The sequence below is a fragment of the Streptomyces sp. NPDC004111 genome (genome assembly GCF_042874215.1).
Lineage (GTDB): Bacteria > Actinomycetota > Actinomycetes > Streptomycetales > Streptomycetaceae > Streptomyces.
On record NZ_JBIAMU010000008.1, the window covers coordinates 319,400 to 363,350 of the forward strand.

Below are 43,951 nucleotides of genomic sequence, written 5' to 3' on the forward strand. Positions count from 1 at the left end.
TCCTGCGCAACACCCCGCTCACCCTGCTCTTCCTCGTCTCCACCTTCGTGGTGCCGGAGATCTTCTTCCCCGGGATGAGCCCCTTCTTCCTCGGCGCCATCGCGCTGGGCTTCTACACCTCGGCATTCGTCTGCGAGGCGGTCCGCTCCGGCATCAACACGGTGCCGCTCGGACAGGCGGAGGCCGCCCGTTCGCTGGGCATGACCTTCGGCCAGACGCTGCGCATGATCATCCTGCCGCAGGCCACCAGGACGGTGCTGCCCCCGCTGAGCAGCATCTTCATCGCGCTGACGAAGAACTCGGCCATCGCGGGCGCCTTCGGCGTCGCCGAACTCTTCGGAGTGCAGAAGCTGCTCAGTGAGCAGGGCTACGCCATCCTGCCGATCTTCGTCTTCGTCGCCCTCGGGTACCTGATCGTCACCTTCGCCATCAGCGGCCTGTTCCGTCTCTTCGAGCGCCGTATGGAGGTCGCACGATGAGTGCCAGCGTTCTCTACGACGCCCCCGGTCCCAAGGCCAAGGTCCGCAACCGGATCTACACGGTCATCGGCTCGGCCGCCATCCTGGCGCTGATCGTCGTCGCCGTCGTCCGCCTGGGCAACAAGGGCCACCTGGCCCCGGAGATGTGGGACATCTTCAACTACGCGGGCATCCGGCAGAACATCGCCGAGAGCCTGCTCGCCACCCTCAAGGCCTTCGGCCTCGCCGCGGTCGGCTCCCTGGTGCTCGGAGTGCTGCTGGCCGTCGCCCGGCTCTCCGACCACAAGCCGATCAGCTGGCTGGCCACCGGGTTCATCGAGCTCTTCCGCTCGATCCCGCTGCTGATCACCATCTACGCGGTGTGGGCCGGCTTCCTCTCCGACGCGTCGCTGTGGGCACTGGCCATCGGTCTGTCGGTCTACAACGGCTGTGTGCAGGCGGAGGTGCTGCGCGCCGGCATCAACGCGGTGCCGCGCGGCCAGAGCGAGGCGGCCTACGCGCTCGGCATGAGCAAGACCCAGGTCATGGTCAGCGTGCTGATCCCGCAGGCGGTCCGCGCCATGCTCCCGACGATCATCAGCCAGCTGGTGGTGACCCTCAAGGACACCTCGCTCGGCTTCATGATCCTCTACCCGGAGCTGCTGAACACCGCCCGCCTCATCGCGAGCAACACCATGGTCAACGGCATGTACCCGTACGTCTCGACGATCGTCGTGATCGGCACGCTGTACATCGTTCTGTGTCTGCTGCTGTCCGCGCTCGCCACCTGGATCGAGAAGCGCGGCCGCCGGGCCAAGACCGGTATCGCACCGGCCGAGGCGGCCCCGCCCGCCGACGCGGGCGCGTCCCTCTGACACCCGGCGGGACACCCGGCGGAGTCTCCCGGCCGCCCGCGCCGGGAGACTCCAATGCGCCCCCGCGCGCGGCAAACTGACGATTAATGAGGCAGCGGCCCCGCGCCGCTGCCTCCGTCACTTGACGCAAGCACCGGCAGTGGGTTGCATACGTTCTGTGATCGAGCACCCTGTGTCCACTGCCGCCTGCGCGGCTTCCCACTTGTCCGTACGGGGCGGAGGTCGCGCGCCGTGGACCCGGTGATCGTCGTGGGCGCCGGCCCGGTCGGGCTCGCGCTCGCCCTGGCCCTCGCCACCCAGCAGGTACCCTCCGTCGTCCTCGACGAGGGCGACGGCACACAGGAGCCGCGCACGGCGAGGACCGTGGTGCTGCGGCCGGACACGGCGGCACTGGCCGAGCGGCTCGGCTGCACGACCCTCGGGGACGAGGGGGCGCTCTGGTCCGGCTGGCGGTCGATGCGGCGCAAGCAGGTCGTCACCGAACTCACGCTCGGTGACGACAGCGAGTTCCCCGCCCCGCTCCACCTCCCGCAGCACGCCCTCACCCGCGGCCTGTACGCCGCCGCCACCGCCCACCCGCTGATCGAGCTGGCGACGAACGCGCGCGTGGACACCATCGAGCAGGACGGCCGGGGCGTCACCGTCCACACCCGTGAGCCGGGCTATCTGTACTGGCGCGGCAGCTATCTGGTCGGCTGCGACGGCGCCCGCTCCACCGTCCGCAAGCTCCTCGGCATCCGCTTCGCCGGCCGCACCGCGGTCGAGCGCCACGCCGTCGCCGCCCTGCGCACCGAACTCCCCTGGCCGCGGACCGCGTTGCTGCACCGCCAGCCGCCCTGGCGCGGCGCGGGCCCCGAGGTGACGGCCCGTCCCCTGCCCGACGACATGTGGCGGCTGGACTGGCTGCTGCCGCCGCGCGGGGACCTGGTCACCCCCGACGCCCTCATCACCCGCATCCGCGACACCCTGGCCGGGTGGTGCGGGGAGACACCCGCGTACGACCTGATCGACACCGGTGTGTACACGCTGCACCACCGTCTCGCCCAGCGCTGGCGCGAGGGGCGTTCCTTCCTCGCCGGGGACGCGGCACACCTGCTCGGCGCGCTCGGCACCCAGGGGGTCGACGAGGGGCTGCGGGACGTGGAGAACCTGGCCTGGAAGCTGGTCCACACCCTGCACCAGGACGCCGCCCCCGCCCTCCTCGACAGCTACGAGACGGAGCGGCGCACGGCGGTGGCCGCACGGCTGCGCGCCGCCGACCAGGTACTGCCGATACTGCGGGGCGGCGGCGGACTGCGCGCGGTGCTGCCGGGCGCCGTCCGCGGGCACGACGGGCTGCTGGCGGACGGACACCTGGGGGGCGGTGCGCTGGGCGCCCTGCCCCAGTACCGGCACTCCCCGCTCGCGGCCCCTCCCGCCGCCGACCCGGACGCGGGGACGGAGGTGGCCACCGCGCCCGGCGCACTCGTCGAGGACGTGCGGGTGACCGCCCCGGACGGCACCGCCGTGCCGCTGTGGGACCGGCTGGGCCAGGGGCATCTGCTGGTGGTGCTGGTCGCGCCGGGCACCGGGGTGTGGGACCGGCGGCACTGGATGACGGCAGGGGTGATGCCCCGGCTGGTGGAGGCGGTCACCGCTCTTCCCGTGCCGGCCGAACTGCTGGTCGCCGAGGGCTATCCGGGCGCGACGGCGCACACCGTGCTGCTGGTGCGCCCGGACGGACATCTGGTGGCCGCCTTCGACGGGGTGCGCCCGCAGGAACTGTACGCGGCGGCGGACGCGGCGCGCGGAGGTGCGCCCGCGGAGGCGGACGCGCCGGGCGACGCTTCCGGCGCCCTGGTGCACACCGACCGGACCGCGGACATCAATTGACCGTCACAGGCACACGTGGTGTACTCCGGAGCGTGAGCGACACCCGGGTGTGCCTGTGGCGGAGGGTCCATATGGACCTGGTCCGCTATGCGGGCTGCGTCTGTCGCCCGTCCTGCTGATTCGCCCCCTTTCCCCGCGCGCGGTGTGCCGCCTCCCGCTCCCTGCTGGAGCCGGTGAGGCGCCCGTGCGCGTCCGCGAACCTCCCAGGACGGTATTCCCGTGTCTCTTCCCGTACCCGTACGGACCCCTGCGCCTGCCTCCGCGACGGCGCCCACCCCTGCCCAACTCCTCGATTTCGTCCGGCGGACCGCCGCCGACACCGCGCTCGTGGCCTCCCTCCCGCTCGACCCGGAGGGGCGTACCTGGGTACGGCTCGACGGTCCCGGCGGGAGCGAGGCGTGGCTGATCGGCTGGCCGCCGGGGACCGGGACCGGGTGGCACGACCACGGCGGTTCGCACGGTGCTTTCGCGGCGGCGGCGGGCGGCCTGACCGAGCAGTCGCTGGCCGTGCGGCTGCCCACCGAGGGGTGGAAGACCCTGGAGCTGGCGGACGGGGTCGACCGGGAACGGCGGCTGACGCCCGGCCGGGGGCGGGCCTTCGGAGAGCACCATGTGCACCAGGTCCTCAACGAGTCGTCCGACGCGCACGCGATCTCGGTGCACGCCTACTTTCCCCCGCTACCGCTGATGCGGCGGTACAGCCGTACGGGCGCGGTGCTGCGCCTGGAGCAGGTGGAGCGTCCTGAGGAGTGGCAGTGAGCGGTGAACCCGTGGGAATCGACGAGTTGTTGGAGCGGGTACGGGAGGGCCTGGAGCGGGTCGGTCCGCGCGCGGCGTACGAGGCGGCCAAGGCCGGTGCGCTGCTGGTGGACATCCGGTACGCGGCCCTGCGCGAGCGGGACGGCCTGATCCCGGGCGCCCTGGTGGTGGAGCGCAACGAACTGGAGTGGCGCCTGGATCCGCGGGGCAGCCACCGCGTGCCCGAGGCGACCGGCCACGACCTGCCCGTCGTGGTGATCTGCAACGAGGGCTACGCGTCGAGCCTCGCGGCGGCCTCGCTGCACCAGCTGGGTCTGCGCCGGGCCACGGACCTCGTCGGCGGTTTCCAGGCCTGGAGGTCCGCGGGCCTTCCGGTGACACCCCCGTAGTCACCGGTCCGCCGCGCCCTGCCGGTCCGCCGCGCCCTGTTCGCTGCCCCGCCCCCTTCGGGCGGCGGGGCAGGTCCCGGGGCGGAGCCGGTCGGCCCCGTCGCGGCCCCGGTGGGCCGGACCCCGCAATCCCGTGCGCCGGTGCGGCGGGCCGCCGCGCCCCGGCGGGGTTCGCCGTCAGAGCGTCCCGAAATCCAGGTCCTCCGCGTCCTCGCCCTCCTCCTCCAGGGCCCGCCTGACCACCCGGAGGGCAACCCCTTCCGGATAGCCCTTGCGGGCCAGCATCCCCGCAAGTCTCCGCACCCGCTTGTCCCGCTCCAGGCCCCGTGTGGAGCGCAGTTTGCGGGCCACCAGCTCCCGGGCGGTCGTCTCCTCCTGCTCGGAGTCGAGCTGTCCCACGGCCTCGTCGATCAGTCCCGCGTCGACGCCCTTGGTGCGCAGCTCCTGGACCAGCGCACGCCGGGCCAGCCCCTTGCTGTGGTGGCGGGACTCGACCCAGGCGTCGGCGAAGGCCGCGTCGTTGATCAGCCCCACTTCCTCGAAGCGCGAGAGCACCTGCTCCGAGATCTCCTCGGGGATCTCCCGCTTGCGCAGGGCGTCCGCGAGTTGCTTGCGGGTGCGCGGGGTGCCGGTGAGCAGGCGCAGACAGATCGACCGCGCCCGCTCCGCCGGGTCCTGCGGGGGCTCCTGGGCGCCGCCGCCCCTGCGCCCCCTCCCGGACCTCCGGGACCCGGACTCCTCCTCGGTGGCCCCGGCCTCCCCGGGCTGCCCGCTCTCCCGGGTGGACCAGGGAAGCCGGGGCGGCCCGTCGGCCTCCCCCGCTCCACCGTCGTACGCGTCGTCCGTGCTGCCCGGCCAGTTCGTCCTCCGGGTCACGGACTAGCCCTTGGCTGCGGTGGTCTTGGCCGCCTTCGCCTTGGCCGCCGGGGCCGGTACGGACTTGGCATCGGCCGGGGCGGCACCGTTCGCCGCGTCCGCCGGGGCCTCCTCGGGGGCGGCCGGCTTCACACCGACGCCCAGCTTCTCCTTGATCTTCCTCTCGATCTCGTCGGCGAGATCGGGGTTGTCCTTCAGGAAGTTCCGGGCGTTCTCCTTGCCCTGGCCGAGCTGGTCGCCCTCGTACGTGTACCAGGCGCCGGCCTTGCGGACGAAGCCGTGCTCCACGCCCATGTCGATCAGGCCGCCCTCGCGGCTGATGCCCTGGCCGTAGAGGATGTCGAACTCGGCCTGCTTGAAGGGCGGCGCGACCTTGTTCTTGACGACCTTGACGCGGGTGCGGTTGCCGACCGCCTCCGTGCCGTCCTTGAGGGTCTCGATGCGGCGGATGTCGAGCCGTACCGAGGCGTAGAACTTCAGCGCGCGGCCACCGGTCGTGGTCTCCGGCGAGCCGAACATCACGCCGATCTTCTCGCGGAGCTGGTTGATGAAGATCGCGGTGGTCTTGGACTGGTTGAGCGCGCTGGTGATCTTCCGGAGCGCCTGGCTCATCAGCCGGGCCTGGAGACCGACGTGCGAGTCGCCCATCTCGCCCTCGATCTCCGCACGCGGCACGAGCGCCGCCACGGAGTCGATGATGATCAGGTCGATGGCACCGGAGCGGACCAGCATGTCCACGATTTCCAGGGCCTGCTCGCCGGTGTCCGGCTGGGAGAGGATCAGGTTCTCCGTGTCGACGCCGAGCGCCTTGGCGTACTCGGGGTCGAGCGCGTGCTCGGCGTCCACGAAGGCGACGGTGCCGCCGGCCTTCTGCGCGTTCGCCACGGCGTGCAGCGTGAGGGTGGTCTTACCGGAGGACTCCGGTCCGTACACCTCCACCACGCGGCCGCGCGGCAGTCCGCCGACGCCGAGGGCGATGTCCAGGGCGGTCGACCCGGTGGGGATTACCTCGATGGGGTCGTTCGGCCGGTCGCCGAGGCGCATCACCGCACCCTTGCCGAATTGCCGTTCAATCTGCGCGAGCGCGGCGTCCAGCGCCTTCTCGCGGTCGGTGCCTGCTGCCATGGGTTCCACCCGATTTGCTTGAGTCGATCGCTTCACGTCAAAGACGCTAACGCCTGCCACTGACAATCGGCCTCGGCGTCGCCCTGACCTGTGGATAACCCCGGAGAAACCCCCGGGGCCACAGGGCCGGACTCCCAATATGAATGGATGTTCGATTTTGCTGTCAAGCGCGCCACGCCCACCGCCCGGCCGCGGGGCCCCGCCTATCCTTCGAGCATGGCTCTCCCCTCCCGCGTCCGCGGGCTCCGCGTGCCGGGACGGCCGTCCTGGCACGTGACGGACGCCGCGGTGACCCTGGTCGTCACCCTCTTCGTGAGCGTCTGGACTCTGGTCGCGATGCGGTACGAGACGGAGCCCGCGCACCTGACCCTGGTGGGCTGGGCGCTGATCCTCGTCGGCTGCGGGGCGCTCTACCACCGGCGCAGGTGGCCCGTCGCGGTGGCGGTCGTCACGCTGCTGGCCAGCGCGGCGTACTACCCGCTGAGCGTCTTCGACGGCCCGCTGATGATCACCTTCGCGCTGGCGCTGTACACGACCGCCGCCGAGGGCAGGCTCGCCGCCGCCGTCGCGCTCGCGGCCGTGACGCTGCTGGCCGTCGGCTTCGGCGAGAGCCGGCAGAGCGGGGGCGCGCGCCAGCTGGACGACGTCTCCGTGGCCATGCTGGCGGGCTGGCTGATCAGCCTGATCGCCGTCGGCCGCGCCCAGCACACCCGGGGCGCCTATCTGCGCGAGGTGGAGCAGCGGGCACGGGCCGCCGAGCGGGAGCAGGAGGCGCGGGCCAGGCAGGGCGCCACCGAGGAGCGGCTGCGGATCGCCCGGGAGCTGCACGACGTGCTCGGCCACAGCATCTCGCTGATCAACGTCCAGTCGAGCGCCGTGCTGCACAAGCTCGGCAAGGGCCCGGAGCCCGCCGCCGGGCTGGCCGCCGCCGAGGAGGCGCTGACCGCGGTCAAGGCGGCCAGCAAGGACGCGCTGCGCGAACTGCGCTCCACGCTCGGGGTGCTGCGGCAGGCCGACGAGGTGGCGCCGACCTCCCCGGCCCCGGGTCTCGACCGGCTCGACGAGCTGACCGGCCACGCCCGGAGCACCGGGCTGAACGTCAGCACCCGCGTCGAGGGCGTCCGGCGCGCCCTGCCGCCGCCGCTGGACCTGGCCGCGTACCGGATCGTGCAGGAGTCGCTCACCAACGTCACCCGCCACGCGCGCGCGAGCAGCGTCCGGATCACCCTGGAGTACGCGGACGACCAGCTGCGGGTCCGGGTCGACGACGACGGGGACGGCACCCCGGACGCGCGGAACACCGGCAGCGGGATCCGCGGCATGACGGAGCGGGCGAGGGCCTTCGGCGGCGAACTGACCGCACACAACACGGCAGCGGGTTTCCGGGTCGAGGCCCGGCTGCCCCTTGAGGAGCACGCATGACGGACCGTACGACGGCTTCGGGACCGGGGGCGGCGGGCCGGGCGGTCCGGGTGGTGCTCGCGGACGACCAGACGCTGGTGCGGGCCGGGTTCCGCTCGATCCTCTCCGACGAGGACGACATCGAGGTGGTGGGCGAGGCGTCGGACGGCGAGCAGGCGGTGGCCCTCGCCCGCGACCTGCGCCCCGACGTCGTCCTGATGGACATCCGGATGCCCGGCACGGACGGCCTGGAGGCCACCCGCCGCATCCTCGCCGACCCCCGGCTGACCGACGTCCGGGTGGTCATCCTGACCACCTTCGACGTCGACGACTACGTGTACGGGGCGCTGCGCGCGGGCGCCTCCGGGTTCCTGCTGAAGGACACCGAGCCGATGGAACTGCTGCACGGGGTGCGGGTGGTGGCGCGCGGCGACGCGCTCATCGCGCCGGCCGTCACCCGCCGGCTGATCGCCGAGTTCGCGGGCCGCGTCAAGCAGCCCGATCCGAGCCCCCGGCTGAACGGGCTGACCGAGCGGGAGCGCGAGGTGATGGGGCTGGTCGGGGCCGGTCTGTCCAACGACGAGATCGCGCGCCGCCTGGTGCTCTCCCCCGCCACCGCCAAGACCCACGTGAGCCGGATCATGACCAAGCTGGACGCCCGGGACAGGGCCCAACTGGTGGTGCTCGCCTACGAGTCCGGGATGATCACGCCGGGCTGGCTGGGCTGACGTACCGGGGTCGACCCCGAGAGCGGTCTCGGGGTAGCGGGCCCCGGGCGACAACTCCTGGGGTACGCGCGCGGGTACCCGCGCAACCCCGGGGGTAGCGCGGGTGTCATCGGCCGGCCGACGCCGCGCCCCCTGCCGTACGCCGACGCTGTGCGGGTGTCAGCACTCACCCAGTTCACCCTCGCGCTCGCCCCGCGGGCGGCTCTCGATCCGGAGACGGCCGGCCTCGCGCGGCTCCAGTTCGCCCTCACGGCGGGCGGGCACTTCCTCTTCGTCGCCCTCACCCTGGGCATGGCGCTGGTGGTCGCCTGCCTCCAGACGCGGGCGACGATCGGGCGCCGCGCCTCGCACGCGCGCATGGTGCGGTTCTGGGGGCAGCTGTACGTCATCAACTACGGGGTCGGGATCGTCACCGGCATCGTGATGGAGTTCCAGTTCGGCATGAGCTGGAGCGGGCTGACGCACTACGCGGGCGATGTCTTCGGGGCGCCGCTGGCGGTGGAGACCATCGTCGCGTTCTTCGTCGAGTCGACCTTCCTCGGGCTGTGGATCTTCGGCTGGCACCGCTTCAACCGGTGGGTGCACCTGGCGACGATCTGGGTCGTCGCGCTGACCGCGCTGCTGTCGGCGTACTGGATCCTGGTCGCCAACGGTTTCCTCAACCATCCGGTGGGCCACCGCGAGCAGGGCGGCGGGCTGGTCCTGGCGGACGTGGGAGAGCTGCTGGCCAATCCGAGCACGCTGCTGGCCTTCGGGCACGTGCTGGGCGGGGCGCTGCTGACGGCCGGTTTCTTCATGGCGGGGGTCAGCGCGTACCACCTCTTCCGGCGCTCCCCGGAGTGGGAGTTCTTCGGGCGGAGCCTGCGGATCGGGGTCTTCCTGTCGCTGCCGGCGCTGTTCCTGACGGCGGCGCTCGGCGGAGTGCAGCTCGGGTTCCTCTCCTCGGCGCAGCCCATGAAGTCGGCGGTGTTCGGCGGCCGGAGCGAGGAGATCGCGCGCCTCCAGGCGGAACTGGTGACGCGGTTCGGTCCCGGCGACTACGTTCCCTCGGAGGCGTGGACCCGGGGCGGTGCCCTGACGATGCTGATCGCCTTCGGGCTGATGATGCACCTGGGCATCGGGAACGTCGTCCTCGCCGCCTTCCGGACCACCCTCTACCGCTTCCGGCTCTGGCATCTGCTCCTGATGGCCTCGGTGCCCCTGCCCCACCTCGCCATGATCAGCGGCTGGGTCTTCCGGGAGGCGGGCCGCCAGCCCTGGGTCGTGTACGGGCTGCTGCGGACCGAGGACGCGGTGTCGGGGCTCTCCCCCGGTGCGATGCGGGCCTCGCTGATCACCTTCGCCACGCTGTTCGCCCTGCTCGTCGCCGCCAACTGGTGGCTGCTGCTGCGCCACGCGCGCGTGGGGCCGGTCGATGCCGGGCTCGGTCATGACGACCGTACGGCTCCGGACACGGAACCGCCCCTTCCGGTCGCGCGCTACTGACGCCCCCTTTCCTCCGAACCCGTCCTTCCGCCCAGCCCTCCTGAGGAGTTCCGTCGTGGAGACAGCCGCCCTCGCCCTGCTCGGCTTCTTCGCCGTGGGCTACTTCGTCCTCGGCGGTGCCGACATCGGCACCGGGATGCTCGCCCCGTACCTGGGGCGCGGGGATGCCGAACGCCGGCTGGTCATCGCCTCGTTCGCCCCGTTCTTCCTGGGCAACGAGGTCTGGCTGATCGCGACGGCCGGACTCCTCGTCGGCTGCTTCCCCGCGCTGGAGGGGGAGTTGCTGAGCGGCCAGTTCCCGGCGCTGGTACCGCTGCTGACCGGCTGGGTGGTGCGCGACGCGGGGCTGTGGCTGCGCGGCCGGGCCCACGGGCGGTGGTGGCGGGCGGGCTGCGACGGGGCGGTGGTGTGCGGCAGCTGGGCCGTCGCGCTGTGCTGGGGCTGGCTGCTGTCCGCGCTCTTCGCGGGGACGCCGGGGCGGGTCGTGACGGGGCCGCTCGCGGTGACCGGCGCGCTGGGTGTGGCGGCCCTGTTCGCCGTGCACGGGCTGGGGTTCGCCGCGCTGCGGCTGACCGGGGCGCCGTACGCGCGGGCGAGCCGGCTCATCGGGCGCGGCCGGGCGTGGCAGTCGTTCGCGCTGACCTCGGTGCTGCTGGCCGGGGCGGCCCTGTTCGCCGGGGCGGGCCTGCCGCTGGCCGGCTCCGCCGCGGGCGGCGCCACGCTCGCCCTCCTGGTGCCCGTCCTGCTCGTCGTCACCCCGCTGCTGGTCGCCGCGCAGGTGTGGCTGTGGCGGTCCTTCGGAGGACGGGTGACCAGGCCCGCCTATTTCTGACGCCGCGCACCACCCGGCCCCACTGCACAAGCCCTTTCCCACAACCCTCCTGAGGAGATGTCATGACCACCCTGCACGAACCCCCGCCCCCGACCCGGCGGCGCGGCAGTGTCTTCGAGCGGCTCGCCGCCTTCTCGTACGCGCACCGCTGGCGCGCGATCGTCCTGTGGGTCGTGCTGGTCGCGGCGATCACCGGCGCCTCGACGGCCGTCGGCAACGCCTACCACAACGACTTCTCCCTGCCCGGCACCGATTCGCACCGGGCGCAGTCGGTGCTGGAGCGGCACGGCGCGGCGCAGGCGGACGCCTCCCTCCAGGTCGTCGTGAAGGCGTCGCGCGGCGTCGCCGACCCCGCCGTGCGCAGCCGGGTCGAGGGGATGCTCCGGAAGGTCTCCGGGCTGCCCCGGGTCGCGGACGTACGCAGCCCGTACGAGGACGGTTCGGCCGTGTCGAAGGACGGCACCGTCGGGTACGCCACGGTGACGCTGGACGGCGGGGAGCAGGACGTTCCGGCGCAGGACGTGCGCCGGGTCCTCGCGGCGGCGGACGCCGTCGACGGTGACGGGATCGAGGCGGCCGTCGGCGGCGACGCGGCGCGCAACGCCGAGGAGGGCGGCGGCGGGGCGGCCGAGGGCGCGGGGCTCCTGGGGGCGCTGGTGATCCTGGTGTTCCTGTTCGGGTCGCTGGTCGCGGCGAGCCTGCCGGTGCTCACCGCCGTGTTCGCGGTGGGCAGTTCGGTCGGTCTGATCGCGCTCGCCTCGCACCTGGCGGACGTCGCCGACTTCACGCCGCCGGTGATGATGCTGGTCGGGCTCGGTGTCGGCATCGACTACGCGCTGCTGATCTTCTCCCGGTACCGGGGTGAGCTCCTCAAGGGCGCCGGGCCCGAGCAGGCCACCAGGACCGCGCTGGACGCGGCGGGCCGGACGGTCTTCTTCGCCGGCTGCACGGTGATCATCGCGCTGATGGGCCTGGTCGCGCTCGGTCTCGGCTCGCTCCAGGGGGTGGCGCTGGCCGTCGCCATGACGGTGCTGGTCACCATGGCCGCCTCGCTGACGCTGCTGCCTGCCCTGCTGGGCGTGTTCGGCAGGCGCATCGCCCGTCAGGTCGCCCGGCGGGCGGCGAGGGCGAAGCGGACCGAGGGGGCCGGCTGGCGCCGGTGGGCGACCGGGGTGCAGCGCAGGCCGGTGGCGGCCCTCGGGGTGGCCGTGGTGGCGCTGGGCGCGCTCGCCGTGCCCGCGCTCGACATGCGGCTGGGATTCGCCGACGCGGGCAACGACCCGGGAACCTCGTCGAGCAGGCAGGCGTACGACCTGGTGGCGGAGGGTTTCGGCCCCGGCTTCAACGGACCGCTGATCGTGGTCGTCGACGGCGGGGGCAAGAAGGCCGGCGAGAAGGTCCGCGGCACCCTCGAAGCGGCCGACGGCATCGCGGCGGCGACCGGGCCGATCCCCACGAAGGACCGTTCCCTCACCACCGTCCTCGCGTTCCCGCGGACCGCGCCCCAGGACGAGGAGACGTCGCGGCTGGTGACGCGGCTGCGCGGCGAGGTGCTGCCGCCGCTCGCGAAGGAGACGGGTGCGGTGCTGCTGGTGGGCGGTTCGACCGCCGCGACGGAGGACTTCGCGTCGACCGTCGCCGACCGGATGCCGCTCTTCGTCGTGATCGTTGTTGGCCTGTCCTCGCTGCTGTTGCTTGTCGTTTTCCGATCGCTTCTCATCCCTGTCAAGGCCGCTCTCCTCAACCTGGTGTCGATCGGAGCCGCCCTGGGCGTGGTGACGCTGGTCTTCCAGGAGGGGTGGTTCGGAGTGGAGGCGGGGCCCGTCGAGGCGTTCATCCCGGTGATGGTCTTCGCGATCGTCTTCGGGCTCTCGATGGACTACGAGGTCTTCCTGCTCTCCCGGATCCACGAGGAGTGGCAGCGCACCGAGGACCCGCAGGGCGCGGTCCGCGAAGGGCTCGCGGCGACCGGCAAGGTGATCACGGCGGCCGCCGCCATCATGATCGTGGTGTTCGCGGCGTTCGTGCTCGGCCCGGACCGGATGCTCCAGCAGTTCGGACTCGGGCTGGCGGTGGCGATCCTGCTGGACGCCGTCGTCATCCGCTGTCTGATCGTGCCCGCCGTGATGCAGTTGCTGGGCCGCCGCGCTTGGTGGCTGCCGGGGCCGCTGCGCCGGGTGCTGCCGGAGGTGGCGCTGGAACGCCACTGACCGGCCTGCTGCCCGTACCGCCCCGTACCGAAGGTCCGCCCCGTACGGTCCCGTACCGGAGTTCCGCCCGTACGGTCCCGTACGCCCCGGTCCGCTCAGTCGCCGTCCCGCGCCGGAGGGGACGGCGGCTGCGCGTCGCGGTCGCGGCGCAGCGCGGTCCGCATCCGGGCCAGTGCCGAGGCACGCCTGCTGCGATGGCCCTGCACCCGGGGGTCGTCGGTCACGTCGTACCGCTTCACGTACGCGCCGAGGAACGCCTGGAGGGTGGCCACCGCCGGGATCGCGATCAGCGCGCCGACCGCGCCCATCAGGGCGGTGCCCGCGATGACCGAGCCGAACGCGACGGCCGGGTGGATGTCGACGGTCTTGGCGGTGAGCTTGGGCTGCAGGAGGTAGTTCTCGAACTGCTGGTAGATCACCACGAAGCCGAGCACCCACACCGCGTACCAGGGGTTGACCGTGAAGGCGATCAGCATCGGCAGCGCGCCCGCCAGATAGGTGCCGATGGTCGGGATGAACTGCGAGATCAGGCCGACCCACACGGCCAGCGCGGGGGCGTAGGGCACGTCGAGGATCACCAGCAGGATGTAGTGCGCGATGCCCGAGATCAGCGCCATCAGGCCGCGCGAGTAGAGGTATCCGCCGGTCTTGTCGACGGCGATCTCCCAGGCGCGCAGCACCTCCGTCTGGCGGGCGGGCGGCAGTACGGAGCACAGCGCGCGGCGCAGCCGGGGCCCGTCGGCGGCGAAGTAGAACGAGAACAGGAAGATCGTCAGCAGTTTGAACAGTCCGCCGATGACCGTCGTGGAGACGTCGAGGACACCGGTCGCGCTGTTCTGCACGTACTTCTGGAGCCAGTCGGAGCGCAGCAGGTTGTTCTGCACCTCGACCCGGGACAGTTCGGTGTTGAAGGTGTGGTTGATCCAGTGGATCACCGAGTCCAGGTACTTGGGGAAGTCGTCGACCATCTCCACGATCTGGCCGGCCAGCATCGAGCCGAGCAGCACGACGAAGCCGATGCCCGCGATCATCACGCCGAAGAAGACCAGGAAGGTGGCCAGTCCGCGGCGCATGCCGCGGGCGGCCATCCGGCCGACGGCGGGCTCCACGGCGAGGGCGAGGAAGAACGCGATCAGGATGTTCAGGAGCAGCGTGATCAGCTGGTGGAACGCCCAGTCCCCGAGCTGGAAGCAGGCGTAGAGGGCGAGGGCGAGCACCATCGCGCGCGGCAGCCACCGGGGCATCCGGGCAGCTGCCGCGGGCGGCGGGGTGCTCGGCCGGCCGGTGCCGGGGGCTGCGGGGTCCTGTGCTTTTGCCTGGTCCTGGGCGGTCTCATCAGTCGGGGCCACGGGGCCAAGTGTCACTCATGAGTGCAACAGGAACGTACCGCGTCGCCCCGCGGCGGCACCGAACGCGCGGTGTGCGCCGCGGGTTGGGGGCGCACGGCGCGGCCGGACCGCGGCGCCATGGGCCCGCGCCCGGGTGTCAGCGCCGCTCCTGCGGGACGTCCATGGTCCGGCACACGGCCTGCCACACGGACTTCGCGTCCCATCCCGCGTCGAGCGCCTCGTGGACCGTACGGCCGCCGAGTTCGGACATCACGTGGTCGCGGGCGAAGGAGTCGGCGTACGTCTCGCCGAAGTGCGCCGCCATCCGTTCCCAGAAAATCGTCAACCGCATGACACCAGTATCCCGCCCCTGAGAGTGCACAGCGGTCCGCGCCTCTTGCCTCAAGCGCTTTCCGCCCTAACGTCGGCACATGGCTGGAAATGGAGCATCCCCTCTCGCCCGTGCCGAGCACTTCGTGTGGCTGACCGCCCGGGTCCTGGAGCAGCGGCGGTTCGCGTACCACTTCCTCGGCGGCGGGGCGGACCCGGTCGAGACCGCGCTCAACGCCTACCTGGGGGCGGACGGGGGGTTCGGGCACGCGCTGGAGCCGGATCTGCGGGGCCCGGTGAGCCAGCCGCTGCACACGGCGCACGCGCTGCGGGTGCTGGAGGAGATCGGCCGCTGCGGCGGTACGCGCGTGGAGCGGGTGTGCCGCTATCTGACGGAGGTGTCGTCGAAGGACGGCGCGCTGCCCGCGGTGCACCCCTCGCAGCGGGGCTACCCGGCGGCGCCCTTCGTGCCCGTCGTGGACGACCCGCCGAGCGAGCTGCTGGCGACGGGCCCGGTGGTGGGCCTGCTGCACCGCAACGAGGTGTGGCACGCCTGGCTGTTCCGGGCGACCGACTTCTGCTGGGCGGCCGTGGAGTCGCTGGAGTCCTCCCACCCCTACGAGGTGCAGGCCGCCGTCGCGTTCCTGGACGGTGTCCCGGACCGCTCGCGGGCGCGGGAGGCCGCGGACCGGCTGGGGCGGCTGGTGCGGGCCCAGGGGCTGGTGGTGCTCGATCCGGCGCGGCGCGCGGGGGTCCCGGTGGCGCCCGGGTACGCCCCGGACGAGCACCACTTCGCCCACCACTACGCGCGCGTGCCCGGGTCGCTGGCGCGCGGCTGGTTCACCGACGAGGAGATGGAGCGCTCGCTGGACTTCCTGGCGTCGGAACAGCAGGAGGACGGCGGCTGGCCGGTGCGCTGGCGGGTGTGGGCCCCGGGCACGGAGCTGGAGGCGCGGCCCCTGGTCACGATCGACGCCCTGCTGACCCTGCGCGCGTACGGCAGGCAGCTCGGCTGAGGCACGCGCGCGCGTGGCCGGGGCGGCGGGCCGGCCACGCGCGTGGGTCGGCGCTTGGCTCGGTCAGGACGGCGATTCCCGGACGGCGGCACGCGCGTGGGTCGTGGTCAGCCGCCCAGCGCGCGTACCGCCGCCGTGACGGCGACCGCCGCCCCGACGACCACCAGGAAGGGCGCCCGCAGGACCAGTGCGACCGCCGCCGCCAGCAGGCCCGCGCCCCGGGCGTCCAGCACCAGCTGCTGCCCGGTGGCGAAGGTCTGCTGCGCGGTGAGCGCAGCCAGCAGGGCGACCGGCAGCAGGGCGGACAGCTTCTGGACGAGCGGCCTCTCCAGGGCGCTCGCGGGGACGAGCAGGCCGAGCAGTTTGGCGAGGTAGCAGCCGGCGGCCGTGAGGCCGATGGCGATCCAGACGTTCAACGGACTTCTTCCTTCCGGTCGTTGGCGGGGCCCTTGGCACGGGACGCGTCGCGCCCCCGCAGGAACAGCACCAGCGGTGCGGCCAGGGCGGCCACCAGCACGGGTACTCCGCCGGGCAGCACGGGCAGCAGCCCGAGCCCGAGGAGCACCGCGATCCCCGCGGTCGCCCGCTCCGTGGCGGTACGCAGCATCGGGGCGAGCAGCGCGAGGAAGACGGCGGGCCCGGCCGCGTCCAGCCCCCAGGCGGCGGTGTCGCCGACGGCTTCCGCGCCCAGTCCGCCGAGAAGGGTGGTGAGGTTCCACAGCACGAAGAGGGTGAGCGCGGTGACGGTGAACCCGATGCGGGCGCCGCGCCGGGTGGGCTGGGCGAGGGAGACGGCCGCGGTCTCGTCGATGACCGCGTGCGCGGCGAGCGGCCGCAGGAGGCGGGGCAGTGCGAGCAGCTGGGACAGCCGCAGCCCGTAGAAGGTGTTGCGCACGCCCAGGAAGAAGGCCCCGGCGGCCGCCGTGAGCGGGTTGCCGCCGGCGGCGAGCGCCCCCACGAGGGCGAACTGCGAGCCGCCGGTGAACACCAGCAGGCTGAGCGCACAGGTCTGCGGGAGGGTGAGGCCGGCTCCCGCCGAGGTCACTCCGAAGGCGAAGCCGGAGAGGCCGACGGCGATGCCCACGCCGAGCGCGTCCCGCACCACCGCGGAGTCCGCCTTTGGTGCCGCCGTGCCGTCGCCGGGGCCTGCCGCGCCCTCGCGGGGCCCTGTCGTTCGTATGCCGGGAACTTCCGCGGCTGCTGTCTGGTCTGCCACGCCACGGACGTTACGAGGGCCTGCCGCCCCCGGTCTTGTACGTTCTTGCACGCTCGCGGCGGTAGGCGCCGGGCGGCACCCCGACGATGCGGGTGAAGTGCCGGTTGAGGTGGGGCTGGTCGCTGAAGCCCACCGCGAGCGCCGCCTCGGCCGGTGGCGTCCCGGTCTCCAGGAGCAGCCTGGCCCGGCCCACGCGCGCGTCGGTGAGCCAGGTGTGCGGGGGCATCCCGTACGCGGCCTTGAAGGCGCGCAGCAGCGCGAAGGGGCTGGTGCCCACCTCGTGCGCCAGGGCCTCCAGCGACGGCGGGCAGGCCATCCGGTCCCGCAGGATCTCCTGGGCGAGCGCCGCGGTGCGGGCGGCCGCGGCGGCCGGGCCCCGGGCGGGCAGGGCGCTGCCGTAGCGGCGCAGCAGCCGGGCGATCACCGTGCGGAACAGGGTGTCGGCGGCGAGCGCGTTGCTCTCCTCTGCGGCCCGGTGCACCTCGCGCACCAGGCGTGCGGTGTCGGGGTCGTCGACGATGGTCTCGGTGAACCCCGGGGTGCCGCGCAGGGTGGTGGCCTCCGCCGCCACTTCGGCGACGAGGTCCCGCGAGGGGTAGAGGGTGGCGTACGACCAGCCCTCGGGGGTGCCCGCCCTGGCCGCGTGCGGCACCTCCGGATTGATCATGACGACGCTGCCGGGGGCCGCGCTGATCGTGCCGTCGGGCATGTGCACGTCCTCGACGCCGCGGCGGACGGCGCCGAGCACGAACCCCTCGTGGCTGTGCCGGGGGAAGGCGTGCCGCACGTAGCGGGCGCGCAGCAGGTCGAGGCCCGGCACTCCCGGGCACTGCCAGTGCCTGGCCCACTCGCCGTGCCGCCGTGTGACCGTCGCGCCCTTCTCCATACGGCCATTGTGCGCCCGCCCGCCACGCCCCTGACCTGGGCGTCCACGCTGTGGACGGACGATTGCCGGGGCATTGTCAGTGGTGGGGTGCACGATGGGGTGCATGGTGAGGACAGCGCTCGACTCGTTCTCCCCCGCGACCAGGGGCTGGTTCACGGGGGCCTTCGTCACGCCGACCGCGGCCCAGGAGGGCGCCTGGCAGGCCATCGGCGAGGGGTCGGACGTGCTGGTCGTGGCCCCGACCGGGTCGGGCAAGACGCTGGCCGCGTTCCTCGCCTCGCTCGACCGGCTCGCGTCGACGCCGCCGCCCGCCGACGCGAAGAAGCGCTGCCGGGTGCTGTACATCTCGCCGCTGAAGGCCCTGGCGGTGGACGTGGAGCGCAATCTGCGCAGTCCGCTGACCGGAATCCGCCAGGAGTCGGTGCGGCTCGGTCTGCCGGAGCCGGACATCCGGGTCGGTATCCGCTCCGGGGACACCCCTGCCAACGAGCGCCGGTCGATCGCCACCAGGCCGCCGGACATCCTGATCACCACCCCCGAATCGCTGTTCCTGATGCTCACCTCCTCGGCCCGCGGCGCCCTGGAGGGCGTCGAGACGGTGATCCTGGACGAGGTGCACGCCGTCGCGGGCACCAAGCGCGGCGCGCACCTCGCGGTGTCGCTGGAGCGGCTCGACGCACTGCTGCCCCGGCCCGCCCGCCGGATCGGCCTCTCCGCGACGGTCCGGCCGGTCGACGAGGTGGCCCGTTTCCTCTCCCCGCAGCGCAAGGTGGAGATCGTCCAGCCGCCGTCGGCGAAGGTCTTCGACCTGTCGGTGGTGGTGCCGGTCGAGGACATGGGAGAGCTGGGCGGCGCGCCCGCCAAGGAGGACGACCAGGGCGACAAGCCGTCCATCTGGCCGCAGGTGGAGAAGCGGATCGCCGACCTGGTCCAGGCGCACCGCTCGACGATCGTCTTCGTCAACTCGCGCCGCCTGGCCGAGCGGCTGTGCAACCGGCTCAACGAGATCGCCTACGAGCGGGCCACCGGCGAGGCACTCCCCGAGGACGGTTCCCCGGCCGAGCTGATGGGCCAGGCGGGCGCCGCCCAGGGGGCACCCCCGCTGCTCGCCCGCGCGCACCACGGCTCGGTCTCCAAGGAGCAGCGCGCCCTGGTGGAGGAGGACCTCAAGGCGGGCCGGCTGCCCGCCGTCGTCGCCACCTCCAGCCTGGAGCTGGGCATCGACATGGGGGCGGTGGACCTGGTGATCCAGGTCGAGTCGCCACCGTCGGTCGCCTCCGGCCTCCAGCGGGTGGGCCGGGCCGGGCACCAGGTGGGTGCGGTGTCCACGGGCGTCGTCTTCCCCAAGTACCGGGGCGACCTGGTGCAGGCGGCGGTGGTCACCGAGCGGATGCGCAGCGGCTCCATCGAGTCCCTGCGCATCCCGGCGAACCCGCTGGACGTCCTGGCGCAGCAGCTCGTCGCGATGGTCGCGCTGGACTCCTGGCAGGCGGACGACCTCCTGGCGCTGGCCCGCCGGGCGGCGCCGTTCGCCTCGCTGCCGGAGTCGGCGTTCACCGCCGTCCTGGACATGCTCGCCGGGCGCTACCCGTCCGACGCCTTCGCCGAGCTGAGGCCGCGCGTCGTCTGGGACCGCGTCGCGGGTACGGTGACGGGCCGCCCGGGGGCGCAGCGGCTCGCCGTCACCTCGGGCGGGACGATCCCGGACCGGGGCCTGTTCGGGGTGTTCCTCGCCGGGTCCGACCCGAAGAAGGGCGGCGGCCGGGTCGGCGAGCTGGACGAGGAGATGGTCTACGAGTCCCGCGCGGGCGACGTCTTCACCCTGGGTACGACGTCGTGGCGCATCGAGGACATCACCCGTGACCGGGTGCTGGTCTCCCCTGCCCCCGGTGTGCCCGGCCGGCTGCCGTTCTGGAAGGGCGACCAGCTGGGCCGGCCCCTCGAACTGGGCCGTGCGCTGGGCGCGTTCCTCCGTGAGATCGGCGGTCTCGGCGCGGCGAACGCGCGGGCCAGGCTGGGGGCCGCGGGCCTGGACGACTGGGCCGCCGACAACGTCCTGTCGTACCTCGACGAGCAGCGCAGGGCGGCGGGCCACGTCCCGGACGACCGGACGATCGTCGTGGAGCGGTTCCGCGACGAGCTGGGCGACTGGCGGGTGGTGGTGCACTCCCCGTTCGGCGCGCAGGTGCACGCGCCGTGGGCGCTGGCCCTGGGGGCCAGGCTGTCGGAGAAGTACGGCATGGACGCCCAGGTGATGCACGCCGACGACGGCATCGTGCTGCGGCTGCCGGACGCGGACCTGATGGGCCTGGACCTGATGGGGCTCGACCCCCTGGACGGTCCCGAGGGCGGCGGGGGCACGCTCCCGGACCGCCCCCCGGGCGCCGAGTACGACAACGAGCAGGCGCCGATCGGTGCCGCCGACACCCTCTTCGACAAGGGCGAGGTCGCCCAGATCGTCACGGACCAGGTCGGCGGGTCGGCACTGTTCGCCGCCCGGTTCCGGGAGTGCGCGGCCCGTGCCCTGCTGCTGCCGCGCCGCAGCCCCGGCAAGCGCACCCCGCTGTGGCAGCAGCGCCAGCGGGCCTCGCAGCTCCTCCAGGTGGCCAGCGAGTTCGGCTCGTTCCCGATCGTGCTGGAGGCGGTCCGCGAGTGCCTCCAGGACGTCTTCGACGTACCCGGGCTGACCGAGCTGATGGGCGACATCGAGGCCCGCCGGGTGCGCCTGGTCGAGGTCACCACCCCGGAGCCGTCCCCGTTCGCCCGCTCGCTCCTCTTCGGGTACGTCGCCCAGTTCCTGTACGAGGGCGACTCGCCGCTCGCCGAGCGGCGGGCGGCGGCGCTGTCCCTGGACTCCCGGCTGCTGGCCGAGCTGCTGGGCCAGGCGGAGCTGCGCGAGCTCCTGGACGCGGAGGTCCTGACGCAGCTGGAGCAGGAGCTCCAGTGGCTCACCGAGGACCGCCGGGTCAGGGACGCGGAGGGCGTCGCCGACCTGCTGCGGGTCCTCGGCCCGCTCACCGGTGCCGAGCTGACGGCCCGGGGCGCGGATCCGGCGTGGGCGGCGGAGCTCGCGGACGCGCGCCGCGCCATCCGGGTGCGGATCGCGGGCACGGACCACTGGGCGGCGATCGAGGACGCGGGCCGGCTGCGGGACGCCCTGGGCACCGCGCTCCCCGTCGGCGTCCCCGAGGCGTTCACCGAACCGGTGGGGGACCCCCTCGGCGACCTCCTCGCCCGGTACGCGCGCACCCACGGCCCCTTCACCTCCGCGACGGCCGCGGCCCGATTCGGCCTGGGCACCGCGGTCACCGACGGCACCCTGCACCGCCTCGCCGCGGGCGGTCGCGTCGTGCAGGGCGAGTTCCACCCGGCGGGCATCGGCCAGGAGTGGTGCGACGCCACGGTCCTGCGACGGCTGCGCCGCCGTTCGCTGGCGGCACTGCGCCAGGAGCTGGAGCCGGTCGCCCCCGCCGCGCTGGCCACGTTCCTCCCCCAGTGGCAGCACTACGGGGGCGGCGGGCTGCGCGGTGTCGACGGGCTGGTGCGCGCCGTCGAGCAGTTGCAGGGGGCCGCAGTCCCGGCCTCCGCCCTGGAGAAGCTCGTCCTCCCGTCCCGTGTCACGGGTTACGCCCCGGCGCTCCTGGACGAACTCACCACCACGGGCGAGGTGTTGTGGGCGGGCGCGGGCGCCCTGCCCGGCAAGGACGGCTGGGTCTCGCTCTACCTCGCCGACACCGCCCCGCTCCTCCTCCCTGCGCCGCACCCCCTCGAACTGTCCGCACTGCACGAGTCCGTCCTCACCACGCTCACCGGCGGGTACGGCCTGTTCTTCCGGCAGATCGCGGACCAGGTGCGCGCCACCACGCACCCCGACGCCAGCGACCCGCAACTGGCCGACGCCCTCTGGGACCTGGCCTGGTCGGGCCGGCTGACCAACGACACCCTGGCCCCGCTGCGCGCGCTCCTCGGCTCGGGCCGCACGGCGGGCGCCACCGCGCACCGCGCCAAACGCTCGGTGCCGCGCGGCCGTTACGGCTCGCTGACCGCCGCGGCGCGCCCCACTTCCCGTACGGGTCCACCCACGGTCGCGGGCCGCTGGTCGCTGCTCCCCGCCCCGGAGCCCGACGCCACCCACCGCGCGCACGCCCTCGCCCGCACGTTCCTGGACCGGCACGGAGTGGTGACCAGGGGCGCGGTCGCCGCCGAGGGGGTGGAGGGCGGTTTCTCGGCCGTCTACCGCATCCTGGCCGCGTTCGAGGACAGCGGCCAGGCACGCAGGGGGTACGTCGTCGAGGGTCTGGGGGCCGCCCAGTTCGCGATGGACGGGGCGGTGGACCGGCTGCGTGCGGCGGCGACGGCCCGCGACCGCAGCGAGGGCGACGCGCCGAACCGCGCGGTGGTCCTGGCCGCCGCCGACCCGGCCAACGCGTACGGCGCGGCCCTCCCCTGGCCCGAGCCGCCCGCCGGCGTCACACACAAGCCCGGCCGCAAGGCAGGAGCCCTGGTCGTCCTGGTCGACGGCGAACTCTCCCTCTACATGGAGCGCGGCGGCAAGACCCTCCTGGCCTGGCCGGCCGACCCGTCCGGCACCCAGTCGCCCCCGGCCGCACCCGCCACCACCGCACCGGACCCCACGACGCCGGAACCCACGGACGAGGCCACCGCCCGCCTCCTCGCCGCCTCCGAAGCCCTCGCCGCCTCGGCCCGCGCGGGAGCCCTCGGCACCATCACGGTCGAGCGCATCAACAACGCCCCCGCCCTCACCTCTCCCCTGGGCCGCACCCTGGAGTCGGCAGGCTTCCACGCCACCCCCAAGGGCCTGCGCATCCGCCCCTGAACCACCCCACCCCCACCAAAATCCCCCATCATGGGTCCATGCCCGAAGGAGACACCGTCTGGCAGGCCGCCCGCCGCCTGCACGCGGCGCTGGCCCACCGTTCGCTCACCCACGCCGACCTCCGCGTCCCCCGTTTCGCCACCGCCGACCTGGCCGGGCGCGAGGTGCTCGACGTCACCCCGTACGGCAAGCACCTCCTGACCCGCATCGAGGGCGGCCTCACCCTGCACTCCCACCTCCGCATGGAGGGCGCCTGGCGGGTGTACGCCCCCGGCAGGCCCTGGCGCGGCGGCCCCTCCCACCAGATCCGCGCCGTACTGCGCAACACCGAAGCCACCGCCGTCGGCTACCGCCTCCCGGTCCTCGAACTCCTGCGCACCGCCGACGAGCACACCGTCATCGGCCACCTCGGCCCGGACCTCCTCGCCCCCGACTGGCAGGACGACGCCTCCCTCCGGGACCGCGCGGTGCACAACCTCCTGGCCGCCCCGGACCGCCCCCTGGGCGAAGCACTCCTCGACCAGCGCAATCTCGCGGGCATCGGCAACGTCTACAAGTCCGAACTGTGCTTCCTGGCCCGCGTCACGCCCTGGCTGCCGGTCTCCGCTCTCGCCCCCGACGTCCCGGCCCGCCTGGTCGCCACCGCCCACCGGCTGCTCGACCTCAACAAGGACCACCCGGACCGCCGCACCACGACCACCCACCGCACCTCGGGCACCAACTCCGACCGCCTCTACGTCTACGGCCGCGAATCCCGCCCCTGCCTCCGCTGCGGCACCCCGGTCCGCAAGGCCGACCAGGGCGACGGAACCCGCGAACGCCCCACCTGCTGGTGCCCGAACTGCCAACCGGGCCCAACCAATTGACGACCCGTCAGATCCAGCCGTACGGTCACCCCATGCCCCTCCCCGTACGACGCCCCGAACGGCTCCCGGCATACGACCTCACCGGCCGCACCGCGTTCGTCACTGGCGCCGCCAGCGGCATCGGCCGCGCCACCGCACTGCTCCTCGCCGAAGCGGGCGCCACCGTGCACTGCGCCGACCGCGACGACGCGGGCCTGGCCGAGACCGCTCTTCAGCTCGTCAAGGCCGGCGGCACGGTATTCACCCACGTCCTCGACGTGACCTCCCGCGCCGGGCTCGGCACGGCCATGGCAACCGTCGACCGCCTCGACATCCTGGTCACCGCGGCCGGAGTCATGCACTCCAGCACCGTCCTGGAGACCACGGACGAGGACCTGGACCGCCTCCTGGACATCAACTTCAAGGGCGTGCTGTACGCCTGCCAGGAAGCCGCCCGCCTCATGCTCGCCGCCACCAGCCCCACCAGCACCACCAGCGAGAGCAGCCCCACCACCGACGCCACCACAGCCACCGGCTCCAACACAACCACCAGCACCCCAGAAACCCCCAGCACCCCACCCACCCCTCCCCGACCCCCCGGCAGCATCATCACCCTCGCCTCCGGCGCCGTGGACAGCTCCAACGCGGGACTGTTCTGCTACAGCGCGGCCAAGGCCGCGGTGGTCCAGCTCACCAGGACCCTCGCCACCGAACTCGGCCCGCACGGCATCCGCGTCAACTCCGTCGCCCCCGGCTGGATCCGGACCCCGATGACCGCCCGGCACGACGCCACCCTCCAGCACCGGGCCGAGGAGACCATGCGCCGCATCACCCCGCTGGGCCGGGTCGGCGAGGCCGAAGAGGTCGCGCACGCGGTCCTCCACCTCGCCTCGGACGCGGCCTCCTTCACGACGGGCCAGATCCTCCGCCCCAACGGCGGCGTTTCCATGCCCTGGTAGGCCTGGCCCTGGTGGAACCGCTCCCCCGTTCCGCTCCCCGAGCCTCCGGCTCCCGCTCCCCCGGCCCCCCGGACCGCACCACCCCCCGGGACTCCGCCGACCCCGCCGATCTCACCGACCGAGCCGACCCGGCCGCCCGCGCCGAGCCTGCCGCCCGCGCCGACCCCACCGCCCGCCAGCGCCGCACCGGCCCCTGCGCCGCCACATGCACCGGCAGCAGACTCAGGCCCCACCCTCCGGCGACCACCGCCCCCTCGACCACGCCCGCTCCCTCGGGCACCAGCACCATCCGCAGCAGCGCCCACCACCACAGCACGCCGCCCATCAGCGCCAGCGCACCGAGCGCCCCCCGGCGCCCCCGTATCCCGTGGTCGTGCCGCACCATGGCTGCCTCCTCCGGCTCCGGCCGACGCTAGACGCGGTCAATCCCGTACGGGAGGGCGCACCGGAAGCACTCGAAGCACCTCAAGCACCCGAGAGCCACCCCCGGTGCGACCCCAGCCCCGCACGTCACACGCCCAAGGAGCCTCAGGCGGTCTCCGCCTGGAACATCCAGGCGTGCTTCTCCAGGTCCGCGGTCAGCCCGATGATGACGTCCTGGCTGACCGGGTCCGGGTCGCCGGTCGCCTCGATCCGCTCGCGCATCCGCACGATGACCGCGCCGAGGGCGTCGACCAGGATCCGTACCGCGTCGGCGTCCTTGATCCAACCGGTCGGCACCTCGCCGATGGCGCTCGACGACGCCACGGTCGCCGCCCGCCCGTCGGGGCTGACCCCGAGCGTGGACGCCCGCTCGGCGACCGTGTCGGAGTGCTGTCGCGCCGTGTCCACGACCTCGTCCAGCTGCAGGTGCACGGACCGGAACCGCGGGCCCACCACGTTCCAGTGCACCTGCTTCGCCACCAGCGACAGATCCAGCAGGTCGACGAGCGCACCCTGGAGCGCCTCCCCGACCACCTTGAGTTCGGCCTCCGGCAGCGAGCTCTTCACGGCAGACATCCGCATCCTCCTCAGAAATCACAGCAAACTGATTCAGCACCCCCAACCCTGCCACAACCGATCTAAATCGGTCATTCGGGGTCAGTATCGGGCGACGAAGGCCGGCCACGGAAAAGACCCGAGCCCCGGGCGGCCTCCAAGAGACCGCCCGGGGCTCGGGCCCACGCACTACTTCATTCGCTAGGCAGCGACGACATCCACCGCTTCCGCAGGTGCCTTGATCGTCACTCGCTCGGTCGGCACACCGGGCACACCGGTCACCGACGTCACGGAGACCGAATTGAGCATCGGTCGCACCGGCTGGCGCACCGGCGTCTCGCCGGCCGCAGCCGACGCCGCCAGTTCCGCCAGGGACAGTTCGTCGCTCACTTCCCGCATGAGCTCGGACATCCGTACATCAAGCGCGTCGCAGATCGCGGAAAGCAGTTCGGAGGATGCCTCCTTCTGCCCCCGCTCCACCTCGGAGAGATAGCCGAGCGAAACCCGGGCGGACGAGGAGACTTCGCGCAGAGTACGGCCCTGGCGCTGGCGCTGCCGACGCAGCACGTCACCCAGCAGGCGACGGAGCAGAATCATCGGTGGCTCCCTCCTCGGACCGCGTAGCCGCATCCTTCACGCCCCACCGTACCGCCTCGCGCTGCGGCCGTGCGGGGAGCGATGTCGTGTTCACTCAGGGCTGTAAACATCAAGTCCCCCCGTTCTGTTCCGTATCCTGTGCCCGCGCATTTCCGATCGGTTCATTCGCGGGTCCGCCGGCCAGCTCTCCGGCAAGCAGCTCGAAAACGCCCCGCACACTCTCTCTACGAATGTCCGAACGGCTGCCGTTCAACCGCAGAGCGGCCACTTTCTGTACTCCGCCGGGCCCCGCGACGGCCACGAACACCGTCCCGACCGGCTGTCCGTCCTGCGGTTCGGGCCCCGCGACGCCGGTCGTCGAGATCCCCCAGTCGGCCCCGAGAACCCGCCGTACGCCGGCCGCCATCTGCCGCGCGACCTCGCCGTCCACGGCGCCGCGCTCCTGGAGCAGCGGGGCCGCGACCCCGAGCAGGTCCCGCTTCAGTTCGGTCGCGTACGCCGTCACGGACCCCCGGAAGACCTTCGAGGCCCCGGGCACCCCGGTCAGCTCCGCGGCCACCAGACCGCCGGTCAGCGACTCGGCGACGGCCAGCGTCCGCCCCTGGGCTGCCAGCTCCGCCAGCACCGCCCCGGCGCTCTCACCGACCGGCCGCGGGTTCACCGAGCAGCCCGCTCCGCCGCCAGCCCGGCCCGCCGCAGCACGATCGCCTGCCGTACGTAGTCGAGCCCGGTCACCACGGTCAGCACCACGGCCAGCGCCATCACCCACCAGCGGAACGTGGCCAGCGGGCCCACCAGCATCAGCACGTACATGCCGACCGCGGTGCCCTGCGCGAGGGTCTTCATCTTGCCGCCGCGACTGGCCGGAATCACTCCGTGCCGGATCACCCAGAACCGCATCAGCGTGATCCCGAGCTCCCGGAAGAGGATCACTCCGGTCACCCACCAGGACAGGTCGCCGAGCGCCGAGAGGGAGATCAGCCCGGCGGCCATGATCGCCTTGTCCGCGATCGGGTCGGCGATCTTCCCGAAGTCCGTGACCAGGTTGTACGTGCGGGCCAGGTGGCCGTCGAACACATCGGTGATCATGGCGACGGCGAACGCCGCCCAGGCCCAGGCCCGCCATATCGGGTCGTGCCCGCCCTCGGCGAGGAGCAGCAGCACGAAGCCCGGCACGAGCACCAGGCGCACCATCGTGAGGATGTTCGCGATGTTCCACAGACTGGCCTGGCTCACCACCGCAGCACCCAGCTTTCCGCCGGTCACCGGCGCCCTGCCGGTGCCGCCCGTCGCGGACGCCGGGATTCCGCTCATCTGGCCGCCTCCTCAGGAACCTCGCTCGACCCGTTGGCACCGTCCAGACCACCGGGCAGCGGCTCGGCGACGAGGTCCACGCCCTCGGTGCCGACCACCTTCGCCAAGACCATACGGCCGGGCGTCAACCCGTGGCTGGTCGTGAAGACCACCTGGCCGTCCGTCTCGGGCGCCTGGTGGGCCGCACGGCCGACAGCGCCGTCCTCGTCGTCGATCGACTCGACCAGTACCTCCAGCGTCTCACCGAGCCGCTCCTCCGCCCGCTGGGCGGTGAGCTCCTCCGCGAGCCGCGACAGGTGCGCCAGCCGCTCCGCGATGACGTCGTCGTCGAGCTTGTTCTCGTACGTGACGGCCTCGGTGCCCTCCTCGTCCGAGTAACCGAAGACGCCGATGGCGTCCAGGCGCGCGCCGGTGAGGAAGCGCTCCAGCTCCGCGAAGTCCTCCTCGCTCTCGCCGGGGAAGCCGACGATGAAGTTCGAGCGCACACCGGCGTTCGGGGCCTTGGCACGGATGGTCTCCAGCAGCTCCCAGAACTGCTCGGTGGAGCCGAAGCGGCGCATCGACCGCAGGACACCGGGCGCCGAGTGCTGGAAGGACAGGTCGAAGTACGGGACGACCTTGGGAGTGGAGGTCAGTACGTCGATCAGACCGGGCCGCATCTCGGCCGGCTGGAGGTAGCTGACCCGCACCCGCTCGATGCCCTCGACGTCCGCCAGCTCGGGCAGCAGGGTCTCCAGCAGGCGGATGTCGCCCAGGTCCTTGCCGTACGAGGTGTTGTTCTCGGAGACCAGCATGACCTCCTTCACACCCTGGCCGGCCAGCCAGCGGGTCTCCTGCAGCACGTCGCTGGGGCGCCGCGAGATGAAGGAGCCGCGGAAGGACGGGATGGCGCAGAAGGAGCAGCGCCGGTCGCAGCCGGAGGCGAGCTTGACCGAGGCGACCGGGCTGCTGCCCAGGCGGCGGCGGAGCGGCGCTCGCGGGCCGGACTCCGGCGCGACGCCCTCGGGGAGGTCCGCGGGGGCCGGGGCGGGCTCCTCCTGGGCATGGCCGGGCAGGGCGACGTTGGCGTCCTGCCGCTCGGCCGGGCTGATCGGGAGCAGCTTGCGCCGGTCGCGCGGGGTGTGGGCCTCGACACTGCCACCGTTGAGGATGGTCTGGAGGCGGTTGGAGATGTCGGCGTAGTCGTCGAACCCGAGCACGCCGTCGGCCTCCGGCAGGGCCTCGGCGAGGTCCTTGCCGTACCGCTCGGCCATGCAGCCCACGGCGACCACGGCCTGGGTGCGGCCGTGGTCCTTCAGGTCATTGGCTTCGAGCAGGGCGTCGACGGAGTCCTTCTTGGCGGCTTCGACGAATCCGCAGGTGTTGACGACGGCGACGTCCGCGTCCGAGGCGTTCTCGACGAGGTCCCAGCCGTCCGCTGCCAAGCGGCCTGCCAGCTCCTCCGAGTCCACCTCGTTACGGGCGCAGCCAAGAGTGACAAGGGCGACGGTGCGGCGTTCGGGCATGGACTCAAGACTACTTTGTCCCGGCGCGCACCCGCCCCGGGAGGGCCCGCCCCGCGCCTCGTCCCCGGGCCACCCCTTCCGACCTGCGAAGACGCCGTGGAACCGGGCCGCGTGGACGCCGGGCGGACAGTGGATGGACGCCGGGCGGACAGCAGGGGGCGACCCGGCACGAACACACCGGGCCGGGTGCGTGTGCACGCACCCGGCCCGGTGGGAATCCTCGCCGCGCGGCGACCGGAGCCGGTCGCGCGGGAGCCGGATCAGCCGGCCTCGGGGTCTCCCTTGGTGTAGGTGAGCCGCTCGACCTGGCCGGGGCGGAAGTCGTCCTCGACCTCCTTGCCGTTCACGAAGAGCTGGACCGCGCCGGCGTCGCCGAGGACGACGTCGAGCTTCTTCGGGTCGGTGAAGGTCTTGGACTCGCCCTGGTTGAGGAAGCCGTCGAAGAGCAGCCGCCCGTTGTGGGCGCGGGCCGAGACCCAGCTCTTCTCGCCGGTCGCCACCATCTTCACCGTCACCCGGTCCGCCGGGGCGGCGGCGATGGCGCTGTCGGAGGGGGCGGGCGGCTTGACGTCGGTGGGCTTGGGCTTGGTCGGGGTCGGCTTGGGGGCCGGCGCGGTGGCGGTGGCCCCCTCGGCGACGCTGCGCGTCCCGCTCTGCTTGTCGGTGCCGCTGAACATGGTGAAGCCGACGAAGCCGACCACCGCGACGATGGCCGCGACCATGGCGGCGGTCCAGTTGGGCCTGCGCGGCTCGGGCCTGATCCGCTCCGCCTCGAAGAGCGGGGCCGCCGGGGTCGGCGCGGGCCGCCCGCCGTGCTCGCCGTCGTACTGCGCGACCAGTTCCGACGCGTCGAGACCGACGGCGGTCGCGAGCGTGCGGATGTGACCGCGGGCGTAGACGTCGCCGCCGCACCGCGAGAAGTCGTCCGACTCGATGGCGTGGACGATGGGAATGCGCACCCGGGTCGACGTGCTGACTTCGTCGACCGTCAGACCTGCGGCGATCCGGGCCTGCTGGAGGGCACGACCGATGGAGGGCCGGTCGTCTTCAGGAGAGTTTCCGGGGAAGTCCGGGGAGTTGCCGATGGACACGGGGGCGCCTTTCGAGCGTGAGCCACCTGCTGGAGGTTCAGTCTAGGGGGGTTGCGCAGGGGTGGGGCAATCGGGAGGCCGGTCTTTGTACGCCATCGGAACGGCTCGGCGGCCCGGAGGCACCACAGCACCGCAGCCAAGAACACCGCTGCCCGACCATGAATGCCTCCCTCCCCTCAACTGGACGTACGCGCAAGGGAAACGGTTGCCTGTGTCCTCTTACGAGTGAGTCTCGTTAGCCCTTACGAGGGAGACTCTCCCCGGATCACGTCCAGTACGCCATCCAATTCGTCGGGCTTCACGAGAACGTCGCGTGCCTTTGACCCCTCGCTCGGCCCCACGATGCCTCGCGATTCCATCAGGTCCATGAGCCTGCCCGCCTTCGCGAATCCCACGCGCAGCTTGCGCTGGAGCATGGAGGTCGACCCGAACTGGGTGGAGACCACCAGCTCGGCCGCCTGGCACAGCAGGTCCAGGTCGTCGCCGATGTCCTCGTCGATCTCCTTCTTCTGCTTGGTGCCCACGACCACGTCGTCCCGGAAGACCGGGGCCATCTGGTCCTTGCAGTGCCGCACCACGGCGGCGACCTCGTCCTCGGTGACGAAGGCGCCCTGCATACGGGTCGGCTTGTTGGCGCCCATCGGCAGGAACAGCCCGTCGCCCTTGCCGATGAGCTTCTCGGCACCCGGCTGGTCGAGGATGACCCGGCTGTCGGCGAGCGAGGAGGTGGCGAAGGCGAGCCGGGAGGGCACGTTCGCCTTGATCAGGCCGGTGACGACGTCCACCGAGGGCCGCTGGGTGGCGAGCACCAGATGGATTCCGGCCGCTCGGGCCAACTGGGTGATGCGGACGATGGAGTCCTCCACGTCGCGCGGCGCCACCATCATCAGGTCAGCGAGCTCGTCGACGATCACGAGGAGGTACGGGTAGGCCTGGAGCTCGCGCTCGCTGCCCTCGGGCGTCTTGAGCTTGCCGGAGCGCACGGCCGCGTTGAAGTCGTCGATGTGCCGGTAGCCGAAGGCAGCCAGGTCGTCGTAGCGCAGGTCCATTTCCCGGACCACCCACTGGAGCGCCTCGGCGGCCCGCTTGGGGTTGGTGATGATCGGGGTGATCAGGTGCGGGATGCCCTCGTACGCGGTCAGCTCGACGCGCTTGGGGTCGACGAGCACCATCCGGACGTCCTCCGGGGTGGCCCGGACCATGATCGAGGTGATCAGGCAGTTGATGCAGGACGACTTTCCGGAACCGGTCGCACCGGCCACCAGCACGTGCGGCATCTTCGCCAGGTTGGCCATCTCGTAGCCGCCCTCGACGTTCTTGCCGAGCGCCACCAGCATCGGGTGGTCGTCCTCGGCGGCGTCCGCGAGGCGCAGCACGTCGCCGAGGTTGACCATCTCGCGGTCGCTGTTGGGGATCTCGATGCCGACGGCGGACTTGCCCGGGATCGGCGAGATGATCCGCACGTCCGGGGAGGCCACCGCGTACGCGATGTTCTTGGTCAGCGCGGTGATCTTCTCGACCTTCACGGCCGGGCCGAGCTCGACCTCGTACCGGGTGACCGTCGGGCCGCGGGTGAAGCCGGTGACGGCCGCGTCGACCTTGAACTCCATGAAGACGTTGGACAGCGACTCCACGACCGCGTCGTTGGCCGCGCTGCGCGTCTTGCCGGGTCCGCCGCGCTCCAGCAGGTCGAGCGAGGGCAGCGAGTACGTGATGTCCCCGGAGAGCTGGAGCTGCTCGGCGCGCGGCGGCAGCACCTGCGGCACCTCCGGCGGCGCCTTGGTGAGGTCGGCCACCCTGGGCGGCGGGGTGTCGGTCTGCCGCGCCCCGATCGGCCGGGAGCGCCCCGGGGGCGGGGAGGCAGGAGAAGCGGACTCCGCGGGAGCCGGAGCGGACGAGGGGGCGGGCGCCGGCGTGGAAGGGGTCTCCTCGCGCGCCGGGGGCACGGACGAGGTCCGCTCCTGCTCCTGGGCGACGCCCTGGGTCAGGTCGGCGACCAGCGACGAGGGCGGCAGCCCGTTGAGCACCGCGCCGTCGAGCGCGGCAGCGGCGGCAGCGGCCACGTCCACCGCGTCCTGCTCCCTGCCGTACTGCGAGGACGGCTGCACGGAAGGCGCCCTGCGGGGCCTGCGGCGGCGCCCCAGCGCCTCTTCCTCGGCGGCGTCCGGGTCGTACTCCCGCGCCTCACCACGGCGCGCGGAGGGGCGCTGAGCGCCGGTGGGAAGCGCCTCGCGCCACTGGTCCTCGTACCGCTCGTCGTCCTCGCTCGCGGGAGCGTCGCCCTGTCCGGCCCGCTCCCCCGGCTTCGGCTCGACGATGCCGAGCCGGATACCGAGCTGCCGCAGCCGCTGCGGGATCGCGGCGACCGGCGTCGCCGTGACCACCAGCAGTCCGAAGACGGTCAGGAGCAGCAGCAGCGGTACGGCCAGCACCTCGCCCATCGTGAAGGTCAGCGGCACGGAGGCGGCCCACCCGATCAGCCCGCCCGCGTCCTGCATCGCCTCGCTGCCGTCACCGCGTCCGGGCGAACCGCACGCGATGTGGACCTGCCCGAGCACGCCGATCACCAGCGCGGAGAGGCCGATGACGATCCGTCCGTTGGCCTCGGGCCGCTCCGGATGCATGATCAGGCGTACGCCGATGGCGCCGAGCAGAATCGGCACCAGCAGGTCGAGCCGCCCGAAGGCACCGGTGACCAGCAGCTCGACCAGGTCGCCGACCGGACCGCGCAGCTGTGCCCAGGTCCCGGCCGCGACGATCAGCGCGAGGCCGAGCAGCAGCAGCGCGAGCCCGTCCTTGCGGTGTGCCGGGTCGAGCCCCTTCGCGCCGCGCCCTATGCCGCGGAACATCGCACCGACCCCGTGCGCCAGGCCGAGATAGGCACCGCGCACCAGCCGGTAGACGCCCCCGGTGGGGGACGGCGCCGGCTTGGGCGCGGGCCGGGCCGCCGCCTTCTTGGCGGGGGCCTTCTTCGCGGGCGCCTTCTTGGGGGCGGTCTTCTTCACGGGTGGTTTCGCCGTGGACTTGGCGGGCGCCGTTTTCTTCGCAGCGCCCGGCGTACGGCCGGCGCGCGGCTTCGCGGTGCCCGTCGTGCCCTGAGAACCCTTGCCGGACGTACGTGAGGCCATGGGGCAAGAGGTTACCGGTGGAGACGCCCACCGACACGTGTGCCGCCGCTTCACCCGTCCGTGTCGCCCTTTGCTCGGCGTGAAATTGACGCCTCCGGCTCGTGTGCGCCGGCCCGCGAACGTGCGACAGCCCCGCCCCTGACAGGTCGCCAGGAACGGGGCTGTCGCACCGTCAGTTCTGTGACGGAAGCGTTCCCGTACCACCACCGGTGCCGGGCTCCAGCGCGTCCAGCGCCCGGCGCAGCCCGGTGAGCTTGCGCTCCAGATGCGCGGCGGTGGCGACCGCCGCGGCATCCGCCGAGTCGTCGTCGAGCTGCTTGGAGAGCGCCTCCGCCTGCTCCTCGACCGCCGCGAGCCGTGCGGACAGCTCGGCAAGGAGACCCGCGGGCTCCTTGACCACTCCCGCGTCCGCCCGGTTCGTACCCTCCAACTGGAGGCGCAGCAGAGCCGCTTGCTCCCGCAGCTGACAGTTCTTCATGTACAGCTCGACGAAGACCGAGACCTTGGCGCGCAGCACCCAGGGGTCGAACGGCTTCGAGATGTAGTCCACCGCGCCGGCCGCATAACCCCGGAAGGTGTGATGCGGACCATGATTGATCGCGGTGAGGAAGATGATCGGGATGTCCCGGGTCCGCTCCCGCCGCTTGATGTGCGCGGCGGTCTCGAAACCGTCCATGCCCGGCATCTGAACATCCAGCAGAATGACCGCGAAGTCATCAGTAAGCAGTGCTTTGAGCGCTTCCTCCCCTGACGATGCCCTCACCAGTGTCTGATCGAGCGCAGAGAGGATGGCCTCCAGCGCCAACAGATTCTCCGGCCGGTCATCGACCAGGAGGATCTTGGCCTTCTGCACCATGGCCCGTCCTCCTCGCCCCGGCAGTGCACCGGGCGCCGCCCCGGAGGACGACTCCCTTGCGTCGCCCGTCCTTGTGCCGGTCATGGTAGCCGTACCCACCCGGTCGCCACACCCTGTCACCGCGATGTCACTGTGCACGTAGCAGAAACGCATCGGGAGACCAGAAGGTTCCCCGAATACCGTGCTCTCACACGCCGTCGGCCACAGTCAGTCAGCAGAACGTCCCGCCGCCGACGGACACCCGCCCCACCGTACGGTCCCCCCGGTGATCGCGGGGGCACCCGGCCCCGTCCTCTCGCTCATTCCTTTCCGCGCATCCACTCCTGCATCACACCCAGCAGATGGTCCGGGTCCACCGGCTTGGTCACGTAGTCGGAGGCCCCCGAGTCGATGGCCTTCTCCCGGTCGCCCTTCATCGCCTTGGCCGTCAGCGCGATGATCGGCAGCCCGGCGAACTGCGGCATCCGGCGGATCGCCGTCGTCGTCGCGTACCCGTCCATCTCCGGCATCATGATGTCCATCAGAACGACCGTCACGTCGTCGTGCTGCTCCAGGACCTCGATGCCCTCGCGCCCGTTCTCCGCGTACAGCACGGACAGGCCGTGCTGCTCCAGGACGCTGGTGAGCGCGAAGACGTTGCGGATGTCGTCGTCGACGATCAGCACCTTCTCACCGGAGAAGTCGAAGGAGCGCCGCGACTCGGGCAGCGCCTCCTGCCCCTGCTGACCGGCCCACGGCTCCTGCGGGGCCGCCCCGCTCTGCGGCGCCGAGGGCTGACCGGGCAGCGCCGGCCGCTCCTCGGCCGCTCCGATCGCCCTCCGGCGGCGCCGGAACATCCCCGCCGCCCCGCCCTGCGGCTCGTCGCGCACCTGACCGTACGGCGACGGGGCCTCCGGGGCGCCCTGCACCCGCTCCTCCTGCTGCGCCCTGCGCGGCAGTTCGAGACCGCCCGGCGCGAGCTGCGGGTAGCCCTGCGGCGGCAGCTCGCTCGGGTGCAGCGGCAGGTACAGCGTGAACGTCGAGCCGCGGCCCGGCTCGCTGGCCGCGTGGATCTCGCCGCCGAGCAGCCGCGCGATCTCCCGGCTGATCGACAGGCCGAGCCCGGTACCGCCGTACTTCCGGCTGGTCGTCCCGTCGGCCTGCTTGAACGCCTCGAAGATGACCCGCATCTTGCTGGCCGCGATGCCGATGCCGGTGTCGGTGACAGAGAAGGCGATCAGGTCGCCGTCCGTGTCCCGCAGCGACCCGGCCTCCAGCAGCTGCTCGCGGATCTCGTCCGGCACGTCGGAGCCGGCCGGCCGGATCACCAGCTCCACGGCACCGGTGTCGGTGAACTTCACCGCGTTCGACAGCAGGTTGCGCAGCACCTGCAACAGGCGCTGCTCGTCGGTGTGCAGCGTGGCGGGCAGCTCCGGGGAGACCCGCACCGAGAAGTCGAGACCCTTCTCCGCGGTGAGCGGGCGGAAGGTCGCCTCCACGTAGTCGACCAGCTGGACCAGTGCGATCCGGGTCGGCGACACGTCCATCTTGCCCGCCTCGACCTTGGAGAGGTCGAGGATGTCGTTGATCAGCTGGAGCAGGTCGGAGCCGGCCCCGTGGATCGTCTCGGCGAACTCGACCTGCTTCGGGGAGAGGTTCGCGTCGGCGTTGTCGGCGAGCAACTTGGCAAGGATGAGGAGGGAGTTGAGCGGCGTGCGCAGCTCGTGCGACATGTTCGCCAGGAACTCCGACTTGTAGCGCATGGAGACGGCGAGCTGCTCGGCACGCTCCTCCAGCACCTGCCGGGCCTCCTCGATCTCGGTGTTCTTCACCTCGATGTCGCGGTTCTGCCGGGCCAGCAGCTCGGCCTTCTCCTCCAGTTCGGCGTTGGACTCCTGGAGCGCCTTCTGCCGGTTCTCCAACTCCTCGGAGCGCTCGCGCAGTTGCTCGGTCAGCTCCTGCGACTGCTCCAGCAGCACCTCGGTCTTCGTATTGACGCTGATGGTGTTGACGCTGGTCGCGATCATCTCCGCGATCTGGTTGAGGAAGTCCCGCTGGATCTGCGTGAACGGCTGGAACGACGCCAGCTCGATCACCCCGAGGACCTGCCCCTCGAAGAGCACCGGCAGCACGATCACATGCGCCGGAGGCGCCTCGCCCAGCCCGGAGGAGATCTTCAGGTACCCCTCCGGCACCTTCACCTGGATGGTCCGCTTCTCCTCCGCGGCCGTACCGATGAGGGTCTCGCCCGGCCGGAAGACGGTCGGCATCCCGCTCGCCGAGTACCCGTAACTCCCGCGCATCCGCAGCTGGTACGGGCTGTCCGCCTCCGCACCGACCTCGGCGCCCTTGGCCGCGCCCGCCCCCGACGCCATCGCCAGGAAGAACGCGCCCTGCTGCGCGGAGACCACCGGCGTCAGCTCGCTCATGATCAGCGAGGCGACGTCGTCGAGGTCCCGGCGGCCCTGCATGAGGCCGGAGATCCGGGCCAGGTTGCCCTTGAGCCAGTCCTGCTCCTTGTTGGCCAGGGTGGTGTCGCGCAGGTTGGAGATCATCGTGTTGATGTTGTCCTGGAGCTCCTGGATCTCTCCCGCGGCATCCACGTCGATCTTCAGCGTGAGGTCGCCGCGGGTCACCGCGGTCGCCACCTTGGCGATGGCCCGCACCTGCCGGGTGAGGTTCCCGGCCATCTCGTTCACGGACTCCGTCAGGTCGCGCCAGGTGCCGTCCACGTCGCGCACCCGGGCCTGACCGCCCAGCTGCCCGTCGGTACCCACCTCGCGGGCCACCCGGGTGACCTGGTCGGCGAACGACGACAGCTGGTCGACCATCGTGTTGATGGTGTCCTTGAGGTCCTGGATCTCACCGCGCGCGTCGATGTCGATCTTCTTGGTGAGGTCGCCCTTGGCGATGGCGGTGGTGACGGCCGCGATCTGCCGCACCTGACCGGTCAGGTTGGACGCCATGGAGTTCACCGACTCGGTGAGGTCCTTCCACGTCCCCGCGACGCCCGGCACCCGCGCCTGACCGCCCAGCTCGCCCTGCGTGCCCACCTCACGGGCCACCCGGGTCACCTCGTCGGCGAACGAGGAGAGCGTCGTCACCATGGTGTTCACCGTGTCCGCCAGCTCGGCGACCTCACCGCGCGCCTCGACGGTGACCTTCTTCGTCAGATCGCCGTTGGCGACCGCGGACGACACCCGGGAGATGTTCCGCACCTGCGACGTCAGGTTGTTCGCCATCACGTTGACGTTGTCGCTGAGGTCCTTCCAGATGCCGGTGACCCCGCGCACCCGGGCCTGACCGCCGAGGATGCCCTCGGTGCCGACCTCACGGGCGACCCTGGTCACCTCGTCGGCGAAGTTGGAGAGCTGGTCGACCATCGTGTTGACGGTCGTGACCAGGTCGAGGATCTCGCCCTTCGCGTCGACGGTGATCTTCTTCGACAGGTCGCCCTTGGCGACGGCCGTCGTGACCTCCGCGATGTTGCGCACCTGCGACGTCAGGTTGTTGGCCATGAAGTTGACGGACTGGGTGAGGTCCTTCCAGGTGCCGCTGACGCCCTGGACCTCGGCCTGGCCGCCGAGGATGCCCTCGGTGCCCACCTCGCGGGCCACCCGGGTCACCTGCTCCGCGAAGTTCGAGAGCTGGTCGACCATCGTGTTGAGGGTGTTCTTCAGCTCCAGGATCTCGCCGCGCGCGTCCACGTCGATCTTCTGCGACAGGTCACCGCGCGCCACCGCCGTGGCGACCTGGGCGATGTTGCGCACCTGGTCGGTGAGGTTCCCGGCCATGCCGTTCACCGAGTCCGTCAGATCGCGCCACACCCCGGCGACGCCGGGCACCTGCGCCTGACCGCCGAGCCGCCCCTCGGTGCCCACCTCGCGCGCGACCCTGGTCACCTGGTCGGCGAAGGCCGACAGCTGGTCGACCATCGTGTTGATGGTGCTCTTCAGCTCCAGGATCTCGCCGCGCGCGTCCACGTCGATCTTCTGCGACAGGTCACCGCGCGCCACCGCCGTCGTGACCTGGGCGATCTGCCGCACCTGCGAAGTCAGGTTGCCCGCCATGAAGTTGACGGAGTCGGTGAGTTCCTTCCACGTACCGCTGACGCCGTCGACGCGCGCCTGGCCGCCGAGCCGGCCCTCGGTGCCCACGTCGCGCGCCATCCGGGTCACCTGGTCGGCGAACGAGGACAGCTGGTCGACCATCGTGTTGACGGTGTTCTTCAGCTCCAGCATCTCGCCGGAGACGTCGACGGTGACCTTCTGCGAGAGATCGCCGTTGGCGACCGCCGTGGTGACCTGGGCGATGTTGCGCACCTGGCCCGTGAGGTTGCGGAAAGCGGTGTTGACCGAGTCCGTCAGGTCCTTCCACGTACCCGCCGCACCGGGCACCTGCGCCTGACCGCCCAGCTGCCCCTCGACACCGACCTCGCGCGCCACCCGCGTCACTTCGGAACCGAAGGACTGCAACTGCTCCACCATCGTGTTGACGGTGTTCTTCAGCTCCAGCATCTCGCCGGCCACGTCGACGGTGACCTTCTGCGTCATGTCACCGTTGGCGACCGCCGTGGTGACCTGCGCGATGTTGCGCACCTGGTCCGTCAGGTTGCGGAAAGCGGTGTTGACCGAGTCCGTCAGGTCCTTCCACGTACCCGCCGCACCCGGCACCTGCGCCTGACCGCCCAGCTGCCCCTCGCCGCCGACCTCACTGGCGACCCGGGTCACCTCGTCGGCGAAGGTCCGCAGCGTCTCGGTCATCTGGTTGATGGTTTCTGCGAGCTGGGCGACCTCGCCGCGCGCGCTCACCGTGACCTTGCGCGACAGGTCACCGCTGGCGACCGCCGTCGTCACCTCCGCGATCCCGCGCACCTGGGCCGTCAGGTTGCCGGCCATCAGGTTCACCGAGTCGGTGAGGTCCTTCCACACCCCGGCCACCCCGGGCACCTGCGCCTGACCGCCCAGCTCGCCCTCGGTGCCCACCTCGCGGGCGACCCGCGTCACCTCGGAGGAGAAGGAGGACAGCTGGTCCACCATCGTGTTGACGGTGTTCTTCAGCTGGAGCATCTCGCCGGCCACGTGCACGGTGACCTTGCGGGAAAGATCACCCTTGGCGACCGCCGTCGTCACCAGCGCGATGTCCCGCACCTGAGCGGTGAGCCGGTACGCCATCGTGTTGACCGAGTCCGTGAGGTCCTTCCACGAACCGGACATACCGCGCACCTGGGCCTGGCCGCCGAGCTTGCCCTCGGTACCGACCTCCAGTGCGACGCGCGTCACCTCGTCGGTGAACGCCGACAGCTGGTCGACCAGGTTGTTGACCGTGCGGCCGACCTTCAGGAACTCGCCGCGCAACGGGTGCCCGTTGCCCTCGCCGCCCTGCGACCGCAGCTCCATCCGCTGCTCCAGGTCGCCCTCCGCCACCGCGGACAGCACCCTGCCGACCTCGGAGACCGGTCGTACGAGATCCTCGACGAGGGCGTTGGAGGCGTCGATCGCCGCGGCCCAGGAGCCCTCGCAGGCACCGGTCTCCAGCCGCTCCGCGAGCTTGCCCTCCCGGCCGACCATCCGCCGTACCCGGGCCAGCTCACCGGTCAGATGCAGGTTCCGGTCCGCGACCTCGTTGAAGACGGCGGCGATCTCCGACATCACACCGTCGCCGGAGACCGTCAGCCGCTTCCTGAAGTTGCCGTCCCTCATCGACACCAAGGCCGTCAGCATGCGGTTCAACGCAGCCGTGTCGACCTCGGTGGTCCCCTTGCCGCGGGACCGTCCGCCCTTTGTGCGCGTGCTCTTGCCCCGCGCCGCCACGCCAGACTCCACCGTGTCCCTCCCGCAGGGATCGACCGTAATTCCCAGGTCTTCGCTAGAAGCTTTCCCAGTCTTCCACCTTGACGCACCGCCGTGTCCGACAGTCAAGGCGTGACACCCCCGGCGTCAAATCGTTGAAGCCTACAGCCAGGGCGCCGTATCCTCGCCCACGCACGCCCGCCCCGTACGTCCCCGGGACGCAGTGGCACATCTCCGCGCCCGACGGTCTAGCCTGGCAGGGCGTATCGAACCCGCGAGAAACGGGCACAGGACTCGGGGAAGCGACGAACACCACATGGGGAGTGCTGTGATCACGGCGCGGGCGGCTGCCACTTTCGACCCTGTCGGGCGGTCGGTAGCGACCGCCCGCGCGTTCGTACGGGACACACTCCAGGGGTGGGGCCATGCGGAGCTCGTCGACGACGCGGTCGTCCTGACCAGCGAACTGGTCACCAACGCCGTCGTCCACGCGGGCACCCAGGCCGACGTGCTGTGCCTGCGCACCGAGGACGGCATCCGCGTCGAGGTCGCCGACCGCTACCCCGAGCGCGAGGTCCCGCTCCAGGGCACCGGCCTCAACCTGGGCGGCCCCGACCGCGAGGGTGGCCGCGGCCTCCTCCTGTGCGCGGCCCTCGCCTCCAGATGGGGCGTCGAGTACACCTCCACCCAGAAGCAGGTCTGGTTCCAACTCGACCTCCCCCAGCGCCCGGTCGGCACCCGCGTCGCGGGCCCCGTCCTGCCGGACGCCAGCCTTCCGGTCGCCGACGGCCGCATCCGCGTCGCCGTCGTCCAGATAGACCGCACCGGCGCCATCGCCTCCTGGAACGAGGACGCCGAGGACCTCTTCGGGTATGCGGCCGAACAGGTCACCGGAAAACCCCTCACCGACCTCACCGCCTGGCCCCAGACCCCCGGCATCGGCACCGGCATCGCCGAGGCCCTCCAGATGTCCCGCTGGGAGGGCAGTTACGGAATCCGCGGCGCGGACGGCCGCGTCATCCCGGTGTACGCCTCCCATCTGCGCGTACGGGACAACGAGGGCGAGCCCTCCACGATCTGCCTGCTGGTACGGGACTTCGAGCGCGCCGTCCTCCAGTCCCCGCAGCGCCAGCCCTCCGTCGACTCCCCTTCCGGCGCCCTGGGCGAGGGCCGCGCCACCGACCCGTTCGAGGTCTTCATCGGCTCCCCCGCCCCCGACGACCTGGACGGCCTCCTCCAGCGCACGGTCGAGCGCGCCCGCGACATGCTCGACGCCGACTCCGCGTTCCTGCTGCTGGCCACCGATGACGAGACCGAACTCGAAGTACGCGCCACCACCGGCCTGCCCTCCGCCCGCCAGCGCTTCGCCCGCGTCCCCGTCGAGGCCGGCACCGGCAGATACGGCTCCGCCCGCATGCCCGCCGTCCACGAGGACCTGGCGGCCGTCCCCGGCGCCGTCCCGCTCCTCAACGGCACCGGAATGCGCTCGGTCGTCACGGTCCCGCTGAAGGTCGAGGGCCGCCTCACCGGCTCCCTGGGCGTCGCCGCCGAGGCCTCCGGCCGGTACACCAACGAGGAGGCCCTGCGCCTCCAGTTCGCCGCCGACCGCATCGCGCTCGCCGTCGAGTCCGCCCGCCTCGGCGAACTCGAACGCCTCCGCCGCGGCTCCCTCTCCTTCCTCGTCGAGGCCTCCGACCTCCTGGCCGGCACCCTCGACCGCGACCAGACCCTGGCCCTGATGGCCCAGATGACGGTCCCCACCCTCGCCACCTGGTGCGCCGTCTACACGATCGCGGACCAGGCCTCCGACCCGTACCTCTCCTACGTCCTGCACGAGGACGAGGAGCGCATCGACGGCCTCAAGGCCCTGCTGGCCCGCATCAGCCCGCCCGACCCGGTCCCCACCCCCGGCGCCCGCATCTGGAACGCGCCGAGCGAGGCCGCCCACCAGGCCGCCCTGCGCACCTCGATGCGCAGCCTGGGCCTGAGCTCCACCCCGCACCTGGCGTCCGGCATCGGCACCACCCTCGCCACCGCCGCGGCCGTCGGCGGCGAGACCGTCGTACTGCCCCTGGTCGCCCGCAACCGCGTCATCGGCATGCTCACCCTCGGCAAGCCCACCGACGACCACTTCCGCCAGGAGATCCTCGAACTCGCCGAGGACCTCTCCCGCCGCGCCGCCCTGGCTCTGGACAACGCCCGCCTGTACTCGGAACGCATGGCCATCAGCCAGTCCCTCCAGCGCAGCCTCCTCCCCCCGGAGCTCCCGCACGTCCCGAACGTCGAGGTCGAGGTCATCTACCGCGCCGCCGGCGAGGGCAACGAAGTGGGCGGCGACTTCTACGACCTCTTCCCGATCCGCGACGGCGCGTACGGCTTCGCCATCGGCGACGTCTGCGGTACGGGCCCGGAGGCAGCCGCCGTGACCGGCCTGGCCCGCCACGCGCTGCGGCTGCTCGCCCGCGAGGGCTTCGGCGGTCCCGCGGTCCTGGAGCGCCTCAACGCGGCGATCCTCGACGAGGGCGCCCGCAGCCGCTTCCTGACCCTCCTCTACGGCGAGCTGTGGCCGCAGGAGGACGGCAGCTCCATCCTCAAGATCGTCTGCGCGGGCCACCCGCTCCCGCTCCGCCTGCGCCAGGACGGCACGGTCACCCCCGCCGCCGAACCGCAGCCCCTGCTGGGCGTGATGGACGACCTGGAGCTCTACGAGGAGACGATCACCCTCGACCCCGGCGACGTCCTGCTCTGCGTCACGGACGGCATCACCGAGCGCCGCGAGGGCACCCGCATGCTCGGCGACGACGGCCTCGCCGAAGTCCTCGCCGGCTGTACGGGCCTGACGGCCGGCGCGGTCGCGGCACGCGTCCTGCGCGCGGTCGAACGCTTCGCGGCCGAACCGGCCTCCGACGACATGGCCATCCTCGCGATGCGCGTCCCGGAGCCCCTGAAGCAGTAGACGGGGCGGGGGCGGGAGAACCACAACTCCCGCCCCCGAAGCCCCGACCGCAACACAGGAAAGGCCCTCGCCAACCGGCGAGGGCCTTTCCGTTTGCTGAGCCCCCATGCGGAATCGAACCGCAGACCTTCTCCTTACCATGGAGACGCTCTACCGACTGAGCTATAGGGGCCTCGTTGCGCTTCGCTGTCCGCTCTGCTGCAACGAGATAGATCATACCCATAAAACCGCGGAACTCCGAACCACCCGTTCCTCTGGACCGACCCGGGTGCCGCTGCGAGCATGCGCGCATGCGGACCAGCCTCGGCAAGGCCCTGTACGTGCCCGCGTGTTCGGCCCTGGTCGCCGTCCTCGCGACACTGTCGGCGTGCTCTTCCCCGACCGGAAAGCCGCCCCCGCAAGCCACTTCCCCGAAGCCGCAGTCCCCCTCGCTCCGACCGGACGTCCCGCGGCCGGGCGACCAGAAGGTCACGATGCTGTGGAAGGGCAAGGAGCGCACCTACACGGTGCACGCGCCGCCCGGCTACTCCCCGGGCAAGCCGCTCCCCCTGGTCGTGGCCATGCACATGTACCCGGGCACCAGCGACGCGATAGCCGCCCTCAGCGGTCTCAGCAAGAAGGCCGACGCGAAGAACTTCCTGGTCGCCTACCCGGAAGGTCTCAACGGCGGCTACAACGCCCTGATCTGCTGCGGCTCGGAGGACGACGTCGGTTTCATCAAGGCGATGGTCGGCCGCCTCACCACGACGTGGAAGGCGGACCCCACCCGTATCTACGCGACGGGCATCTCCAACGGCGCGGACATGTCCTACAAGCTCGCTGTCGAGCTGCACGAGCTGTTCGCGGCCGTGGCCCCGGTGAGCGGCGCCTACGCGGGCGACGATGCGGCGGACGCGAGCTACGTGCCCAAGTCCCCGGTGTCGGTCATGACGTTCATCGGCGGCAAGGACAGGGTCGAGACCTCGGCCGAGTCGGGCGTACAGACCTGGCAACAGCGAATGGTCTGCATCCCGGCGTCTCCGCAGAAGCTCACGAACGGCATCACGAAGACCGCCGCCACCTGCCGCGACACCTCGGACTTCGTCACCTACCGGCTCCCCGAGATGGGCCACTCCTGGCCCGGGGCGACGGCCGGCGTCATGGCGGACGAGGAGGCGGGCATCAACGCCACGGACCTGATGTGGGACTTCTTCGCCGCACACCGCAAGAAGACGTCGTAGAGCCGGAATCTGGCCGTAAACGCAGAAGAGCCCCGTACCGGTATCCCCGGCACGGGGCTCTTCGCAATGATTGTTCGGCGGCGTCCTACTCTCCCACAGGGTCCCCCC

Annotated in this window: 33 protein-coding genes and 1 tRNA gene (1 of these 34 only partly in view); 17 read left to right on the forward strand and 17 right to left on the reverse strand. The window is 72.1% G+C overall.

All coding sequences use genetic code 11. The features are described from left to right. The 6 genes from ACFYVL_RS18395 to ACFYVL_RS18420 all read left to right on the forward strand — a co-directional run. On the forward strand, positions 1 to 479 hold the 3' portion of the coding sequence (locus ACFYVL_RS18395) for an amino acid ABC transporter permease (protein ID WP_389245882.1). It extends 169 nt beyond the left edge of the window; the window shows 479 of its 648 coding nt (coding positions 170-648); the start codon falls outside the window, past its left edge; its stop codon occupies positions 477 to 479. After that, positions 476 to 1,333, forward strand: coding sequence for an amino acid ABC transporter permease (locus tag ACFYVL_RS18400; RefSeq protein ID WP_389245884.1), 858 nt, complete (start codon positions 476 to 478; stop codon positions 1,331 to 1,333). The genes ACFYVL_RS18395 and ACFYVL_RS18400 overlap by 4 nt, the downstream gene beginning before the upstream one ends. Before the next feature lie 231 nt (positions 1,334 to 1,564). After that, entirely contained in the window at positions 1,565 to 3,205 is a 1,641-nt protein-coding gene (locus tag ACFYVL_RS18405; RefSeq protein WP_389245886.1) for an FAD-dependent monooxygenase, read from the forward strand. A gap of 47 nt (positions 3,206 to 3,252) precedes the next feature. Further along, on the forward strand, positions 3,253 to 3,324 hold the full coding sequence (locus ACFYVL_RS18410) for a putative leader peptide (RefSeq protein ID WP_316247164.1): 72 nt from the start codon (positions 3,253 to 3,255) through the stop codon (positions 3,322 to 3,324). A 100-nt stretch (positions 3,325 to 3,424) separates the two neighbouring features. Further along, on the forward strand, positions 3,425 to 3,964 hold the full coding sequence (locus ACFYVL_RS18415) for a cysteine dioxygenase (RefSeq protein ID WP_389245888.1): 540 nt from the start codon (positions 3,425 to 3,427) through the stop codon (positions 3,962 to 3,964). Next, on the forward strand, positions 3,961 to 4,353 hold the full coding sequence (locus ACFYVL_RS18420) for a rhodanese-like domain-containing protein (RefSeq protein WP_389245890.1): 393 nt from the start codon (positions 3,961 to 3,963) through the stop codon (positions 4,351 to 4,353). The genes ACFYVL_RS18415 and ACFYVL_RS18420 overlap by 4 nt, the downstream gene beginning before the upstream one ends. Positions 4,354 to 4,530: 177 nt before the next feature. On the opposite strand, the gene recX is transcribed toward ACFYVL_RS18420, so the two are convergent. Then, positions 4,531 to 5,229, reverse strand: coding sequence for a recombination regulator RecX (recX, locus tag ACFYVL_RS18425; RefSeq protein WP_389245892.1), 699 nt, complete (start codon positions 5,227 to 5,229; stop codon positions 4,531 to 4,533). 3 nt (positions 5,230 to 5,232) lie between these two features. Further along, complete coding sequence (recA, locus tag ACFYVL_RS18430) at positions 5,233 to 6,354, reverse strand: recombinase RecA (protein WP_389245894.1); 1,122 nt, start codon at positions 6,352 to 6,354, stop codon at positions 5,233 to 5,235. A gap of 216 nt (positions 6,355 to 6,570) precedes the next feature. Between recA and ACFYVL_RS18435 the strand changes: the two genes are divergently transcribed. The 5 genes from ACFYVL_RS18435 to ACFYVL_RS18455 all read left to right on the forward strand — a co-directional run bounded on the left by ACFYVL_RS18435 (position 6,571) and on the right by ACFYVL_RS18455 (position 13,010). Further along, positions 6,571 to 7,776 (forward strand): sensor histidine kinase, encoded by a 1,206-nt coding sequence (locus ACFYVL_RS18435; protein WP_389245896.1) that lies wholly within the window; start codon positions 6,571 to 6,573, stop codon positions 7,774 to 7,776. Continuing rightward, complete coding sequence (locus ACFYVL_RS18440) at positions 7,773 to 8,483, forward strand: response regulator (RefSeq protein WP_389245898.1); 711 nt, start codon at positions 7,773 to 7,775, stop codon at positions 8,481 to 8,483. Before ACFYVL_RS18435 ends, ACFYVL_RS18440 begins: the two co-directional genes overlap by 4 nt. Positions 8,484 to 8,639: 156 nt before the next feature. Further along, entirely contained in the window at positions 8,640 to 9,968 is a 1,329-nt protein-coding gene (locus ACFYVL_RS18445; RefSeq protein WP_389245900.1) for a cytochrome ubiquinol oxidase subunit I, read from the forward strand. Between the two features lie 55 nt (positions 9,969 to 10,023). Continuing rightward, a complete protein-coding gene (locus tag ACFYVL_RS18450) occupies positions 10,024 to 10,800 on the forward strand; it encodes a cytochrome d ubiquinol oxidase subunit II (protein WP_389245902.1) in 777 nt (258 codons plus the stop codon). A gap of 62 nt (positions 10,801 to 10,862) precedes the next feature. After that, the gene (locus ACFYVL_RS18455; protein ID WP_389245903.1) at positions 10,863 to 13,010 is read left to right on the forward strand and encodes an MMPL family transporter; all 2,148 of its coding nucleotides are present in this window, start codon (positions 10,863 to 10,865) and stop codon (positions 13,008 to 13,010) included. Between the two features lie 95 nt (positions 13,011 to 13,105). Here ACFYVL_RS18455 and ACFYVL_RS18460 read toward each other — a convergent pair whose 3' ends face one another. Continuing rightward, the gene (locus ACFYVL_RS18460) at positions 13,106 to 14,254 is read right to left on the reverse strand and encodes an AI-2E family transporter (RefSeq protein ID WP_389245965.1); all 1,149 of its coding nucleotides are present in this window, start codon (positions 14,252 to 14,254) and stop codon (positions 13,106 to 13,108) included. Positions 14,255 to 14,495: 241 nt separating this feature from the next. Further along, positions 14,496 to 14,690 (reverse strand): DUF3046 domain-containing protein, encoded by a 195-nt coding sequence (locus tag ACFYVL_RS18465; protein WP_389245905.1) that lies wholly within the window; start codon positions 14,688 to 14,690, stop codon positions 14,496 to 14,498. 79 nt (positions 14,691 to 14,769) lie between these two features. Between ACFYVL_RS18465 and ACFYVL_RS18470 the strand changes: the two genes are divergently transcribed. After that, positions 14,770 to 15,684 (forward strand): hypothetical protein, encoded by a 915-nt coding sequence (locus ACFYVL_RS18470; RefSeq protein ID WP_389245907.1) that lies wholly within the window; start codon positions 14,770 to 14,772, stop codon positions 15,682 to 15,684. A gap of 107 nt (positions 15,685 to 15,791) precedes the next feature. On the opposite strand, the gene ACFYVL_RS18475 is transcribed toward ACFYVL_RS18470, so the two are convergent. From ACFYVL_RS18475 to ACFYVL_RS18485, 3 genes are read right to left on the reverse strand one after another with little or no spacing between them, the layout of a single operon-like run. Continuing rightward, positions 15,792 to 16,100, reverse strand: a complete 309-nt coding sequence (locus ACFYVL_RS18475; RefSeq protein ID WP_389245909.1) for an AzlD domain-containing protein — start codon at positions 16,098 to 16,100, stop codon at positions 15,792 to 15,794. Then, the gene (locus ACFYVL_RS18480) at positions 16,097 to 16,864 is read right to left on the reverse strand and encodes an AzlC family ABC transporter permease (RefSeq protein WP_389245967.1); all 768 of its coding nucleotides are present in this window, start codon (positions 16,862 to 16,864) and stop codon (positions 16,097 to 16,099) included. Before ACFYVL_RS18480 ends, ACFYVL_RS18475 begins: the two co-directional genes overlap by 4 nt. 46 nt (positions 16,865 to 16,910) lie before the next feature. Further along, positions 16,911 to 17,786, reverse strand: a complete 876-nt coding sequence (locus ACFYVL_RS18485) for an AraC family transcriptional regulator (RefSeq protein WP_389245911.1) — start codon at positions 17,784 to 17,786, stop codon at positions 16,911 to 16,913. Between the two features lie 103 nt (positions 17,787 to 17,889). Here ACFYVL_RS18485 and ACFYVL_RS18490 point away from each other — a divergent pair, with 103 nt between their 5' ends. The 3 genes from ACFYVL_RS18490 to ACFYVL_RS18500 are packed head-to-tail and all read left to right on the forward strand — an operon-like array spanning position 17,890 to position 24,427. After that, complete coding sequence (locus ACFYVL_RS18490; protein WP_389245913.1) at positions 17,890 to 22,623, forward strand: DEAD/DEAH box helicase; 4,734 nt, start codon at positions 17,890 to 17,892, stop codon at positions 22,621 to 22,623. Positions 22,624 to 22,661: 38 nt separating this feature from the next. Continuing rightward, on the forward strand, positions 22,662 to 23,489 hold the full coding sequence (locus ACFYVL_RS18495; protein ID WP_389245915.1) for an Fpg/Nei family DNA glycosylase: 828 nt from the start codon (positions 22,662 to 22,664) through the stop codon (positions 23,487 to 23,489). A 32-nt stretch (positions 23,490 to 23,521) separates the two neighbouring features. After that, entirely contained in the window at positions 23,522 to 24,427 is a 906-nt protein-coding gene (locus ACFYVL_RS18500) for an SDR family NAD(P)-dependent oxidoreductase (RefSeq protein ID WP_389245917.1), read from the forward strand. A gap of 528 nt (positions 24,428 to 24,955) precedes the next feature. On the opposite strand, the gene ACFYVL_RS18505 is transcribed toward ACFYVL_RS18500, so the two are convergent. The 9 genes from ACFYVL_RS18505 to ACFYVL_RS18545 form a co-directional block, all read right to left on the reverse strand. After that, complete coding sequence (locus tag ACFYVL_RS18505; protein ID WP_389245919.1) at positions 24,956 to 25,426, reverse strand: DNA starvation/stationary phase protection protein; 471 nt, start codon at positions 25,424 to 25,426, stop codon at positions 24,956 to 24,958. 180 nt (positions 25,427 to 25,606) lie between these two features. Further along, on the reverse strand, positions 25,607 to 26,002 hold the full coding sequence (locus ACFYVL_RS18510; protein ID WP_389245921.1) for a helix-turn-helix domain-containing protein: 396 nt from the start codon (positions 26,000 to 26,002) through the stop codon (positions 25,607 to 25,609). A 109-nt stretch (positions 26,003 to 26,111) separates the two neighbouring features. Further along, entirely contained in the window at positions 26,112 to 26,663 is a 552-nt protein-coding gene (locus ACFYVL_RS18515; protein WP_389245923.1) for a CinA family protein, read from the reverse strand. Beyond that, positions 26,660 to 27,316, reverse strand: coding sequence for a CDP-diacylglycerol--glycerol-3-phosphate 3-phosphatidyltransferase (gene pgsA, locus ACFYVL_RS18520; RefSeq protein WP_389245925.1), 657 nt, complete (start codon positions 27,314 to 27,316; stop codon positions 26,660 to 26,662). Before pgsA ends, ACFYVL_RS18515 begins: the two co-directional genes overlap by 4 nt. Beyond that, positions 27,313 to 28,821, reverse strand: a complete 1,509-nt coding sequence (gene rimO / locus ACFYVL_RS18525; RefSeq protein ID WP_389245927.1) for a 30S ribosomal protein S12 methylthiotransferase RimO — start codon at positions 28,819 to 28,821, stop codon at positions 27,313 to 27,315. Before rimO ends, pgsA begins: the two co-directional genes overlap by 4 nt. 260 nt (positions 28,822 to 29,081) lie before the next feature. Beyond that, on the reverse strand, positions 29,082 to 29,912 hold the full coding sequence (locus ACFYVL_RS18530) for a helix-turn-helix domain-containing protein (protein ID WP_389245929.1): 831 nt from the start codon (positions 29,910 to 29,912) through the stop codon (positions 29,082 to 29,084). A gap of 242 nt (positions 29,913 to 30,154) precedes the next feature. Continuing rightward, positions 30,155 to 33,040 carry a DNA translocase FtsK gene (locus tag ACFYVL_RS18535; protein ID WP_389245931.1) on the reverse strand — a complete coding sequence of 962 codons (2,886 nt, stop codon included), beginning with the start codon at positions 33,038 to 33,040 and terminating at the stop codon, positions 30,155 to 30,157. 172 nt (positions 33,041 to 33,212) lie between these two features. Then, on the reverse strand, positions 33,213 to 33,896 hold the full coding sequence (locus ACFYVL_RS18540; RefSeq protein ID WP_384358738.1) for a two-component system response regulator: 684 nt from the start codon (positions 33,894 to 33,896) through the stop codon (positions 33,213 to 33,215). Positions 33,897 to 34,195: 299 nt separating this feature from the next. Continuing rightward, the gene (locus ACFYVL_RS18545) at positions 34,196 to 39,700 is read right to left on the reverse strand and encodes a HAMP domain-containing protein (RefSeq protein WP_389245933.1); all 5,505 of its coding nucleotides are present in this window, start codon (positions 39,698 to 39,700) and stop codon (positions 34,196 to 34,198) included. Between the two features lie 283 nt (positions 39,701 to 39,983). Between ACFYVL_RS18545 and ACFYVL_RS18550 the strand changes: the two genes are divergently transcribed. After that, complete coding sequence (locus ACFYVL_RS18550) at positions 39,984 to 42,623, forward strand: SpoIIE family protein phosphatase (RefSeq protein WP_389245935.1); 2,640 nt, start codon at positions 39,984 to 39,986, stop codon at positions 42,621 to 42,623. Between the two features lie 99 nt (positions 42,624 to 42,722). Here ACFYVL_RS18550 and ACFYVL_RS18555 read toward each other — a convergent pair. After that, positions 42,723 to 42,795: transfer RNA gene (locus tag ACFYVL_RS18555), tRNA-Thr, on the reverse strand. Between the two features lie 118 nt (positions 42,796 to 42,913). Between ACFYVL_RS18555 and ACFYVL_RS18560 the strand changes: the two genes are divergently transcribed. Continuing rightward, positions 42,914 to 43,843 carry an alpha/beta hydrolase family esterase gene (locus ACFYVL_RS18560; RefSeq protein WP_389245937.1) on the forward strand — a complete coding sequence of 310 codons (930 nt, stop codon included), beginning with the start codon at positions 42,914 to 42,916 and terminating at the stop codon, positions 43,841 to 43,843. Positions 43,844 to 43,951: the final 108 nt, after the last annotated feature.

What these genes read in the sequence shown, in the direction of transcription:
- ACFYVL_RS18400 (WP_389245884.1), top strand. Translation starts at nt 476, where the DNA reads ATGAGTGCCAGCGTTCTCTACGACGCCCCCGGTCCCAAGGCCAAGGTC.
- recA (WP_389245894.1), bottom strand. Translation starts at nt 6,354, where the DNA reads ATGGCAGCAGGCACCGACCGCGAGAAGGCGCTGGACGCCGCGCTCGCG.
- ACFYVL_RS18435 (WP_389245896.1), top strand. Translation starts at nt 6,571, where the DNA reads ATGGCTCTCCCCTCCCGCGTCCGCGGGCTCCGCGTGCCGGGACGGCCG.
- ACFYVL_RS18440 (WP_389245898.1), top strand. Translation starts at nt 7,773, where the DNA reads ATGACGGACCGTACGACGGCTTCGGGACCGGGGGCGGCGGGCCGGGCG.
- ACFYVL_RS18455 (WP_389245903.1), top strand. Translation starts at nt 10,863, where the DNA reads ATGACCACCCTGCACGAACCCCCGCCCCCGACCCGGCGGCGCGGCAGT.
- ACFYVL_RS18460 (WP_389245965.1), bottom strand. Translation starts at nt 14,254, where the DNA reads ATGCCCCGGTGGCTGCCGCGCGCGATGGTGCTCGCCCTCGCCCTCTAC.
- ACFYVL_RS18465 (WP_389245905.1), bottom strand. Translation starts at nt 14,690, where the DNA reads ATGCGGTTGACGATTTTCTGGGAACGGATGGCGGCGCACTTCGGCGAG.
- ACFYVL_RS18470 (WP_389245907.1), top strand. Translation starts at nt 14,770, where the DNA reads ATGGCTGGAAATGGAGCATCCCCTCTCGCCCGTGCCGAGCACTTCGTG.
- ACFYVL_RS18485 (WP_389245911.1), bottom strand. Translation starts at nt 17,786, where the DNA reads ATGGAGAAGGGCGCGACGGTCACACGGCGGCACGGCGAGTGGGCCAGG.
- ACFYVL_RS18490 (WP_389245913.1), top strand. Translation starts at nt 17,890, where the DNA reads ATGGTGAGGACAGCGCTCGACTCGTTCTCCCCCGCGACCAGGGGCTGG.
- ACFYVL_RS18495 (WP_389245915.1), top strand. Translation starts at nt 22,662, where the DNA reads ATGCCCGAAGGAGACACCGTCTGGCAGGCCGCCCGCCGCCTGCACGCG.
- ACFYVL_RS18500 (WP_389245917.1), top strand. Translation starts at nt 23,522, where the DNA reads ATGCCCCTCCCCGTACGACGCCCCGAACGGCTCCCGGCATACGACCTC.
- ACFYVL_RS18505 (WP_389245919.1), bottom strand. Translation starts at nt 25,426, where the DNA reads ATGTCTGCCGTGAAGAGCTCGCTGCCGGAGGCCGAACTCAAGGTGGTC.
- ACFYVL_RS18510 (WP_389245921.1), bottom strand. Translation starts at nt 26,002, where the DNA reads ATGATTCTGCTCCGTCGCCTGCTGGGTGACGTGCTGCGTCGGCAGCGC.
- pgsA (WP_389245925.1), bottom strand. Translation starts at nt 27,316, where the DNA reads ATGAGCGGAATCCCGGCGTCCGCGACGGGCGGCACCGGCAGGGCGCCG.
- rimO (WP_389245927.1), bottom strand. Translation starts at nt 28,821, where the DNA reads ATGCCCGAACGCCGCACCGTCGCCCTTGTCACTCTTGGCTGCGCCCGT.
- ACFYVL_RS18535 (WP_389245931.1), bottom strand. Translation starts at nt 33,040, where the DNA reads ATGGCCTCACGTACGTCCGGCAAGGGTTCTCAGGGCACGACGGGCACC.
- ACFYVL_RS18540 (WP_384358738.1), bottom strand. Translation starts at nt 33,896, where the DNA reads ATGGTGCAGAAGGCCAAGATCCTCCTGGTCGATGACCGGCCGGAGAAT.
- ACFYVL_RS18550 (WP_389245935.1), top strand. Translation starts at nt 39,984, where the DNA reads ATGGGGAGTGCTGTGATCACGGCGCGGGCGGCTGCCACTTTCGACCCT.
- ACFYVL_RS18560 (WP_389245937.1), top strand. Translation starts at nt 42,914, where the DNA reads ATGCGGACCAGCCTCGGCAAGGCCCTGTACGTGCCCGCGTGTTCGGCC.